At 69.4% G+C, this 48,090-nt stretch carries 40 protein-coding genes (1 of these 40 cut by a window edge); 13 read left to right on the forward strand and 27 right to left on the reverse strand.

Annotated elements, in window-relative coordinates; all coding sequences use genetic code 11:
• On the reverse strand, nucleotides 1-596 hold the 5' portion of the coding sequence (locus tag ABZ532_RS20610) for an ATP/GTP-binding protein (protein ID WP_361285385.1). It extends 13 nt beyond the left edge of the window; the window shows 596 of its 609 coding nt (coding positions 1-596); its start codon is at nucleotides 594-596; its stop codon lies beyond the left edge, outside the window.
• A gap of 332 nt (nucleotides 597-928) precedes the next feature.
• Between ABZ532_RS20610 and ABZ532_RS20615 the strand changes: the two genes are divergently transcribed.
• Nucleotides 929-2,356 carry an NAD(P)/FAD-dependent oxidoreductase gene (locus tag ABZ532_RS20615; RefSeq protein WP_361285388.1) on the forward strand — a complete coding sequence of 476 codons (1,428 nt, stop codon included), beginning with the start codon at nucleotides 929-931 and terminating at the stop codon, nucleotides 2,354-2,356.
• A gap of 1 nt (nucleotide 2,357) precedes the next feature.
• The gene (locus ABZ532_RS20620; protein ID WP_361285391.1) at nucleotides 2,358-4,211 is read left to right on the forward strand and encodes a transketolase; all 1,854 of its coding nucleotides are present in this window, start codon (nucleotides 2,358-2,360) and stop codon (nucleotides 4,209-4,211) included.
• Between the two features lie 57 nt (nucleotides 4,212-4,268).
• Here ABZ532_RS20620 and ABZ532_RS20625 read toward each other — a convergent pair whose 3' ends face one another.
• The 7 genes from ABZ532_RS20625 to ABZ532_RS20655 form a co-directional block, all read right to left on the reverse strand.
• Nucleotides 4,269-4,829 carry a type 1 glutamine amidotransferase domain-containing protein gene (locus tag ABZ532_RS20625; RefSeq protein ID WP_361285394.1) on the reverse strand — a complete coding sequence of 187 codons (561 nt, stop codon included), beginning with the start codon at nucleotides 4,827-4,829 and terminating at the stop codon, nucleotides 4,269-4,271.
• A 304-nt stretch (nucleotides 4,830-5,133) separates the two neighbouring features.
• The gene (locus ABZ532_RS20630; RefSeq protein ID WP_361285397.1) at nucleotides 5,134-5,994 is read right to left on the reverse strand and encodes a pentapeptide repeat-containing protein; all 861 of its coding nucleotides are present in this window, start codon (nucleotides 5,992-5,994) and stop codon (nucleotides 5,134-5,136) included.
• Nucleotides 5,995-6,307: 313 nt separating this feature from the next.
• On the reverse strand, nucleotides 6,308-7,282 hold the full coding sequence (locus tag ABZ532_RS20635) for a nucleoside hydrolase (protein ID WP_361285400.1): 975 nt from the start codon (nucleotides 7,280-7,282) through the stop codon (nucleotides 6,308-6,310).
• A 103-nt stretch (nucleotides 7,283-7,385) separates the two neighbouring features.
• Nucleotides 7,386-7,799 carry a DUF742 domain-containing protein gene (locus tag ABZ532_RS20640; protein WP_361285403.1) on the reverse strand — a complete coding sequence of 138 codons (414 nt, stop codon included), beginning with the start codon at nucleotides 7,797-7,799 and terminating at the stop codon, nucleotides 7,386-7,388.
• Nucleotides 7,800-7,819: 20 nt separating this feature from the next.
• The gene (locus ABZ532_RS20645) at nucleotides 7,820-8,263 is read right to left on the reverse strand and encodes a roadblock/LC7 domain-containing protein (RefSeq protein WP_361285406.1); all 444 of its coding nucleotides are present in this window, start codon (nucleotides 8,261-8,263) and stop codon (nucleotides 7,820-7,822) included.
• Complete coding sequence (locus ABZ532_RS20650) at nucleotides 8,260-10,938, reverse strand: nitrate- and nitrite sensing domain-containing protein (RefSeq protein ID WP_361285409.1); 2,679 nt, start codon at nucleotides 10,936-10,938, stop codon at nucleotides 8,260-8,262. The genes ABZ532_RS20645 and ABZ532_RS20650 overlap by 4 nt, the downstream gene beginning before the upstream one ends.
• Before the next feature lie 112 nt (nucleotides 10,939-11,050).
• Nucleotides 11,051-11,833, reverse strand: coding sequence for an MHYT domain-containing protein (locus tag ABZ532_RS20655; protein WP_361285412.1), 783 nt, complete (start codon nucleotides 11,831-11,833; stop codon nucleotides 11,051-11,053).
• A gap of 216 nt (nucleotides 11,834-12,049) precedes the next feature.
• Between ABZ532_RS20655 and ABZ532_RS20660 the strand changes: the two genes are divergently transcribed.
• The 3 genes from ABZ532_RS20660 to ABZ532_RS20670 all read left to right on the forward strand — a co-directional run bounded on the left by ABZ532_RS20660 (nucleotide 12,050) and on the right by ABZ532_RS20670 (nucleotide 14,065).
• Complete coding sequence (locus ABZ532_RS20660) at nucleotides 12,050-12,649, forward strand: class I SAM-dependent methyltransferase (RefSeq protein WP_361285415.1); 600 nt, start codon at nucleotides 12,050-12,052, stop codon at nucleotides 12,647-12,649.
• Nucleotides 12,650-12,783: 134 nt separating this feature from the next.
• Entirely contained in the window at nucleotides 12,784-13,095 is a 312-nt protein-coding gene (locus ABZ532_RS20665; RefSeq protein WP_361285418.1) for a hypothetical protein, read from the forward strand.
• A gap of 100 nt (nucleotides 13,096-13,195) precedes the next feature.
• A complete protein-coding gene (locus tag ABZ532_RS20670; protein WP_361285421.1) occupies nucleotides 13,196-14,065 on the forward strand; it encodes a hypothetical protein in 870 nt (289 codons plus the stop codon).
• Between the two features lie 68 nt (nucleotides 14,066-14,133).
• Here ABZ532_RS20670 and ABZ532_RS20675 read toward each other — a convergent pair whose 3' ends face one another.
• Complete coding sequence (locus tag ABZ532_RS20675; protein ID WP_361285424.1) at nucleotides 14,134-14,316, reverse strand: hypothetical protein; 183 nt, start codon at nucleotides 14,314-14,316, stop codon at nucleotides 14,134-14,136.
• 106 nt (nucleotides 14,317-14,422) lie between these two features.
• Nucleotides 14,423-15,514 carry an acyl-CoA desaturase gene (locus ABZ532_RS20680; RefSeq protein ID WP_361285427.1) on the reverse strand — a complete coding sequence of 364 codons (1,092 nt, stop codon included), beginning with the start codon at nucleotides 15,512-15,514 and terminating at the stop codon, nucleotides 14,423-14,425.
• 222 nt (nucleotides 15,515-15,736) lie between these two features.
• Between ABZ532_RS20680 and ABZ532_RS20685 the strand changes: the two genes are divergently transcribed.
• From ABZ532_RS20685 to ABZ532_RS20695, 3 genes are all read left to right on the forward strand, one after another.
• Nucleotides 15,737-16,240 carry a metallophosphoesterase gene (locus ABZ532_RS20685; RefSeq protein WP_361285431.1) on the forward strand — a complete coding sequence of 168 codons (504 nt, stop codon included), beginning with the start codon at nucleotides 15,737-15,739 and terminating at the stop codon, nucleotides 16,238-16,240.
• A 127-nt stretch (nucleotides 16,241-16,367) separates the two neighbouring features.
• Nucleotides 16,368-17,621: a GAF domain-containing protein gene (locus ABZ532_RS20690; protein WP_361285434.1), complete on the forward strand. Its 1,254-nt coding sequence runs from the start codon at nucleotides 16,368-16,370 to the stop codon at nucleotides 17,619-17,621.
• 119 nt (nucleotides 17,622-17,740) lie between these two features.
• On the forward strand, nucleotides 17,741-19,264 hold the full coding sequence (locus tag ABZ532_RS20695) for an aldehyde dehydrogenase family protein (protein WP_361285437.1): 1,524 nt from the start codon (nucleotides 17,741-17,743) through the stop codon (nucleotides 19,262-19,264).
• A gap of 64 nt (nucleotides 19,265-19,328) precedes the next feature.
• Here ABZ532_RS20695 and ABZ532_RS20700 read toward each other — a convergent pair whose 3' ends face one another.
• The 6 genes from ABZ532_RS20700 to ctaD form a co-directional block, all read right to left on the reverse strand.
• Nucleotides 19,329-19,577, reverse strand: coding sequence for a hypothetical protein (locus ABZ532_RS20700; protein WP_361285440.1), 249 nt, complete (start codon nucleotides 19,575-19,577; stop codon nucleotides 19,329-19,331).
• 564 nt (nucleotides 19,578-20,141) lie between these two features.
• Nucleotides 20,142-22,988: a Pls/PosA family non-ribosomal peptide synthetase gene (locus ABZ532_RS20705; protein ID WP_361285443.1), complete on the reverse strand. Its 2,847-nt coding sequence runs from the start codon at nucleotides 22,986-22,988 to the stop codon at nucleotides 20,142-20,144.
• A gap of 587 nt (nucleotides 22,989-23,575) precedes the next feature.
• Nucleotides 23,576-24,163 carry a hypothetical protein gene (locus ABZ532_RS20710; protein ID WP_361285447.1) on the reverse strand — a complete coding sequence of 196 codons (588 nt, stop codon included), beginning with the start codon at nucleotides 24,161-24,163 and terminating at the stop codon, nucleotides 23,576-23,578.
• 256 nt (nucleotides 24,164-24,419) lie between these two features.
• Nucleotides 24,420-25,154 carry an alpha/beta hydrolase gene (locus ABZ532_RS20715; protein WP_361285450.1) on the reverse strand — a complete coding sequence of 245 codons (735 nt, stop codon included), beginning with the start codon at nucleotides 25,152-25,154 and terminating at the stop codon, nucleotides 24,420-24,422.
• A gap of 432 nt (nucleotides 25,155-25,586) precedes the next feature.
• Nucleotides 25,587-25,928: a hypothetical protein gene (locus ABZ532_RS20720; protein ID WP_361285453.1), complete on the reverse strand. Its 342-nt coding sequence runs from the start codon at nucleotides 25,926-25,928 to the stop codon at nucleotides 25,587-25,589.
• A complete protein-coding gene (gene ctaD / locus ABZ532_RS20725) occupies nucleotides 25,925-27,646 on the reverse strand; it encodes a cytochrome c oxidase subunit I (protein ID WP_361285456.1) in 1,722 nt (573 codons plus the stop codon). The genes ABZ532_RS20720 and ctaD overlap by 4 nt, the downstream gene beginning before the upstream one ends.
• A gap of 434 nt (nucleotides 27,647-28,080) precedes the next feature.
• Between ctaD and ABZ532_RS20730 the strand changes: the two genes are divergently transcribed.
• The gene (locus ABZ532_RS20730; RefSeq protein WP_361285459.1) at nucleotides 28,081-28,989 is read left to right on the forward strand and encodes a PI-PLC domain-containing protein; all 909 of its coding nucleotides are present in this window, start codon (nucleotides 28,081-28,083) and stop codon (nucleotides 28,987-28,989) included.
• A 229-nt stretch (nucleotides 28,990-29,218) separates the two neighbouring features.
• On the opposite strand, the gene katG is transcribed toward ABZ532_RS20730, so the two are convergent.
• Complete coding sequence (gene katG, locus ABZ532_RS20735) at nucleotides 29,219-31,450, reverse strand: catalase/peroxidase HPI (RefSeq protein ID WP_361285462.1); 2,232 nt, start codon at nucleotides 31,448-31,450, stop codon at nucleotides 29,219-29,221.
• Between the two features lie 372 nt (nucleotides 31,451-31,822).
• Here katG and ABZ532_RS20740 point away from each other — a divergent pair, with 372 nt between their 5' ends.
• Both ABZ532_RS20740 and ABZ532_RS20745 read left to right on the forward strand, forming a co-directional pair.
• Complete coding sequence (locus ABZ532_RS20740; RefSeq protein ID WP_361285465.1) at nucleotides 31,823-32,233, forward strand: transcriptional repressor; 411 nt, start codon at nucleotides 31,823-31,825, stop codon at nucleotides 32,231-32,233.
• 149 nt (nucleotides 32,234-32,382) lie between these two features.
• Nucleotides 32,383-33,003, forward strand: a complete 621-nt coding sequence (locus ABZ532_RS20745; RefSeq protein ID WP_361285469.1) for a hypothetical protein — start codon at nucleotides 32,383-32,385, stop codon at nucleotides 33,001-33,003.
• A gap of 117 nt (nucleotides 33,004-33,120) precedes the next feature.
• On the opposite strand, the gene ABZ532_RS20750 is transcribed toward ABZ532_RS20745, so the two are convergent.
• From ABZ532_RS20750 to ABZ532_RS20760, 3 genes are read right to left on the reverse strand one after another with little or no spacing between them, the layout of a single operon-like run.
• Nucleotides 33,121-33,936: an aquaporin gene (locus ABZ532_RS20750; RefSeq protein ID WP_361285472.1), complete on the reverse strand. Its 816-nt coding sequence runs from the start codon at nucleotides 33,934-33,936 to the stop codon at nucleotides 33,121-33,123.
• A 1-nt stretch (nucleotide 33,937) separates the two neighbouring features.
• Entirely contained in the window at nucleotides 33,938-35,437 is a 1,500-nt protein-coding gene (locus tag ABZ532_RS20755) for a class II fumarate hydratase (RefSeq protein ID WP_361285475.1), read from the reverse strand.
• Nucleotides 35,438-35,492: 55 nt separating this feature from the next.
• Nucleotides 35,493-36,701, reverse strand: coding sequence for a cytochrome P450 (locus tag ABZ532_RS20760; RefSeq protein ID WP_361285478.1), 1,209 nt, complete (start codon nucleotides 36,699-36,701; stop codon nucleotides 35,493-35,495).
• Between the two features lie 220 nt (nucleotides 36,702-36,921).
• On the opposite strand from ABZ532_RS20760, the gene ABZ532_RS20765 reads away from it, so the two are divergent.
• On the forward strand, nucleotides 36,922-38,229 hold the full coding sequence (locus ABZ532_RS20765; RefSeq protein WP_361285481.1) for an SGNH/GDSL hydrolase family protein: 1,308 nt from the start codon (nucleotides 36,922-36,924) through the stop codon (nucleotides 38,227-38,229).
• A 92-nt stretch (nucleotides 38,230-38,321) separates the two neighbouring features.
• Here ABZ532_RS20765 and ABZ532_RS20770 read toward each other — a convergent pair whose 3' ends face one another.
• The 7 genes from ABZ532_RS20770 to ABZ532_RS20800 form a co-directional block, all read right to left on the reverse strand.
• Entirely contained in the window at nucleotides 38,322-39,767 is a 1,446-nt protein-coding gene (locus tag ABZ532_RS20770) for a glyceraldehyde-3-phosphate dehydrogenase (RefSeq protein ID WP_361285484.1), read from the reverse strand.
• A gap of 158 nt (nucleotides 39,768-39,925) precedes the next feature.
• Nucleotides 39,926-41,644, reverse strand: coding sequence for an acyl-CoA dehydrogenase family protein (locus ABZ532_RS20775; RefSeq protein ID WP_361285487.1), 1,719 nt, complete (start codon nucleotides 41,642-41,644; stop codon nucleotides 39,926-39,928).
• An 80-nt stretch (nucleotides 41,645-41,724) separates the two neighbouring features.
• Nucleotides 41,725-42,291 (reverse strand): PadR family transcriptional regulator, encoded by a 567-nt coding sequence (locus tag ABZ532_RS20780; RefSeq protein ID WP_361285490.1) that lies wholly within the window; start codon nucleotides 42,289-42,291, stop codon nucleotides 41,725-41,727.
• Between the two features lie 100 nt (nucleotides 42,292-42,391).
• The gene (locus tag ABZ532_RS20785) at nucleotides 42,392-42,997 is read right to left on the reverse strand and encodes a hypothetical protein (RefSeq protein ID WP_361285493.1); all 606 of its coding nucleotides are present in this window, start codon (nucleotides 42,995-42,997) and stop codon (nucleotides 42,392-42,394) included.
• Nucleotides 42,998-43,003: 6 nt separating this feature from the next.
• The gene (gene htpX / locus ABZ532_RS20790; RefSeq protein ID WP_361285496.1) at nucleotides 43,004-43,915 is read right to left on the reverse strand and encodes a zinc metalloprotease HtpX; all 912 of its coding nucleotides are present in this window, start codon (nucleotides 43,913-43,915) and stop codon (nucleotides 43,004-43,006) included.
• A gap of 138 nt (nucleotides 43,916-44,053) precedes the next feature.
• Nucleotides 44,054-44,494 carry a GNAT family N-acetyltransferase gene (locus ABZ532_RS20795; protein ID WP_361285499.1) on the reverse strand — a complete coding sequence of 147 codons (441 nt, stop codon included), beginning with the start codon at nucleotides 44,492-44,494 and terminating at the stop codon, nucleotides 44,054-44,056.
• A 125-nt stretch (nucleotides 44,495-44,619) separates the two neighbouring features.
• Entirely contained in the window at nucleotides 44,620-46,986 is a 2,367-nt protein-coding gene (locus ABZ532_RS20800; protein WP_361285523.1) for a SpoIIE family protein phosphatase, read from the reverse strand.
• A 169-nt stretch (nucleotides 46,987-47,155) separates the two neighbouring features.
• On the opposite strand from ABZ532_RS20800, the gene ABZ532_RS20805 reads away from it, so the two are divergent.
• A complete protein-coding gene (locus ABZ532_RS20805; protein ID WP_361285502.1) occupies nucleotides 47,156-47,908 on the forward strand; it encodes an alpha/beta fold hydrolase in 753 nt (250 codons plus the stop codon).
• Nucleotides 47,909-48,090 lie beyond the last annotated feature (182 nt).

Consider the following 48,090-nt stretch of genomic DNA (forward strand, 5'->3'; position numbering starts at 1 on the left):
GCGTTGAGCAGTCGGGCCGTGTGCATGCGCCCGGCGTACTCCACGAGACGTACGAGCACCTCCTTGCCGGAGTCGCGGTCGCGCGCGTCGCACAACACGACCGGGGTCCCGCGGTCGAGGTCAAGGGCGCGGGAGACCTCGTGTGCTCCGTAAGTACGCGCCCCGGTGAAGCAGTTGACGGCGACGACGAAAGGGATGGCCCGGTGCTCGAAGTAGTCCACGGCGGGGAAGCTGTCCGCCAGCCGCCGCGTGTCGGCGAGCACCACGGCCCCGAGCGCGCCCTGGGCGAGCTCGTCCCACAGGAACCAGAAGCGGTCCTGGCCCGGCGTGCCGAACAGATACAGGGCAAGGCCCGACCGGATGGTGATGCGGCCGAAGTCCATGGCCACGGTCGTCGTGGTCTTCCTGTCGACTCCGCCGGTGTCGTCGACGGCCTGGCCGGCCGCGCTGAGCTGTTCCTCGGTGCGCAGCGGACGTATTTCGCTGACCGCCCCCACCAGGGTCGTCTTGCCGGCCCCGAATCCGCCGGCGACCAGTATTTTCAGCGCGAGAGCGGCGGAATCCCCACCTGTGCCGCCAGAGAGCTCGGAGGCCATGCATCACTTCTCTCGTCGGATGCCGGGCGCCAGATGGAAGCCGCAGGTCAATGCCCGTCTTCGGACAGTGAAGCCAGCAGGGGTCCGACACCAGTACATCTGTTCTGTGTGACGTGAGCAGTATGGCAATCCGGAGGGACCCATCGGGGGTCGCGATCATTTTTTACGCGATGTGATCGTTACTGACCTATTAGCTGCTCTGGTGAATTCACAATTCGCATGGCCGCGACAGATCGTCCGAGGGACCCTGGTTTGGAGGGCCCATGGGCGGGCAGCCGGTTTGTCGCGCCCCTCGCACACCCCTACCCCCTTCACGTGGGAGGCGATTCGTCGTGCAGCGTCAGCCCCAGCCCCCTGGCCAGCCGGAGCCCCGGAGTGCGGTGCCCCGGGTCGTCATCGTGGGAGCCGGATTCGCGGGCCATCGCACCGCCAGGACGCTCTCCCGGATCCTCGCCAGAAAACCGGTGGAGATCGTCCTGCTCAATCCGACGGACTACTTCCTCTATCTTCCGCTCCTTCCCCAGGTGGCAGCGGGAATCCTCGAACCAAGAAGGGTCACGGTGTCACTGGTGCACACCCTCCCGGGGGTGCGACTGGTGCTCGGCGAGGCGACCCATGTCGACGCGGACGGCCGCCGTGTCCTGTACACGGACCCCGAGGGCAGGCAGGGGGAGCTGGCATACGACCGGCTCGTTCTCGCCGTCGGCAGCGTGAACAAACTCCTGCCGGTCCCGGGAGTCAGCTCGTACGCGCACGGCTTCCGGGGCATGCCCGAGGCCCTGTACCTGCGGGACCACATCATCAGGCAGACCGAACTCGCGACGGCCGAGACGGACCCGGACGTCGCCTCGGCACGCAACACGTTCGTGGTGGTCGGCGCGGGCTACACGGGCACCGAGGTCGCCGCCCAGGGCTCGGTGTTCACCGGCGAACTCTGCGCGCAGACCGCCCGGTCACAACGGTCTCGGCTGTCCACGAGGACCAGCGAGGCATCGCGCGGCGCACCGCCCCGATGGCTGCTGCTCGACATCGCGCCCCGCGTTCTGCCGGAGCTCGACCACCGCCTGTCCACGACCGCGGACCGGGTGCTGCGCAAGCGCGGAGTCGAGGTACGCACAGGGACCTCCGTCAAGGAAGCCACCGCGGACGGGGTGCGGCTGGACAGCGGCGAGTTCGTCGCGACCAAGACCCTCATCTGGTGTGTGGGGGTTCGTCCGGATCCTCTCGTCGCCGACATCGGCCTGCCGGTCGAGCGCGGCCGGCTGTGCGTCACACCACGTCTGGACGTACCCCACTACCCGGGGGTCTTCGCCTGCGGAGACGCGGCGGCCGTGCCCGATCTGACCCGGCCCGACTCTCCGGACGCCGGTGACGGCGGATTCCCCCTGACGCCGATGACCGCGCAGCACGCCACGCGGCAGGGCGTCGTCGCGGCCAACAACGTGGCCGCATCTCTGGGCTACGGCGAGGCACGGCCGTACAAGCACCACGACATGGGTTTCGCCGTGGACCTGGGAGGAGCGCAGGCGGCGGCCAATCCGATGGGCATGCCGCTGTCCGGTCCCGCGGCCGGTGCGGTCACCCGCGGCTACCATCTCGCCGCCATGCCGGGCAACCGGGTGCGGGTCGCGGCCGACTGGCTGCTGGACATGGTTCTGGCACGCCAGGGCGTGCAGCTCGGCCTGGTCCGCTCCTGGTCGGTCCCACTGGATTCGGCCTCACCCGAGCTCGCGCGGTTCCCCGGCGCTTCGAAGGAGTGACATGCGGCACCAAGAACTGTACGAACTGGGACAGCAGTTGAGGGTGGACGCGGTAAGGGCCGCGGATGCCGCGGGCTCAGGACACCCCACCTCGTCGATGTCGGCGGCCGACCTCGCCGCCGTGCTCATCGCCCGTCATCTGCGTTACGACTTCGACGACCCCGGCCATCCTGCCAACGACCGGCTCATCCTCTCCAAAGGCCATGCCTCGCCGCTGCTCTACGCCCTGTACAAGGCTGCCGGGGCGATCGACGACGAGGAACTCCTCACGTTCCGACGGCTCGGCAGCCGCCTCGAGGGGCATCCCACCCCGCGTCTGCCCTGGGTCGACGTGGCCACCGGGTCACTCGGCCAGGGGCTGCCGATCGGGGTCGGCATGGCGCTCGCCGGTGCCCGCCTCGACGAGGTCCCGTACCGGGTCTGGGTGCTGTCGGGAGACAGCGAGATGGCGGAGGGGTCGGTCTGGGAGGCCGTCGAGCACGCCGCCTGCGAACGGCTGGACAATCTCACACTGGTCATCGACGTCAACCGGCTCGGCCAGCGGGGACCCACCCGCCACGGCCGTGATCTCGACGCCTACGCACGCCGGCTGCGGGCCTTCGGCTGGCACACGATCGAGATCGACGGGCACGACGTCGAGGCCATCGACAAGGCCTTCACCGAGGCGGCCGGCACCGACGGACGCCCCACGGCGGTCATCGCCGCGACACACAAGGGGCGTGGGGTGGCCGCGGTGGAGGACAAGGAGGGCAAGCACGGCAAGCCGCTTCCGGACGCCGATGCCGCGATCGAGGAACTGGGCGGGCCGCGGTTCATCCGGGTCGAGGTGTCTGCGCCGCCCGCCGCGCCGGGACGCCCGGACCGGCCGGTGCGAACCAGCGCCACGCCGGACCTGCCCTGCTTCGACGTGGGTTCCGACGAGGCCACCCGCACGGCGTACGGCCGCGCACTGGCAGCGCTCGGTGGGGCGCGTGATGACATCGTCGCGCTGGACGCCGAGGTCAGCGACTCGACACGGACGGAGTACTTCAAGAAGGAGCACCCCGACCGCTACTTCGAGTGCTACATCGCCGAACAGCAGCTCATCGCGGCGGCCGTGGGACTGCAAGCACGGGGCTGGGTGCCGTTCGCATCGAGTTTCGCCGCGTTCCTGACCCGCGCGTACGACTTCGTGCGGATGGCGTCCGTGAGCCGGGCCGGAATCAATGTCGTCGGTTCGCACGCGGGAGCGACGATCGGTCAGGACGGCCCTTCCCAGATGGGTCTTGAGGATCTGGCCATGTTCCGCGCCGTGCACGGTTCGACTGTGCTCTACCCCTGCGACGCCAATCAGACGGCTCGTTTGGTGGCGGCGATGGCCGACCTGCGAGGGGTGCGCTATCTGCGTACGACACGCTCCGAAACCCCGGTCGTCTACGGGCCCGGCGAGGAGTTCCCCATCGGGGGCTGCAAGGTGCTGCGCAGCAGCGACGAGGATCGCGCGACGATCGTCGCGGCGGGCACGACCGTTCACCAGGCCCTGTCAGCCGCCCGGACTCTGGCGGCTGACGGGATACCCGTCCGGGTCATCGACCTGTACTCGGTCAAACCCGTGGACGTGGACACCCTCAACGACGCGGCCGCGGCCACGGGATGCCTGCTCACGGTCGAGGACCACCACCCTGAGGGAGGCATCGGCGATGCCGTCGCGGAGGCCTTCGCGGACGGTCGGCCGATGCCCAGGCTGGCTCGACTCGCCGTACGGAACCTGCCCGCGAGCGCCTCGGCCGATGAGCAGGCGCATGCGGCGGGAATCGACGCGGAGTCCATCGCGGCAGCGGTGAAGCTGCTGGTGGAACGAGTCATGGTGCGATGAGCGTGAGCGCGATGAAGGAGTGAGGGAGCCGGTGTCGCCCGTCAGCGGTCGCCGAACTCAACGACCGACGCCGGCACCGGCCGACGCCCTCGTGAACTCCGCCGTGAAAGCCGAGCAGAACGCCTCCAGATCGTCCGGCTTACGGCTGGTGATCAGTGTGCTCGGCCCCTCCCGGCATACCTTCACCTGTTCGTCGACCCAGATGCCGCCCGCATTGCGGATGTCGGTGCACAGGCTGGGCCACGACGTGAGGGTCCTGCCCCGGACGACATCCGCCTCGACGAGGGTCCACGGGGCGTGGCAGATCGCGGCGACCGGTTTGCCCTCGTCGAAGAACGCCCGGACGAACGCCACGGCTCCCGCGTCCATCCGCAGGGCATCGGGGTTGGCGACGCCGCCGGGCAGCACCAGCCCGTCGAAGTCCAGTGCGGAACCACCGGGGACCAGCAGATCCACCGGGAACGTGTCCCCCTTGTCGAGATGATGGAACGCCTGGATACGGCCCGGCTTCGTGGAGAGCAGCAGGGGCGTACCACCGATGCCCGCCACGGCCTGCCAGGGTTCGGTGAGCTCGATCTGCTCGACGCCTTCCGGCGCCATGAGGAAAGCGATGTTCATGGTGTCGGCACTCCTCCACATCCCGCTCGCGATGCCGGCCCGCCTGGTGGTCGGAACAAAGCTGCGGGACGCGGCCTGACGCGTGCCGCGTCGGCAAGGGATCGCAGGGGCGCCGGTTCAGCCTCGTCGTGGGCCTGCTCAGCCGACTCGGCAACTCCCCCGGACGACGCCAGAGGGCACCTGTGCCGGGCCTCGCGACGGGGCGAGCCCTGGCTCACGCGGCACTCGGCACGCACGTACCCGCGTAGCGCACGCTTATGCGTATATGGGCGAAAGCGGCGTCGACTGGGCGGGAGCAGGCGGGCTACGCGGGCCAGTGGGCGGGGCGGTCCAGCCCGCGCGGGAGTCGTGTCGTCGCGTCCCCCTTGGCCTGCCGGAGCTGCGGCTGCGTGAGGAAGATGCTGCCGGTCAGGTCCGCACCACGCAGATCCGCGTCGCGGAGATCGGCGCCGAGGAGGTCAGCTGCGCGCAGGTCGGCGGCGCTGAGGTCGGCGGCGATCAGGCAGGCGCCCCGCAGATCGGCTCCCCGTAGGTCGGCGCCGCCAAGCCGGGCGCCGAAGAGATCGGCCCCACGCCGGTTCTTCTTGCGGCCGGGCCTTGCCTCGGCCCGTACCAGCGCACTCGCGCGCGTCAACTGATCGCCGACCCGGGCGCGGAGCGCCGGAACCTCGACGTCCAGCAGTGCGGCGGGTTCGGTGTGCGTCAGCGCGTCGATGTCGTCGTAAATACGGCTCATATCGGCGTGGAGGGTACGGGCGGCGGGCAGTGCCATGGCTTCGGCGAGGTGGCGGAGCAGCTCGTGGAGCTGGCGCATCACCGGGAAGACCGCGAACATGCGGCGTGCCGTGTCCGGCTCCTCCCGCCAGCTCACCCCGCCGAACGTGACCTGGGAGACCTTCTGACCGGCTCCGAAGCAGTCGTAGACGGTGCAGCCCGCGAATCCTCGAGGCCGCAGCTGCTGGTGGATGCCGCACCGGAAGTCCTCGCCGAGGTGCATGCAGGGCTGTCCTGCGGGTTTGTCGACCGCGAAGTCGGCCGATGCCGAGAACGGCAGAGCGGCGCAGCACAGACCGAAGCAGCTGCCGCAGTCGGCCCGAAGCTCCGGGGTCTGCGCCACGGTGCCCCGTGAGTCGGGTGAGTCGGGTGTCCTGCGTGTGTCAGACACGCCGTGGTACCTCATTCTTCTGCGGTTGCCTTCGACCGGCTGCCCGGTCCACTCGGCCATCTTCGCGGGTCACCGAGGGCACCCGCCACGCGATTGTGGGCCCACTTCCCGGACCATCCTGCATGGCCCGCAGCGGCGCCCCTACCGGTATCCGCGCAGGAAGCTGAGAGCGACCGGACGCATACACACGACGCTCCGCACGCCCAGGGCCTTCGCACCGTGCGGCAGACTCGCCGCGAACCGGCGCTCGGCACGGCTGCCGAGCGGGGGTCCGTCGCACAGCGGCTGTGTGAGCGGGCACGAGCACGTCCGGTCAGGGGCGGGCATGCCAGGGCTGGTCTGTCCGGACCGCCCTCTTGCCGAGTGTGTCGACGGCCGTGACGATACGGTCCCAGAACTTCCCCTGGTCGAGGCTGAGCGCCACCTGGGCGTTGACGGGCCGGTCCAGGTACCGGTGCAGGTCCACGACGGTCGCCCCGCGCGTGTACTGTCCCCGCAGTTCGACGGCCACGCTCGCCTCGGCGCAGCGGACGATCTCGGGGTCGATGACCCTGGCCACCGCCACCGGGTCGTGGAGCGGCGGAGCGTCGAAACCCCAGAGTCTGCGGTAGGTGGAGGCGAAGTACGTCATCAGCTCCGCGCAGATCCCACCGAGCTCCGTGCCGAGGGCTTCGAACCGGGCGAGAACATCGGGCGTGGCCAGCGCCTGGTGGGTGACGTTGAGCCCGCACATGGTCACGGGCAGGCCGCTGCGGAAGACGATGTCGGCGGCTTCCGGGTCCGCGTACACGTTGAACTCCGCGACGGGGGTGCGGTTTCCCCGTTCGGTTGAACCCCCCATCAGGACGATCTCGCGGATGTGCCGCGCCACCTCGGGATAGCGGGTGAGCAGCAGGGCGATGTTGGTCAGCGGGGCGGTCGGGATGAGGGTGACCGGCTCCGGGTGCCCGGTCAGGATGCGGTGCATCAGATCTACGGCGTGCTCGGGAACGGCGCTCACGGCGGGCTCGCCGAAGCACGGGCCGTCCATCCCGGATTCTCCGTGCACGTCGTCCGCCACGTGGCGCGGCCCCACGAGCGGACGGGCACAGCCCGCTGCGATCGGAACATCGGTGATGGCGGCGGCGGTACAGATACGGCGGGCGTTGAGGGTGGTCTTCTCGACCACCTGGTTGCCCGCCACCGTCGTGATGGCGAGCAGATCGACCGCGGGATCGCCGGCCGCGAGCAGGATGGCGATCGCGTCGTCGTGCCCCGGGTCGCAGTCGATGATGATCGGGACAGGCACGGTGCTCCTCGGATGCGGTGTCCGGTCGTGGAAGTGCCGTACCAGTGTGCCGCGTACGGTCCGGGGTGTGTCGCCATGACATCCGCGGTGCCCTTCGCTGCCCCTATAGCGCTCTGAGGCCGTCGATCACCTCTCGGAGGATCCTCTCGTCGGGGAGCTGCGCGGGTGGGACGGGCCGGCTGACGGCGACGAACCGGGCTTCGAGCAGGTCACTCAAGAGGACGCGTACGACGCCCACGGGCAGATCGGCGCTCGCGGCGAGCTCCGCGACCGACTGCGTCTCGTCCGAGCACAGCCCGAGGAGCGTCCGGTGTTCGGGACCGATGAGGGACTGCTCCGCCCGGGCCAGCGCGTCGGAGGTGAGGTCCACCAGCGCGATGAGGTCGAAGCGTTCGGCACCGGCCCCGGGCTTCGTCCGTCCTCCGGTCACGGCATAGGGACGCACCAGGGGTCCCGCTTCGGCGTCGTACCAACGGCTCCCCTGCGGCGCCGGGCCGCCGTCGCCGGCATCGTTCATGACGGTGGGGCCTCTCCCGGTCAACCGACGGTGGGCGGGGGCGGGGTGGCGGACAGGCGCGGCGGCGTCCGCAGATGCTCTCCCACCTGCTTGACGAGACGGGCCATCTCGTACGCGATGAGTCCGATGTCGGCGGTCGAGTTGCTGAGGACGGCGAGGCACGATCCCTCGCCCGCGGCGGCCACGAACAGGAAGCCGCGGTCCAGTTCGACCATCGTCTGGCGCACGGAACCGGCGTGGAACTGGCGCCCCGTTCCCTTGGCCAGACTGTGGAATCCGGACGCGACGGCGGCGAGGTGCTCGGCGTCCTCACGCGTGAGACCGTCGGAGGCGCCCACGGCGAGTCCGTCACCGGACAGGACGACCGCGTGCCGGACCCCGTTGACCCGCGCCGCCAGGTCGTCCAGCAGCCAGTCGAGTTCCCCGGAGGTGTGCTCCGGGGCGATCCTCCTGTGGTCGATCATGCGTCGTCTCCTTCGCTGAGTTCACTGACTTCACTGACTTCACTGAGTTGGCTGCGTTTGCGTTCGCTGAGTTCGCTGAGGTGCGTGGTGTCGCGGGGGTGAGCACGGCCTTGGGCGGCGCCGCCACCGCGGGTCCAGCCTGCGCGGAAGGCGGACATGCGCTCCCTGGCCTGCTCAGGAGTGCACTCGGGTACGGCGGACGCGGCGCGGTCGTCCTGCCGGGTCGCTTCCCCGCCTCTGGCGTCCGGATCGCCGGCCGGCCGTAGCTGCGGGACCAGATGGGACTGCCTCACACGTCGCGGGAGGCTGCCTGAAGCCTGCGCGTCGGCCACCGTGTCCGGAGAGGGCGGGGGCCGCCGCGGTTCTGGCGAAGGCGGAGCCTGGAGCTCGTCAGCCTCGTGCCCTGGGCGTGTACGGCTGTGCGACCGCAGCGCTATGACACCGGGGAGCGGTGGCGCCTCGGTCCCGGTTCCTGCTTCCGCTTCGGCTTCAATTTCGGCTTCGGCTTCGGCTTCGGCTTCGAACGTGTACGCGGAACCGGCAGCCTCTTCGTCCCATCCGTCCGGTCCATCCGGATCCGACGGGGACGTGCTCTGGAGCAGCGCGTTCGGGACCAGCACGACGGCAGTGGTCCCCCCGAAGGGCGAAGTCCGCAGTCGCACCTTGACGTCGTGGCGGACCGAGAGCTTGCTGACCACGAAGAGTCCCAGGCGGTCGCTGTCGAAGATGTCCAGTGCCTCGGTCTCCTCGACGCGCCGGTTGGCCTCGGCGAGCGCCTCCTTTCCCATGCCGAGTCCGCGGTCTTCGATTTCGATCGCGTAGCCATTGGGGACGGGTTCGCCGTTGACGCGGACCCGAGTGTGAGGGGGTGAGAACTGTGTCGCGTTCTCGACCAACTCGGCCAGGAGGTGGGTGAGGTCTGCGACGGCGGTACCGATGACCGCGGCTTGCGGCAGCGGGCGCACGTCAACGCGAGCGTAGTCCTCCACCTCCGATACGGCGGCGCGGACGACATTGGTCAGGAGCACGGGCGTGCGCCAGGCACGTCCGGGTGCGGAACCGGAGAGGATGATCAGGCTCTCCGCATGACGGCGCATGCGCGTGGTGAGGTGGTCGAGCCGGAACAGGTCACTGAGCTCGTCGGGATCCTCGGCGCGGCGTTCCATACTGTCGAGCAGATTGAGCTGACGGTGGACCAGGACCTGGCTGCGACGGGCGAGGTTGACGAAGACCCCCGAGATGCCCCGGCTGAGCTCGGCCCGTTCGACGGCGGCGTCAAGCGCGGCGCGGTGCACGGTCCAGAGCGCCTGGCCGACCTCGGCGACCTCGTCACGCGGAGGCGGCCCCTCGGGAGCCTCCGCCCGGACATCGAGTTTCTCGCCTGCGCGGAGTACGCGCATGGCACGGGGCAGCCTGTACCTGGCTATCTCCAGGGCGGTGTTGCGTAGGCTGACGAGCTCGATGACCAGGGCGCGTCCGATGCGCGCCGAGACGACGAGCGCGGCGGCGACTGCGGCGAGGCCGAAGAACACGGCCGCTCCGGCTGGGGTGAGCAGTGCGTCGCCGATGGGATCGGCCGGGCCCGCGGCACTCCTGGCCCGCTCCTCGATCTCGTGCATGGCCGTGCGCACGGTGCCGTTGGCCGATTCCCAGGCCTCGACGGAAACCGCCTGGGCGGCGCGCCGGTCCGAAGGGGCGTTGACGGTGGTGTCTTCGGTCGCTTCGAGACCCTGGTACGCGGCCTGGGCCGTGAGTGCGCCCCACGCGGCACGCTCGGGGGCCGGCAGGTCGCCGACGGAGGACTCGATGAGGGCACGGCGCGTCCCGACGGCGCCGGTGAAGAGCTTTCGGCGCTCTGCCCGGAAGGTCCCCTGTGCCTGGGCGGCGGAGAGCAGAGCGTCTTCGCGGGCAAGCATTTCGGCGGCACGGCCGAACTCGTTGAGTACTCGGGCTCCCGCGCTCGCTGCCGTGCTCTGGACGCCGCCCGCGAGCGCGCCATGGACGCCGAAGGCGGCGCTGATCACCGCTGTGTACTGCTCGAATGCCCGGTCCCAGTCGGCCTTGCGGCCGAGTACGGCGGTGCGCAGTCCGGGCAGCGCGGCGCTCGTGGTGGTGAGCAGGTCGAGGCGCTCGGCGACGACGGGCGGCAGGTCACCCGCGTCGGCGACGGTGTGGTCGTCGCCGAGTGCCAGGACCGCGAGGGCGGAGTCGGTGGTACCGGTCTGCTGCCGGAAGGCGGCGGCACGTTCCGGGGAGGGCGCCGCGATCTGGCGGAGTGCGGTGCGGCGTTCGTTCTGCAGCGCGGACACGACCTGGTCGACGGGGTGGCGGACGTGGTCCTCGATGTCCTGGAGCTGGCGGAGCCGGGCCACGTCCTGGGCGGTGGTGACGGTGGCGAAGCCCCAGAGGGCGAGGAGCGAGACCACCGGCACCATCAACAGGGACACGATCTTGGCGCGCACGGTCCTGGGGCGCGGGCGCCAGCGCTCGGGATAGCGCCGGCCGCCCTGCGCCGCCCAGGCCGATTCCCGGTCCATGGCCGCTTCGAACGGTTCGTCCGCGGGCGGTCCTGCGTGGGCGCGGCGCCCGCGCACGGGCGGTGCGACGGCCCCGCCGTGGGCGGCGCCGGGGTGTGGTGGCGTGCCTGCGCCGGGAGTGCTGCGGGATGTGCGCATGGCCTCCTCGTTCCGGAGGGGACGGTGGGTGCGGCGTGTCTGGCGTGTCTGGCGTGTCTGGCGTGTCTGGCGTGTCTGGCGTGTCTGGCGGGGGAGCAACGAGTCTGTGGAGTCAGCGGGGTGGTGATGCGGCTGGTTCGGCGGTACGCCCCGCCGAGGCGTACGCGGCGCGTTCGCGTGCCGTGGGTGAGAGGGCCACGAAGGCGGCGGTGAGGAAGAGGTAGGACCCGAGTCCGACGGCGAGGGGGAAGATGAACTGCATCGTGGTGGCCCCGGGCAGGGCCTCGCGGGAGGGCTCGACGTGCACGCTGACCGCGAGCATGCCGGTGTAGTGCATGCTGGTCACGGCCGCGCCCAGCACGAGGGAGGCGGCGGCGACCGGGAGGGGTGCCGTGATGTTGAGGGCGGCCCAGAGCGCGACCGTCGCTGCGACCACCGCGACGGCGATGGAGAGGGCGACCAGCAGTGGGTCGTATCGCACCGTCCCGTGCAGCCGAAGGGCCGCCATGCCGAGGTAGTGCATGCTGGCGATGCCAAGTCCCGTGGTGAGCCCGCCGAGCAACAGGGCACGCACACGGTCACGGCCGTGGGCGACGGCGAACACCCCGGCGCCGACCACGGCCATGGCGACCACCAGGCTGAGGATGGTCAGCGGCACGTCGTAGCGGATGTCGGTGCCGACCACGCCGAAACCGAGCATGGCGACGAAGTGCATGGTCCAGATGCCGCTTCCGATGGCGGACGCGGCGGTGATGAGCCAGTTGCGCCGGGAACCGCCGGTCGTCTCGAGAGCCCGGAGCGTGCAGCGCAGTCCGAGCGCCGCTCCGATGCAGGCCATGAGGTACGACAGCACCGGTGTAAGCCAGCCGAAGGCGGCGTGGTCCAGGTGTCCCATGACTCAGGGACGCTAGTCCCGGTGGGAGCGCGGGCCGGGGGCGCATTTCGAAAGCTGCTGGAATATGACAGAGAGATGTTTCTGAACGATCGCACCGAGCTCGAACGGGTGCGCAGAACGCCCCGCCGGCGGACCGACCAGCCCCGCGACCGAGGGGTGGCGGACTTGCCGCAGCCGGCCATGCCGGCGAAACGCACGGTGCGGGATCATGTCCCCATGGCCGACGACCACACACATGTCCGGGAGTTCTTCGGCACGCGAGCGGCGCGCTGGGACACTCGTTTCCCTGATGACGGCCCGGCTTTCGCGGTCGGTGTCGCCGCCCTCGAACTGCGCCCGGGGGACGCCGTACTGGACGCGGGCTGCGGTACCGGGCGTGCTCTGCCCCTGCTGCGGGAGGCGGCCGGGCCCGGCGGCACGGTGATCGGGGTCGATCTCACCCCGGAAATGCTGGCCGCGGCAAGCAACGCAGGCCGGGGCAGGGCGGGTGCGCTGCTGCTCGCCGACGTGGCCCGGCTGCCGCTGCGTGCGGAGTCGCTCGACGCGGTCTTCGCCGCGGGGCTGATCGCCCATCTGCCCCGGCCGGAGGCCGGTCTGCGCGAGCTGGCGCGGGTGGTGCGTCCCGGCGGACGGCTGGCGCTGTTCCATCCTCTGGGGCGTGCCGCGCTCGCCGCGCGGCAGGGCAGGGAGCTGTCCGATGACGATCTGCGGGCCGAGCCCCGGCTCACCGGGCTGCTGGCCGCGTCGGGCTGGCGGCTGCTCTCCTACGTCGACGAGGACGCGCGCTTCCTGGCACTGGCCGTGCACCAGGGCTGAAGCGACGCCCGCGGGAGCCCGGGTTCATGCGGCTCGCAGCCCGGATCACGTGGCTTCAGGCCCGGATCTGGGCAGACTCCTCGCACCGGTGTCCATCGGACAGACAGGTGAATGAGTCGGGAAGGGGGCCAGGGGTGTTCGCCAGGGTGATGGAGAAGATCCGCGGTGTGCTCGCAGGCGAACGGGGCGGCGGGCGGAAAGCAGCCCCGGCTCCTGCCGCACGGGCGCGGCAGCACAACATATTCGAGGCGGCGGCGACCTATGTGTCCGCGTGTGCCGAAGACGATCAGCAGGTGGTCGACGAGGCATCGGGATGGGTGTCGCCCGAGGCCCTGTCCTTCGGGGTCAACGAGCTGGCCTGCCGGGCGGTCATCGCCCTCGCACGCGAGCGGAACGAGTCACCGCAGACCGTGGCTCGCAGTCTGCTCGGGCTGCCCGTGGCCTGACCTGATCATCGTTCGGCCAGATTCCTGCCTCAGACACTCGACGGAAGGGCCACGCCCTAGTTAAGGTGCGCCGACGAACGATCGGATAGGGGAGGGTGCTGTGGCCGCGACGGAAGAGGTCGCCGACGACGACACGCTCTACGTGCTCACGGCCCTACTGCTCACGCCCGCGCAGTTCCCGAGTGTCCTCGGTGACGACTTTCCCGAGGCGTGCGCCTCGCTGGGCCTCGAGCCCTACGACGACGGGTACGGGCTCGTCCTCGGCCAGGACTCCGAGGGTGCCCGCTGGACGGTCGTTGTCGACGATGTCTCGCTGGTGGCGGTCGCCATCGCTTCCTGGGACTGCGGCATGGACTACGACCTGTCTCCCAGTGACCGCAGCGTGGTCGAGGTCCTGCCCGGCTGGCCACTGGCCGTCGTGACCGTCGCGCCGGGTGTCCCCGCTCCCCATGACCCGACCGAGGCGGACGCGGGCCGGCCGTGTCTCACTCCTCCCCCGACGGACACCTGGGGATCCGTTCAGCGCCGCATGGGTGCGGACGAGATCGCCCTGCAGTGGGCCACCTGGCGCCAGCAGGTTGCCGAGAAGGTGACCTTCGTCCAGCCGAGCGAGCCGAAGAAGGACACCGAAAACGGCGAGACGACCAGCAAGGCCGACGAGTCCGGCACGGGCGCCAAGGGCACCGCTGGGACCGGCCCGTCCCACCAGGGCATTCGCAGGGTGCTCAAGGAACTGCACAGCTATGTGGACGAGGCGCCGCCGATCGGACGGGTGCGGTCCTCCTTCGCTCCGGACGGCGCACGTATGCTCCGCGCCGACGGACCGGGCTGGTCCCTCGTGGCCCGCACCGACGACATCGCTTTCGTGCTCCTCGACGACGAGCCGGGTGAGGTGCTGCCCGTGGGCCGGGGCCCCGAGCTGCCCGGCCTGCTGGAGGCGTTGGACAAGATGGCCGTACGCCCCTTGTGAGCCGTACGTATTTCGCGGGACCCAGGCACGGCTGAGCCGTACACGCACTTCCTGAACCGCCCCGTGCGTCAGCGGCCGATCTGTCTGCGGTTGAGCCTCCTGAGCCGGCGACGCTGCGCGGGATCGAGCGCGAAGTAGGCCACGGCGGGCACCCCGACGATCACCAGCAGCGACATCCAGAACCCGATCAACGGGATCAGGAGCAGGCCCACGGCCACTCCCCCGATGGCGACCTTCGCACCTGTGGACATGTCATGCCTCCTTTGCGGCACCGAGGCCGCACCTGCTGAGAGAACGCCTCCGCACGGTCCTCGGTTCCCCTGCGGGAGGACTGTTCTTCCCACGGCGGCGCCTGCGCTAACCGGCGCGCAGTTCTTCACCCACCGCGTGCATATGGCCGAGGGCCTCGCGATACGAGTCGATCAGCCCCGTTTCCGTATAGGGCATCCCCAGCCTGCGGCAGTGTGCCCGGACCAGCGGCTGGACGTGCTTCAGATGGGGGCGCGGCATGCTCGGGAAGAGGTGGTGCTCGATCTGGTAATTGAGCCCGCCCAGGAACCAGTCGGTGACGAAGCCGCCCCGTATGTTGCGGGAAGTCAGGACCTGCCGCTGCACATGGCCCCAGTCACTGCCGTGGGTCCCGTCCGGCATCTCCATGCCCTTGTGGTTGGGCGCGAAGGCCATGCCCAGGTGTAGGCCCAGCAGCATCTGGTGCAGGAGAGCGAAGGCGAGTGCCTGAAGCGGGGTGAGGGCCGTCAGCAGCAGGGCGGCGTACCCGGCGACGTGGGCCACGAGGAGTCCGCCTTCGACCAGCACCGCCCGGGCTGACGCCCGGCGCCCCGTCGACCGTCCGAAGACATGCCGGAAGCCGTAGACCTTGAGCGCCAGTCCCTCGAGGGTGGTCAGGGGAAAGAACAGCGCAGCCTGGTGGCGGGTGAGCCAGCCTCGCAGCCCCGTGCGTCCTCCTGCGTGTCCTTCACTGAAGACCAGGATGTCAGGGGTGACATCGGGGTCCTTGTCGAGATGGTTGGGGTTGGCGTGGTGGCGGTTGTGCTTGTCGTTCCACCAGCCCTGGCTCATGCCGAGCAGCAGGTTTCCGTGGATGAGCTGGATGGTGCGGCTGGTCCGCCGGTGAGGGGATATCTGTGCGTGACCGGCGTCATGGGCGATGAAGGCGGCACGCGCGGAGAACAGCGCGAACGGCACGGCCAGCAGCAGCGTCCACCAGGACGGGCCCGTGAGAACGACGCCTGTCAGGACCACGGCCAGCGCCAGTCCGTTCGATGCCATCGTGCGCGCGTACCAGCCCGCGCGGCGTTCAAGGAGGCCGTGCTGTTTCGTGGCCCTCAGGAGTGGCGCGAAGTCGCTGCCAGACGCGCGGGCGGTGGGCCTGCCGCCCGGCTGCTTGTGCGGCGCGCCGACGTCTGCGATGACGGTGGCCTGGGACATCTCGCTCTCCGGTCTTTTACTGATGAAACTGCTCTGACCTGGAGAAACGTACGGATCCAAGGGCCTGCGCCACCATGGGGCGACCATCCGGAACGCAACGGGGGATGGCCGGTGGCCTGTGGTGGGGCCAGCACCACCGTGACGCCTCCTTGGGACAGGGCGGCGCGTGTTCCCCCGCCCGGAGATGTCTGGGGTGACGACTGCGAGGGGTAGGGGAAACCCATGCGGCTGCTGCTGACGTCCGACACTCATGTGCCCCGGCGCGCCCGGCGGCTGCCGGACCCTTTGCTGGCGGAGATCGCGCGAGCCGATGCGGTCGTGCACGCGGGTGACTGGGTGGACGAGGCCACCCTTGACCTTTTCGAAGCGCACGCGCGGCGCGTCATCGGGGTGTTCGGCAACAACGACGGACCGGCGCTGCGTGCCCGGCTGCCCGAGGTCGCCCGCGCCGACCTCGGTGGTCTGTGCTTCGGGGTCGTACACGAGACGGGTGCCGCTCAGGGGCGCGAGCGGCGGTGCGCCGAGCGGTTCCCGGATCTGGACGTACTCGTCTTCGGACACAGCCACATCCCGTGGGACACCACCGCGGCGGACGGGCTGCGGCTGCTCAACCCGGGCTCTCCGACGGACCGCAGGCGGCAGCCGTACTGCACGTACATGACGGTGGAGGTCGCCGGTGGGGCGCTGACGGATGTGACGCTGCACCGGCTGCCGGCCCGTGCATGACCGTGCGGTGGGTGGCCGGACGACTGGGCAGCGTCCCGTCGGTTGCACGACCGGTTCCGGTGCTTGTCGGTGCCGTGGTCCGGGACGACGATGGCCACGGGAGGAAGTCACCTACCGGGAGGCTGAGTTGTCCGATGCCTGGGTGGCCCTGGAGGCGGGGAAGGATCCCGTCCGGCGACTCGGCGAGCTCCGCCGTGCCTACGAGAGCTTCGCGAGCGCCGGCCGGGTGGAGCGCACCGTGAGGCCGGTGGTGGCGGAGTCATGGCGGCGGTGTGCCCGGGCTCGGGTGGCCCCGGAGGGCACTGCCTGCGTGGAGCTCGGCGATGACGAGCTCGGTGCCTACCGCGACGGACATCCGTTGTCGAGGGTGATGCCGGTCGTCCGCGAACTCATGGGGGTCTACGCCCTGGACGGAGAGCACCTCGTCGCGGTGTGCGACGCCCAGGCACGGCTGCTGTGGGTCGAGGGACATCCGGGGGCTCGGCGCCTCGCCGGCGGGATGAACTTCGTGGAGGGCGCACGGTGGTCCGAGTCCATAGCCGGGACGAACGCACCGGGGACGGCGATCGCCGTGGACCGTCCCGTCCAGGTCTTCGCCGCGGAGCACTTCCGCAGACCGGTGCATGACTGGACCTGCGCTGCGGCGCCCGTGCACGACCCGCACAGTGGACGGCTGCTGGGCGCGGTGGACATCACGGGCGGTGACCGGCTCGCCCATCCGCACAGCCTGGCCTTCGTCGGCGCCGTGGCGCGGGCCATGGAGTCGCACCTGGCTCTGCTGGCACCGCGGCCCGTGGGCGACGCGATACGGCTGACGGCTCTGGGCCGGGACGAGGCACTGCTGGTGGCGGACGGCCGGACGCTCCGGCTGAGCCGCCGCCACAGCGAGATACTGGTCGTCCTGTCCCGCCACCCCGAAGGCCTGAGCGGGGACGAGCTGCTGCTCGAACTGTACGAGGACGAGCACATCAGCCCGGTGACGCTGCGCGCCGAACTCTCGCGGCTGCGCGGACTGCTCGGACCGCGGCTGCTGCTCTCGCGGCCCTACCGGCTCGCCATGGCGACGGAATCGGACTTCTGCACGGTGAGGCGGCATCTCGCCTCGGGCGCTGTCGCCGCCGCGCTGAGCGTGTATGCGGGGCACGTGCTGCCGGGTTCCAGCGCCCCCGGCATAGCAAGGTTGCGCCGCTGCCTCGTGGAGGAGCTGCGCACGGCGCTGATCGCACGGGCCGACCCCCGGCTGCTGTCCGACTGGGCACACAGCACCTGGGGTGAGGGCGACCTCCCTGTCTGGCGGGCGCTCGCGGCGGCGCTGCCACAGTGGCAGCGCCCGGTGGCAGAGGCACGGGCGCGGGCGCTGGACACGGAGTACGGCGCCTGACGCATCAGCGCACTCGTCCCCGGCCCCCACGGTGGTCGCAACGTGACGGCAACGTGGTGCCGCCTAGGTTCGGCGCGAGCGCCGCCCGAGGGTGGGCGGCGTGGACTCCGGGAGGACTCATGACTCGATTCGCGGTACCCGGCACGCAGGGCTCCGTCGTCCGCTACGCCGCACGCTACGACCACTGGATCGGCGGCGCGTACGTGCCTCCGATACGCGGCCAGTACTTCGAGAACCCGAGCCCCGTCAACGGGCAGGCGTTCACCGAGATCGCCCGCGGCACCGCTGAGGACGTCGAGTGTGCTCTGGACGCGGCACACGCCGCCGCCCCGGCCTGGGGCCGCACCGAGCCCACGGCCCGGGCCAACGTCCTGCTGAGGATCGCCGACCGGATGGAGGCCCATCTGGAGGAACTCGCCGTCGCGGAGAGCTGGGAGAACGGGAAGCCGGTACGCGAAACACTGGCCGCCGACATTCCGCTGGCCATCGACCACTTCCGCTATTTCGCCGGGGCGCTGCGCGCCCAGGAGGGTTCCCTCAGCGAGCTCGACGACACGACGGTCGCATACCACTTCCACGAGCCGCTTGGTGTGGTAGCGCAGATAATCCCCTGGAACTTCCCGATCCTGATGGCGGTCTGGAAACTGGCCCCGGCGCTGGCCGCGGGCAACACCGTCGTGCTGAAGCCGGCGGAACAGACCCCGGCGTCGGTGCACATCCTGATGGGGCTGATCGCCGATCTGCTGCCACCCGGAGTCGTCAACATCGTCAACGGCTTCGGCGTCGAGGCGGGAAAACCCCTGGCGTCAAGCCCGCGCATCGCCAAGGTCGCCTTCACCGGCGAGACCACGACGGGGCGGCAGATCATGCAATACGCCGCGGAGAACATCAAGCCGGTGACGCTCGAGCTGGGCGGCAAGTCGCCCAACATCTTCTTCGACGACATCTGGGCCGCCGACGACGAGTTGCGCGACAAGGCACTCGAGGGTTTCACCATGTTCGCCCTCAACCAGGGCGAAGTGTGCACCTGCCCGTCACGGGCGCTGATCCAGCAGGGACACTACGGCGAGTTCCTCGACGCCGCGATCGCCCGTACGGAGGCGATCCTGCCGGGCCACCCACTGGACACGGACACCATGATCGGCGCCCAGGCGTCCGGCGACCAGCTCCGGAAGATCCTTTCGTATCTGGACATCGGCCAGCAGGAAGGCGCGAAGATCCTGACGGGAGGTCAGCGCATCGAGTACGACGGGGAGCTCGCGGGCGGCTACTACGTGCAGCCCACGATCTTCGAGGGTGACAACCGGATGCGTGTCTTCCAGGAGGAGATCTTCGGACCGGTGGTCGCTGTGACCTCCTTCGCGGACTTCGACGACGCCATCGCGACGGCGAACGACACGCGGTACGGGCTGGGCGCCGGCGTATGGACCCGGGACATCAACCAGGCGTACCGGGCGGGGCGTGCCATCCAGGCGGGCCGGGTCTGGACGAACTGCTACCACGCCTATCCGGCGCATGCCGCCTTCGGCGGCTACAAGCAGTCGGGCATCGGGCGTGAGACGCACAAGATGATGCTCGATCACTACCAGCAGACGAAGAACCTCCTGGTGTCGTACTCGCCGAAGAAGCTCGGCTTCTTCTAGGCGGTGAGCAGATGGCACCTGACCACGTCGGATGCCGGTGCCGATGGTGAATCGCGCCCTCTTCTCAGTACTGGCTGCGGAAGAGGGCGCGCTCGCCGATGAAGTCGCCGGTCGTGGCAGGCGCCGCCGGCCGGTCCGCGAAGCGGTCGTAGGCGCCGTACTCCTCGGCGGTGAGGTCCACGCGTCGGGCACCGCCGGCGAAACGGGCCGGGCCGAGCGCGACGGCCAGCAGCTCGACGTCCTCGTCGGGGGACAGGGTCAGGACCGCCGCGGTTCGGTCGACCGTGCCGACGTAGGCTCCGGGGCTCGCCACGCTCTGTGTCCGCCGAGCCGTCGGGGTGGTGCGTGACCAGGAGCGAGGGGTTGGCTCGTGCGCCGGCGCGCAGGACCCGCCGGACGCGCTTGAAGGCGCGCAGGTCCTCCTCGTCCACCGTGACGGGGTGGAGTGGGACGAGGCGCCTGCCGTCCGGTGCACGGAGCCTGCTGCCGCGAGCGGGATCGTGTGGGGTGTCGCGCGGGGACCAGCGGCTGCGAAGGGCCTGAGGGAACCCGTTGCTCCAGGCGTCCAGGGACTTCGGCGCGTCCAGGCCGGTGACGTTCTCCAGACCTGGCGGGTAGGAGGCCTCGATGTGCTCGCCCGCGCCGTTGCACCGCGCCGCCCAGGCCGCGTGGTAGGGAGCGAGCAGGAGGTCGTTGGTCACGTAGAAGTCGTGCAGCCATCGGGGATCCTGCGGGATGAGGCGGACCGTGGTCCTTCTGCCGCCGCTGCGGACCGGTGGGCGGAGGGCATCGGGGTTCCTCATTGCGGATGGGATCATCGCCGACCCGGCTGCGCCGACGACTGGTTCACTATATCGTCATCTTGACGTTAAGCCGTTCACGAGGAGGACGCCAGCTCGGTGGCCGGATTGCCGCCCCACCGGGCACGGGCTGGTACTTCCTCGCCCTTCATCAGGAAGGTGTCGGCGGCGAGTTGGGCCCGGTCCCCGACGACGGTTCCGTAGTGGACGAACGCGCCCACGCCAAGGGTCACGCCCTGCCCGATCGTGGCGTGGTCGGACTTGAAGGCGCCGTCCTCCTGGGAGTGGGACTGGATGACGCTTGCGGCGTTGAGCGTGCACTCGTCCCCGATGGACACGAGGGTCCGTTCGATCAGCGTGCAGCCGTCGTCGAAGACCCGGCGTCCGACCTTGGTGCCCAGCAGCCGCCAGATCACGGCTTTGAACGGGGTGCCGTTGAATGCCTGCATATAGCGGTGCGATGTCAGCTTCCAGAAGCGTTCGTGCCGCCAGAAGGACGGGTCGTAGATCGAGCAGTACAGCGGTTTCAGCGGGCGGAAACGGGTGACCGCCCGCTCGATCAGGGTGAAGAAGACGATGGTGAACGCCATGGTGAGCAGGCTCGCCAGGGCGAGTACCGGCAGGCCGTGGACGTGGTAGAAGTCGACGGCTGCCATGGCGATGACGGCGAGTACGAAGAAGTGGAACCAGCGCGCCAGCAGGTGCAGGCTCGCGGTGACCATATTGTGCCGGTTCTTGGCCGCCAGACGCCGCCGCAGCTCTTCGCCCGTCGCCAGGTGGTCGAACTGGGTGTCGCGCAGCACGGTGCGTGGGATTTCGAAGCTGGGGGAGCCGAGCAGTCCCACGTCTTCTCGTACGGGCCCGTCGACAGGGACCATGACCTTGGTCGCCAGCAGGCAGTTGTCGCCCGTGCGTCCGCCCGCGGGATAGGCGATGTTGTTGCCGAGGAAGTTGTACGGACCGATGGACGTCGTGGACAGGCGGAAGGACGTGCTCGAGAAGTCCGCGTTGATGATCGACAGGCCGTCGGCGACCATCGTCCCGCTGCCGACCGTGCTGAGGTAAGGGGTGTCGTGTTTCACGAGTGTGCCGAAGTTCGATCCCGTCTGCTCGATACGGCTCAGGTCGTATCCGAGGCGTCGCAGATAGTGCACGATCGCCGAACTGTCGCCGAAGAGCGTGGTGAAGAACCTGATGTTGGTCAGCCGCAGGATCGAGCGCTGGATTCCGTAGTGGAATCCGTACAACGGATAGGTTCTGTCCGGCTTGATGGTGAGGCTCAGCAGCCGGGGCAGGGTGCCCACCAGGAACAGGCCCACGAGCAGGGCACCGAAGAAGGCCACGAGGGAGGCGAGCAGCGCATCGACGAAGAACGCTGGGCTCGTGACCGCTGGCGTGTCGGGACTGAATACCGCACTCCCATGCGGGACCAGGGTCAGCGCGATGCTCACGCCGGCCACGGTGAGCGGCACGTACACCAACAGCATCGCCGCCAACTGCCCCAGACTGTAGAGGGTTTTGCGCAGCATGCCGCACGGGGAAGGCTCGGCGGTCGGGAAGTCCGTCGTCGCCGGCCGCGCCGGGGACCCGTGCCAGGACTCGGTGGCCGGGACCACCTGCCCGGAGTGCAGGGAGGAGGCATGGCCGAGCCGGGATCCGTCCCTCATCGACGTATCGATGTCGAGCACGGTCTGCTCGTGGACGATCACCCCTCCCCCGAGGGTGACCGGGCCCATCTCGATCCAGCCGTCGTGCGCCCGGTAGCAGGACAGAAAGACATCTTTGCGGATGACCGTGCCGTCACCGATGGAGAGCAGGTCGGTGCAGACCGGAACGGCACGCGAAAGTATGGTGACGCCCCTCCCGATGTGCGCGCCGAGGGCCCTCAGATAGAGCACATAGAGAGGTGAACCGGCGAGCAGTCGCGCCGGGCTGGTGCGGATGAGGGTCTTCACGCACCAGAAGCGCAGATAGCCAAGACTCCACACCCGGAACCGGCGGCGGGTGAAGCGGCCGATGAGCAGCCACTTGGCGACGACGGGAATGGCGCACAGGCCGAAGAAGACCGCGACGCTGAACAGGACCGCGCGGACGTAGAGTCCGGCAGTCCCGGAACCGGCCGTGACCCACGCGTAGCCCTCGATCGCGACCAGAGCGCCCGCACTCGAGAAGAGCAGGAAGAAGCAGAGCTGCGCCGCCCCGCAGAGCACATACGGCAGCGCCCCGAGCCGCGCCTCGTCCGGTGTGCCGGTCAACGGCTCATCCGGCGTGCGGGTGACCTGAGACGGGCCGGGCGATTCACTCCGCCCAGGTGCGTACGGTCGGCCGGACGGGGGCTCAGCGATCGGGAACGCGGCCGCCAGGTCCTGGATCGTCGAGTGCTCGTAGATGTCCTTCATCGACACCGTCGGCAGATCGTCCCGCTTACGCACCCGCGCACAGAACTGCGCCATCACCAGCGAATCAGCACCCAGATCAGCAAAGAAATCACTGTCCGACGGCACCCGCTCCGTGCGCAGGACACCAGCCAGAACCTCCGCGAGCAAGCCCTCGGTGCCCGTGACCGGGGCATCCGGCTGGACCGCCGCCACCGGCTCATCAGGCACAGGGGCTTCGGCGGCCGGGAACGCGGCCGCCAGGTCCTGGATCGTCGGATGCTGGTAGATGTCCTTCATCGACACCGTCGGCAGATCGTCCCGCTTACGCACCCGCGCACAGAACTGCGCCATCACCAGCGAATCAGCACCCAGATCAGCAAAGAAATCACTGTCCGACGGCACCCGCTCCGTGCGCAGGACACCAGCGAGAAGTTCGGCCAGGAGCCCCTCGGTACCGGTCGCCTTCGCACCGCTGCCCGTGGGGCCCTCGGGAAGCGCTGTCCTGACATGTCCGGCAGAGGCGTCGACATCTTTGTGGGGGATCATGACCGTTCCCCGGGGCCGCGGCAGGGGTCGACGCATGCGGTCGACGGCTGACCTCCCGGGGGCACGGGAGGCGGAGCACTGCGCTCCGTGATCACGCGGTCATGGACTGTGTCCTGATGGCCATCCGTCGAGTACATAAGTAGCTCACCTGCAGACAGTGCGGTTACTGGTCGGTTTTCCAGGGACCGTCACCCCGGCCCCGCGGAGCTGGAGCGGTGCTCACGCGGACCTTCCGGGGTAAAACGTCTTTCCTTCAATTAGGCCCGATCGGAAGAGCCCTGTCCTGCTACTGAATCCCGGGGCTTGACGCCGCACCCCGGAGTGTGAGCAGGCGGCACACCCGCCCAATGCGCTGACCGCGTCAGTGCCACCTCGTCCGGCTACGGCTGCGGGATGGCCGGGCGTCACCATCGCCGCGACCTGGTGTCCGAGGCCCGGTTCGACGGGGACGGCGGCCTCGGCACGCCCGCGTTCGGCGACCCGGCGGAACGGCTCACCGGGATGCCGGAGTTGGTACCCCGGAAGGGGCCTCGTGGCCCGGGTGCCCGGTATGCGGAGCGAGTGGAGCGAGGAGCTCCATCAGGAGGTCACTGCTGGGGCTCTCTCCTCGATCGGGCCCGGTCACGGAACCAGGCGCCCACGCCCACCAGCACGGCCGCCCCGACCGCGTACACGGGCAGCCACTGGGTCGTCGTGGCCGCGAGACACACGGCAACGGCGTCGTGGCTCCGGGCCTTCTGCGCGTACGCCAGGGCGGTGCTGTCCCGGCCGGCCAGGTCCGCCAGCGCGGCCCCCACCCGCATGGCCTCGTACTTGCCCAGTTCGGCGCACGCCCTCCGGGTGCCGGGCATCGGGAACAGCCAGGTCCAGCGCTGGAGCACAGGAGCCACCGCGATCGCCAGGCAGAGGCCGACGACCAGCGAATACGCGACCAGGTTCCGTGCGTACGGGGAGCGGATGCCGGGCGTCCAGGCCGGCAGCCGGTAGAAGGCGAAGACCACCGCGAGAAGCGTCACTCCGATGTAGGTGGCGAACCACTGCCAAGAACCCTGGGCGAGTGCGGCCGCCAGGACGGCGGCGAGTGCGATACCGATGACCCCGGGCTGACCGGCAGTGCTGTGGCCCGCGCCGGTGGATACCGGATTCCGTGCTCCTTGGGGACTGGGGTCGTTCACGGAATGCTCCTGCCGGGGTTCGGAGATCATCATCATCCGGTACGCCGCGCCGCCGAGCCCGGCGCCATGCCGGACGGCCCGGTACGGCCCCGCCCGGTTGGCGGGTCGCCATGGTCCCCCGGCGTGGACGGCTCCGCTGCACGCGCGAGGCCGCCGGGCGGGACCCTCCGTCGCGGTAGCCGCGAGGGGTGTCGCCGCCGAACGCGCCGATCGGGCACGGCTCCCGACCGGCGCGTCTCGGAGCTGGCGGTGGCGGTTACGAGCCGAGGTGCCGGGCGAAGAACCGCACTGCGCTGTCCAGCTCGAACGCCGGGACCTCACCGTGCTTGCCGGGGTTGGCGTGCAGCGTCTTCTCAACCGATGCCAGGGCGTCGAAGAGCGCCAGGCAATGATCCCTCGGCACCCGCTCGTCGTCCCACTGAACCAGGAACTCCACCGGGACGGTGATCCGCGCGGCGGCATCGGCCGATGCCAGGGCCCCGCCCAGGCCGAACACCGCCGCGCGCACCCGGGGTTCTGCGGCGACGAAAGGAACGCCGAGTCCGCATCCCAGTGACACGCCCCAGTAGCCCACGGGGCCATGGCCGACGTGGTCCCACTGCTGTACCGCGTCCAGCACAGCCCGCCATTCCGGGACGGTCTGGCGGGCGACGAGCGCCTGGAAACCGGCGATCAGCGGGGCCGGTTCCTCCCCGGCTTCCATACGGGCCTGGTTCGCGGTCGCGATCCGGTCGTACTCCTCGTGCTTCGGCCGGTCGCCATGACCGGGCACGTCGACCGCCGCCACCGCGAAACCGCGTTCGGCCACGAAACGGTGCGCGCGGTGCGCGATTTCGGGGTCCGCCTTGTGGCGGCCACCGCCGTGTCCCATCAGGATGAGGGGACGCGTTCCGACGGCGCCTTCCGGCGTCCAGAGCACGCCGGGTATCTCACCGAGGGTGAAGAGTTGTTCGCGGACGCCGTCGAACGATGTCTCGGAGGTGAAGCGCATAGCGATTCAAGCCCTTTCGGGATGCCTTCTGCGGGCACTCCCCAGGCCATGCGGAGGAGGGAGTCCCGACCTGTCGAAGTGTTGATGGGTCTCACCTCCCTGGTTCGCGGCAACGCACGGCGGGGTGACGCTATCACCAACTCCCGGCCCGTCGGCGGCGTGCTTTGTACCGGCGGCCGGAAGACGGGTACCGGCGGCCGGAAGAGAAGAAGAGACGGCGCGCAGGGAAGCTCGAGGAATCGGCCCGAAGGGGCAGGACGCCGGTCATGGGAACGTCGATCACGTGCCTGGTCAGCCCTGCGTACCTACCGCACCGGGCGACCGGTTCCGCATGTGTGCCCTCGTCCACCGACAGCCGGTGCTCCCCGACAAGGACCGGTCCGCCTCGGGTGCGGAGCTCAGGCCGTGGTCGTGGCGGAGCCTCGCCCGGGCTCACCGGCGCAGCAGCTCCCCGACCGTGAGCAGGAGGCAGCAACCGGCGAGGCTGAGGGCGATGGTCCTGCGGCGCAGATTCCGGTAGCGCGTCTCGTACTCCATGCGCAGTTCGACGCACCGGTTGGCGATACGGCGGGTGACCGCCTTGGACATCTCCACACGGGCCCGTGTGTACTGCTCCTCGAGCTCTCGTCGCTCGGCGGTGGTGAGCCAGGGCAGCGTCTCGCAGAATGCGGTGGCCTCGCTGCGGGCTTCGGCGAGTTCGGCCTGCCAGTAGAGGTAGCCGTCGAGCCGGCGCAGCCCGTCCCTGACCCCCTCGGAGGGAGAGGGACTGCTCACCGCAGCTCTCCGCCAGGTCCGCTCAGGCGCCGCTCGGACTCCCCGCCGGACTGGATCTCCGCGAATTCCGGGTGGTGCATGTCGAACGCCGGGGATTCGGAGCGGATCCGCGGCAGCGTGAGGAAGTTGTGCCGCGGCGGCGGGCAGGAGGTCGCCCATTCGAGCGAACGGCCGTAGCCCCACGGGTCGTCGACCTCGATCTTCCTGCCGTACTTCTCCGTCTTCCAGACGTTGTAGAAGAACGGCAGGATCGACAGGCCCAGCAGGAACGAGCTGATCGTGGAGATGGTGTTCAGCAAGGTGAAGCCGTCGGCGGCCAGGTAGTCCGCGTAGCGGCGCGGCATGCCCTCGGCGCCCAGCCAGTGCTGGACCAGGAACGTGCCCTGGAATCCGATGAACAGCGTCCAGAAGGTGATCTTGCCGAGCCGCTCGTCCAGCATCTTGCCCGTGAACTTCGGCCACCAGAAGTGGAATCCGGCGAACATCGCGAACACCACCGTGCCGAAGACGACGTAGTGGAAGTGCGCGACGACGAAGTACGAGTCGGAGACGTGGAAGTCCATCGGGGGCGAGGCCAGGATGATCCCGGTCAGACCGCCGAAGAGGAATGTCACCAGAAATCCGGTGGCCCACAGCATCGGGGTCTCGAAGGACAGTGAGCCCTTCCACATGGTGCCGATCCAGTTGAAGAACTTCACACCGGTCGGTACCGCGATCAGGAAGGTCATGAAGGAGAAGAACGGCAGCAGCACGGCCCCGGTGACGAACATGTGGTGGGCCCACACGGTCACGGACAGACCGGCGATCGCGATCGTCGCGGCCACCAGGCCGATGTAGCCGAACATCGGCTTGCGGCTGAAGACCGGGACGACTTCCGAGATGATGCCGAAGAACGGCAGGGCGATGATGTACACCTCTGGGTGCCCGAAGAACCAGAAGAGGTGCTGCCACAGCAGGGCGCCACCATTGGCCGGGTTGTAGATCTGGGCGCCGAACTTGCGGTCGGCCTCCAGGGCGAACAGCGCGGCGGCCAGCACCGGGAAGGCGAGCAGGACCAGCACACCGGTCAGCAGCACCGTCCAGCAGAAGATCGACATGCGGAACATCGTCATGCCCGGAGCACGCATGCAGATGATCGTGGTGATGAAGTTGACCGAGCCGAGGATCGTGCCGAAGCCGGAGAAGGCCAGCCCCATGATCACCATGTCCGCGCCCACGTTGGGCGTGTGCTGGGCGTCCGAGAGCGGCGGGTACATGAACCAGCCGAAGTCCGGTGCGCCGTTCGGGGTGAGGAACGAGGCGAGCGCGATCAGCGAGCCGAAGACGTAGAGCCAGTAGGCGAACATGTTCAGCCGAGGGAAGGCGACATCGGGGGCGCCGATCTGGAGCGGCATGATCCAGTTCGCGAACCCGGCGAACAGCGGCGTCGCGAACATCAGCAGCATGATCAGGCCGTGCATCGTGAACGCCTGGTTGAACTGCTCGCTCGACATGATCTGCATGCCGGGGCGTGCCAGCTCCGCACGCATGAACATCGCGAAGAGTCCGCCGACGCAGAAGAATCCGAACGCCGTGGTGATGTACAGGGTGCCGATGGTCTTGTGGTCGGTGGTGGTCAGCCACTTCACCACCACGTTTCCGGGCTGACTGGACCGGAGCGGCACCTCGTTCTCGTACGCGTCGTCAACCAGGTCGCTGGGTTGGGTCTTGGGATGCATGGCGACGCGGGCTCCTGGCTGGCTCGGCCTCGGCGCAGACCTCACGTCATGTCGATCGGGTCAGCGCACACTTACGATGCCTTTCTCCCCCACACAGGACGTGAGACCTTCCATCCGGCGCCCCCGTGTCACCCGATGGGAGACACGGCATGGGTCACTTGGAGGACAGATCCCGGACCCGACATCCGGAGACCGCCCACCGATCCGACCCGTCCGCGGGGCAGCGCTTTGGCGGCCCGCGCGTTACCCTCCGGCGCATGATTGGCATGAGCATGCTGCGACTGTGCCGGCCCGCCTTCGTGTGCCTCCTCCTGCTGGGCCTCCTGGGTACGACGACCATGGCGACCGCCGCACCGGCTTCGGGCACGGTTGGGACCCGTTCGCTCCCTTCTCCGAGTTCGCCAGGTTCTCCGGGCTTCTCAGGCTCAAAGAGCATGACCACGTCCGCCGCCGCAGCCGCGCGCTGGGGCGACCGCAGGCTCGACGAGGTCACCTTCCTCGCCACCCACAACTCCTTCACCAACTACGAGGACTCCCGCTGGAGTTCGGTGAACCAGGCCGAGTCGGTGCGCGCACAGCTCGACAACGGCGTGCGCGGGCTGAGCCTGGACACACACTGGTACGAACGCAGCACGTGGCTGTGCATCATCAGCTTCGGCAGCGACTGCTATCCCAGTGACGTGTACCTGTGCCATGGCGACTGCAAGACCTTCGCCGGCATCACCTACGCCCTGCCACGGCAGTCCTTCCACGGCACGATGCAGACCGTGGTGGACTTCCTGGCCGGCCATCCCGAGGAGGTGGTGACCATCTTCCTGGAGGACTACGTCAGCGCGGAGCAGCTGCGCCATTCGCTGGACAGGGTGAGAGGGCTCTCCGAGCTACTGGTCAGGCCCGACGAGTGGGGTGTGCGCCAGCACGGATGGCCGAAGGTGGCCGATCTCGTCACGGCAGGCAAGCGGCTTCTGATCTTCTCCGACCGGTCAGACCGCGAGCATCTCGGCGTCATGCACGACAAGTCCTGGACGGTGTCCAACTACTGGAGCCTCGGGGACCTGGGCAACGACCTCACATGCGTCAGCCGCTGGTCGGATGTGCCCCTGGACCGCCAGGAGCCCGGATTCCGGCGGCTGTTCACCATGAGCCACCACCGCAATGTGCCCACGGTCCTCACGGCCGCCCTGGACAACGGCAGCAAGCTGAGGAACCGCATCGCCGAGCAGTGCCGGCCCGCGGCCGGGGGCCGCAACCCGAACTTCGTCTCCGTCGACTTCCACCGGCTGTCGGACAGCGGCGGGCACACCCCCGCCTCGGTCGTCGCGGAGCTCAACGCCGGCCCCTGAGGGGGGGTGGCCCGGTCAACCACGCCCTCTCACGGCACCGCGTAGGTTACCCGGAGGCGTTCCGGACTCCGGACCACTCATGGCCGACTCGTGGAGGATCCGTACACCGGCGGGCTGCTGTCCGACTGAGCTGTCCCGTCGTCCGGATCAACGCCGACTGCCGGAACGCCGACTGCCCACCGGAAGGCTTCCGGTGGGCAGTCGGCGTTCAGCCGTTCACTCGTCGCGGTCAGACGAGGTCGAACCGGTCGAGGTTCATCACCTTGACCCATGCCGCGACGAAGTCGTGCACGAACTTCGCCTTCGCGTCATCGCTCGCGTAGACCTCGGCGAGCGCGCGCAGTTCGGAGTTCGACCCGAAGACCAGGTCGGCCCGGGTACCGGTCCATTTGGCCTTGCCCGTGACGGAATCACGGCCCTCGAAAGTGCCCGCGTCCTCGGAGGTGGCCTTCCAGGTCGTCCCCAGGTCGAGCAGGTTGACGAAGAAGTCGTTGGTCAGCACCCCGGGGGTCGAGGTGAACACACCGTGCTGCGACTGCTGGTGGTTGGCGCCCAGCACACGCAGACCACCCACGAGAACCGTCAGTTCGGGCGCGCTGAGGGTCAGCAGGTTGGCCTTGTCCAGCAGCAGGTACTCGGCCGGCAGCCGGTTGCCCTTGCCCAGGTAGTTGCGGAAGCCGTCAGCGGTGGGCTCCAGCGCCGCGAACGCCTCCGCGTCGGTCTGGTCCTGCGAGGCGTCCGCACGGCCCGGTGCGAACGGGACCTCGATGTCGAAGCCGGCGTCCTTGGCGGCCTTCTCGACACCCGCGCCACCCGCGAGCACGATCAGGTCGGCGAGCGAGACCTGCTTGCCGCCGGTCTGGGCGGAGTTGAAGGTCTGCTGGATGTTCTCCAGGGTACGCAGCACCGTCGCCAGCCGGTCGGGGTCGTTGACCTCCCAACCGCTCTGCGGCTGGAGCCGGATACGCGCGCCGTTGGCACCGCCGCGCTTGTCGCTGCCACGGAAGGAGGACGCGGATGCCCAGGCCGTGGACACGAGCTGGGACACCGGCAGACCCGAGTCGAGGATCTGGGACTTGAGTGCGGCGATGTCGGCGGCGTCGACGAGCTCGTGCGTCACCTCGGGCAGCGGGTCCTGCCAGAGCAGCACCTCGGACGGGACCTCGGGGCCGAGGTAGCGCGCGACCGGACCCATGTCGCGGTGGGTCAGCTTGTACCAGGCCCGCGCGAAGGCGTCCGCGAACTGGTCCGGGTTCTCGAGGAAGCGCCGCGAGATCTGCTCGTACACCGGGTCGAACCGGAGCGAGAGGTCGGTCGTGAGCATCGTCGGGGCGTGGGTCTTCGACGCGTCGTGGGCGTCGGGTACGGTGCCCGCACCCGCGCCATCCTTGGGGCGCCACTGGTTGGCTCCGGCGGGACTCTGGAACAGCTCCCACTCGTGGCCGAACAGGATCTCCAGGAAGCTGTTGTCCCACGTCACCGGGGTGTTGGTCCAGATGCCCTCGAGACCGCTGGTGATCGTGTCACCGCCCTTGCCGGTGCCGTGGCTGTTCCGCCAGCCGAAGCCCATCTCCTCCATCGGCGCGGCCTCCGGGTCTGGGCCGACGGCATCCGCGGGGCCCGCACCGTGGGTCTTGCCGAAGGTGTGGCCACCGGCGATCAGCGCGACTGTCTCCTCGTCGTTCATCGCCATCCGGCGGAACGTCTCGCGGATGTCGCGGGCGGCGGCGATCGGGTCGGGGTTCCCGTTCGGGCCTTCCGGGTTCACATAGATGAGCCCCATCTGGACCGCACCGAGCGGGTTTTCGAGCTCCCGGTCACCGGTGTAGCGCTCGTCGCCGAGCCAGGTGGTCTCGGGGCCCCAGTAGACGTCCTCGTCAGGCTCCCAGACGTCCTCGCGGCCTCCGGCGAAGCCGAAGGTCTCGAAGCCCATCGTCTCCAGGGCGACATTGCCCGCGAGGATCATGAGGTCGGCCCACGAGAGGTTCTGGCCGTACTGCTTCTTGACCGGCCACAGCAGCCGGCGGGCCTTGTCGAGGTTGCCGTTGTCGGGCCAGCTGTTCAGCGGTGCGAAGCGCTGCTGGCCGGCACCGGCGCCGCCGCGGCCGTCGCTGATCCGGTAGGTGCCGGCGCTGTGCCAGGCCATCCGGATGATGAACGGACCGTAGTGGCCGAAGTCGGCGGGCCACCAGTCCTGCGAGGTGGTCAGCACATCCGCGATGTCCCGCTTGACGGCCGGGAGGTCAAGGCTCTTGAACGCCTCGGCGTAGTCGAAGTCCTCGCCCATCGGATTGGACACGGCCGGGTTCTTGGCAAGGATCCTCAGATTGAGCCGGTCCGGCCACCACTGGCGGTTTCCACCACCCTGTGTCGGGTGCGGCGCCCGCCCATGGGCAACCGGGCAGCCTCCACCACCCTCATTCTTTGCGTCTGCAACGATTGCATCATGATTCTCGGACATGGGAATCCTTCCGGACGGGGCAAATCACGTGCTCAGGAAGTGCGGGTGGTGGGCATCAGGGACCCGGAACTCGAACCCGGCGGACGGCCTCGGACTCGCCCCGGCGAACGGATCCCGCCGCGACAAGCACACGGAGAGCTACGCGCACGATATGAAGGGGACGCATGACCTGCGCGATCGCGGCAACGGTCCCGTCATGTCTCAAATCTCCTGCCGTACTGGAGCCTACTGCTCTCTTGGCTAGCACCGGAACCGATCCTACAATGGACACTGTCCAAGTCAAGAAGTATGCCTAACCCATATCCAGTCAGAATCCAGACATGCACAGGTAAACTTGGAGCGCCCCACCGAGCCCGAATAGGTGAACTGATCATGAGCGACCTGCTGGAGCGACTACGAGCGCGCGGCTGGCGCGTGACCTCCCAGCGGCGTGTCGTCGCGGAGGTCCTCGACGGCGACCACGTACACCTCACGGCCGACGAGGTGCACGCCCGTGCGGCGCAGCGACTGCCCGAGATCTCCCGGGCGACCGTCTACAACACCCTGGGTGAACTGGTCTCCCTCGGTGAGGTCATGGAGGTGTCCACCGAGGGCCGTGCCAAGCGCTACGACCCCAATGCGCACCGGCCGCACCAGCACCTGGTGTGCTCCCGATGCGGCACCATCCGCGACGTCCACCCCCTCGGCAACCCCCTGACCGACCTCCCGGCCGGGGAACGGTTCGGCTTCACGGTGTCCGAGGTCGAGGTCACTTACCGAGGGCTCTGCCCGTCCTGCGCCTGACCGGCGGATGAGGTCGCCTACGGCGTTCGGATCGCACCCGTTCGATGCCGCGTGGTGGGTTTCTGCCCGTAACCCCGCCGAGCGCCGTGCCGCCCCACGGCCCCCCTGTAGAAGGGAGTCCGCTGCTCCAGTGCCTACAGGGGGAAACCATGAAGCGCACCACCCGCGGCCCGCTGTCGCGAACCGCCGCGGCCGTCGCGCTCACCACACTCTGCCTGCTGTCGGCCGGGTGCGGGAGAGACGGCGGCGGGGAGTCCGGTGACTCGGGTGGCAGTTCTTCCGGCGCCTCATCGCCGGGCTCTGACAGCTCTGACGGTTCCGGCACCGCATCGGATGCCTCCGGCGGGTCGGACGACACCGGCGGCGAGGACAGCGGCGGCGACGGCGCGCCGGCCACGGACGGAGGCGAGGACACCGGCCCGGCCGGTGGCGGCTCAGGCGATGACAGCGGCCCCCGCCCGGCCGAAGAGCCGGTGGGCGACTGCGCGTCCTACTCGCTGCCGGCCTCCGACCAGTCGCCCAAGTCCTTCTCCAGCGGCAGCACGAACATCAGCCTGCGGCGCGGCTACGACGTCTCGGCTCAGGTCGTCGAGGCCGCATCGGACGACGGCCGCTACAGCGGTGAGTACAGCCTGATGAGCGGTGACGCTTCCTTCTACGACGGGCAGATCACCGTGTCCATCGAGTACGAACTGGTCACGGGGTTCGACGGACAGGTCACCAGCGAGCCGGTGCAGAAGGCTCATGTGTGCGGGTGGACCGAGGAGTAGACCCGCCACGCAGCCCCGGGCGGGCTCCGTGGCCCTGCCCCGCGTGCGCCGGGGCGCGGCGCAGCGATCGGCAGTGCCGGGCGGGCCACGACCCGGCTGTCCTCGGGATGGAAGAGGTCAGCCCTTACGGTCGAGTGGCGCGCCCTCGGCGGCATTGGCTTCCGCGGCCGTCGCCGAGCCGCGCAGGACCCGCGTGACGCACACGGCGAGGGCGGCCCCGGCCACCGGGCCGATCAGATAGACCCACCAGGTGGACAGGTCCCCCAAGGCCACATCGGGTCCCAGGCTGCGGGCCGGGTTCATGGAGGCGCCGTCGAAGGGGCCGCCCATGGTGCCCCAGGCCAGGATGTAGGCGCCCACGGCCAGGGGCACGAACGGCCCGTTGAGCTTGGGCCCGTCGGCGAGGCACAGGACCATCAGTACCAGGCCGAAGGTGATGACGGCCTCGAAGGCGACGGCCTGCCAGGAGAGCCCGGGTTGGGGCCTGGTCGCGGCGAGGTGGCCCGCGGGGCCGAAGAAGCCCCGCGCCAGCAGGGATCCGCCGATCGCCGCGGCGAACTGGACGATCCAGTAGGCGCAGGCCATCCGGAGGTTCATGTCGCGCCGCAGTACGAACCCCAGGGTCATGGCCGGGTTGAAGTGGGCGGAGATGTCGCCGAGGAAGTACACGGCCACGAGCAGCCACAGCGCGGAGACCAGGGACAGGACGAGGACGACCTGCCAGGGTTGAAGGCCGCCGCCGCCGTAGCGGGCCAGGATGGCCGCACCTCCGGACAGGACGAACGTGAGCCCGGCCATTCCGATGAACTCGGCGAGCAGGCGCCGTAGCCGGTGGTCGGGGTTGGTCCAGTCGGCATAGCCGCGCGGGCCCACGGATGCGATCAGGGCGGCCTTGCCGACCGGGCCCGCCGCGCCGGGCTGCGGGGAGCTCATGTCACGGCTTTCCGGACGGGATGTCGGCGCTGCCTCCGCGGGTCATGGCGAGCGGGTCGACCACCCGGTCGAAGAGTTCCTCGGAGACGCCGTTGGCGAGCGCGGCCTGCTTGAGGGTGGTGTCGTGGTCGATGGCGTAGTGGGAGATGACCGAGGCCTGGTCGTAGCCGATGACCGGGGACAGCGCGGTGACCATCATCACCGACCGGTCGATGTTCTGGGTCAGTCTGGCCTGGTTGACCTTGGCGCCTTCGATCATGAACTCCCTGAAGTGGTCGCACATGTCGGCCAGGATCAGTGCGGAGTGGAGGTAGTTGTCGATCAGGACGGGGCGGAACGCGTTCAGCTCGAAGTTCCCTTCGGCGCCGCCCATGGTCACGGCCACGTCGGAGGCGATGACCTGGATGGACACCATCAGCATGGCCTCGGCCTGGGTCGGGTTGACCTTGCCCGGCATGATCGAGGATCCGGGCTCGTTGGCCGGCAGGATCAGCTCATGGATGCCGGTCCGCGGCCCGGAGCCCAGCCAGCGCAGATCATTGGCGATCTTGAACAGGGTGACGGCCACCGACTTGAGCGCGGCATGCGCGCGGACCATGCGGTCCAGCGTGCCCTGGGCGGTGAACTTGTTGGGTGCGGTCCTGAACGGCGCACCGGTCATGGCGGCGATCTGCGCGGCCACCAGGTCGCCGAATCCGGTCGGGGCGTTCAGCCCGGTGCCGACCGCGGTCCCGCCCATGGCCAGCATCAGCAGTCCTTTGGTGGCGTGCTCGACGTCGGCGATGCCGTCGTCCAGCGCCCCGGCATAGCCGGACCACTCCTGCCCCACCGTCAGCGGGCAGGCGTCCTCCAGATGGGTACGGCCGATCTTGACGACGTCGGCCCACTCCCTGGACTTGGCCTCGATCGCGTCCCGGAGCCGCCGCAGCGCGGGGATGGTCTTCTCCGTTGCCATCGTGTACGCGGCGATGTGCATCGCGGTGGGAAAGGTGTCGTTGCTCGACTGGCCCATGTTCACGTGGTCATTGGGGTGTACGGGCTCCTGGGATCCCAGCTTGCCGCCGACCAGCTGGATGCACCGGTTCGAGACCACTTCGTTCACGTTCATGTTCGACTGCGTTCCGGACCCGGTCTGGAACACATAGAGCGGGAAGTCCTCATCCAGCGCTCCGGCGATCACCTCGTCGCACACCTGCTGGATCAGCCGGCCCTTCCAGGCGGGCAGCCGGCCTGCCTGGCTGTTCACGACGGCGGCAGCCTTCTTCACGTATCCGTAGGCGTGGTACACCTCCTTGGGCATGCGGTCACGGCCGATGTTGAAGTGCTTCAGGCTGCGCTGGGTCTGCGCGCCCCAGTACCGGTCGGCCGGCACCATCACCTCGCCGAGGCTGTCGAACTCCCGCCGCTCCCCCGTGGCGTCAAGCCCGATGGGCAGGTCCAGGACCTTCGGTGCCGTGTCATCGGCCGTGCCGTCGTTCGAATTCGCGTGCGCATGGGTCATGGGGCCATTCCTTCCCCGGCGGACCCGGGCCCCATAACCGACCTAACGGGTGCACTCAGGGACGCAGCCCGTCGAAGGTGATGGGAAGGTGCCGCGGTCCGCGCAGTACGGCGCTGGTGCGGTACGGCGGTGGGTCCTCGGTCAGGCGGGGGTTGTCGAGCCTGCGGACCAGCTCGGTGAGCGCGATCTGTCCCTCAAGGCGCGCCAGCGGGGCGCCGAAGCAGCTGTGGATCCCGCTGCCGAAACCGAGGTGCTCGACGTCCGGGCGGTCGGGGTCGAAGCGGTCCGGGTCGCGGAAGCGCTGCGGGTCGCGGTTCCCCGATGCCAGCATCAGGGCGACCGTGGAGCCCTCGGGGATGGTGACACCGCCGATCTCGATGTCCGTCAGCGCGCCGCGCCGGGGAATGATCTGCACCGGGGGCTCGAACCGCAGCAGCTCCTCGACCAGCCGGGGAGCGATCTCCGGCTCACGGCGCAGCCTCTCGAACACGTCCGGGCGGCGCAGCAGGGTCAGCATGCCGTTGGTGATCAGGTTGACCGTGGTCTCATGACCGGCGATCAGCAGCAGGACCGCGGTGACCACCAGTTCCAGCCGGCTGAGCGGTCCGCCCTGCGCCTCGTGGTCCTCGGCCAGGAGGGTGAGCATGCCGTTGGAGTTGCCGCGGCCGCTGTCGATCAGTTCGTTGATGTAGAAGGCCAGTTCCTTTCTGGTCCCGGCGCCTTCCTGCAACCTGATGGACGGGTCCTCGCCGGGCCTCGGGTCGATGGAGGCGACCAGTTTGTCGGCCCATGCCCGGAAGCGGGGTTCGTCCTCATGGGGCACCCCGAGGAGCCGGCAGATGGCCGTCACGGGGAAGGGGTAGGCGAAGGAGTCGACCAGATCGAGCTCGCCCCCGTTGGGAAAGGCGTCGATGAGTCGTGCGACGGTCGCCTCGAGGTCGGGCCGCAGCTCCGCGATGAGGCGGGGCGAGTGGGGCGGCCCGAACTGGCGCATGGTCAGACCGCGGACCCGGTCGTGCTCGGGTGGGTCCATGCCGATGAAGGCGGGCGGGAACTGCCCGCCCGCGGCGGCCTCCTGGTCCGCGTGCGTGGAGGTGAGGCGGGGGTCGTGGAGCAGGGCCAGCAGTTCGGGGTAGGTGCTGATGGTGTAGACGCCGTCGTCCTGCCTGCACACCGGCGTCTTGCGGAGTTCCGCGTACAGCGGATACGGATCGGATCGGCTGCCGTAGTCGAGGATCTGTCGCATCAGGGTCTCGTTGCCCATTCCGCTGCTCCTTCCGCACGCCGGTTCCCGGACGTCACCGGTCCCGCCCGCATTGTCACCACGGCCCCGGCCGGGACGGGCTGACCTGCGTGCTGACCCGCGTGCGAGTCGCCTGACCGGCTCACACACGTCCGCCCGGGCAGGACTTAGCACGCCCGTGCGGAAGGCTGGAGCAGGGGGCGCTCATCGGTGTCGCGCGACCGTATCGGATGATGTGCACATGAAAATCCAGCGGGCCGGATACGGCCTGTTCGCCGCACTCATCACCCTGACACTGCTGATCTGCGGCACCATCATCACCACCGTCACTTTCGTCAACAGGGGACGCAGCGGACCGTTTGAGGCCGGGGACGGAGGCGGCGCCGACGGAACCGGTGGCACGACGGCGCAGGCCGTCGGCACCGGCGGCTGGGCCGGTACGTGGTCGGCGGCCCCCGGGAAGGCGGCGGCCGCCCCCGTCGGCGCGTACTCCGTGCGCAATGTCGTGCACACCAGCGTCGGCGGCGGTCTGGCGAGGGTGACGCTCTCCAATCTCTTCGGGACCGCGCCGCTGCACATAGGGCACGCGACCGTCGCCGTCGCCGCGGGCGGCGCCGACGCCCTGTCCGGCACCCTGCGCCAGGTGCTGTTCGACGGTCAGCGGTCCATCGCGGTACCGGAGGGCGGGCAGGTCGTCAGCGACGCCGCGCGGCTGCCCGTGCCCGAGGACGGGAAGCTACTGGTCACGGTGCATGTCGAGGGGCCCGGACCGGGTCTGGTCACCCTGCATGCGCGAGCCCGGCAGACCTCGTACCTCGCGTACGGGGACCGGACGCGGGACACGGACGGCGTCGCCTACACCCGGCGCACCCCCTCCTGGCACTACCTGACAGCCGTGGACGTACGCGATCGTGCCGTCCGCGGCACGGTGGTCGCCATCGGCGACTCACTCACCGACGGCGCGGGTTCGACCCCGGACGCCGACCGCCGCTGGCCGGACCGGCTGGCCGAGCGGCTGCGCAACGGCAGCCGGGAGTACGGGGTGGTGAACCAGGGCATCAGCGGCAACCGGGTGCTCAGTGACGGCACGGGACCGAGTGGACTGTCCCGCTTCGAGCGCGATGTGTTCGACCGTCCCGGTACCCGGGTCGTCGTCATCGCTCTGGGCATCAACGACATCATCCGCCCGCCCCGGCCTGCGGACCCCGGGGAGCTGACGGCCGCGCTGCGGACGCTCACCGAACGGGCACGTGCCCGTGGGCTGCGGGTCGTCGGCGCCACACTGATGCCCTTCGAGGGCCACCGCCGGTACACCCCGGCCCTGGAAGCCGTACGGCAGGAAGTGAACACGGTGATCCGCGCGGGTACGGTCTTCGACGCCGTACTCGACTTCGACCGGGCCCTGCGCGACCCGTACGCCCCGGACCGGCTCGATCCGGCGTATGACTCGGGCGACCATCTCCACCCCAACGACGCCGGGTACGCGCGGATGGCACAGAGCGTGGACCTTTCGGTGCTGATCGGCGAGGGCTCCTCCGCCCGGCTCTGAGAAGGATCACTCCGCCCGGCTCCGAAAAGACCAGGGGCGGTGACCGACGCCCTTCCGGGATCGGTCACCGCCCCAGCGGCATGAGGTCCCGGTCAGACCACCGGAGCCGGGTAGGTGGGGTACTCCACACCGGAGACGTGCTGGACGACCCGGATGACCTGGCACGAGTAGCCGAACTCGTTGTCGTACCAGAGGTAGAGGATCGCGCTGTCGCCGTCGACCTTGGTGGCGCCCGCGTCGACGATCGAGGCGTGGCGCGAGCCGATGAAGTCGTTGGAGACCGCGTCGGGGGCGCTGGTGAAGTCGATCTGGCGCTTGAGCGGCGAGGTCAGCGAGACCTTGCGGAGGTAGTCGAGGACCTCCTCGCGGGTGGCCTCGCGGCCGAGTCGCAGGCTGAGGATCGCGATGGAGACGTCCGGCACCGGGACCCGGATGGAACTACCGGTGATCGGGGCCTTGAGGTCGGGCAGCGCCTTCGCGACAGCGGAGGCGGCGCCGGTCTCGGTGATGACCATGTTGAGCGGCGCCGAGCGGCCGCGGCGGTCGGCCTTGTGGTAGTTGTCCAGCAGGTTCTGGTCGTTGGTGAACGAGTGGACCGTCTCCACGTGGCCGCGCAGCACCCCGTACTCGTCCGCCATCGCCTTCAGCGGCGGGACGATCGCGTTGGTGGTGCAGGACGCGCAGGAAAGGATCTGCTCGTCCGGCTTGATCGTGTCGTGGTTGACGCCATGCACGATGTTGGGGACGTCGCCCTTGCCCGGGGCGGTCAGCACGACCTTGTCGATACCGGGGCGCAGGTGCTGGGACAGACCCTCGCGGTCCCGCCACTTGCCCGTGTTGTCGATGAGGATGGCGTCCTTGATGCCGTAGGCCGTGTAGTCGACCTCCGACGGGTCACCGGCGTAGATGACCTTGATCTCGTTGCCGTTGGCGACGATGGTGCTGGTCGCCTCGTCGACGGTGATCGTGCCCTGGAACTGGCCGTGGATGGAGTCCCGGCGCAGCAGCGAGGCGCGCTTGACGATGTCCTGGTCACCGCCCCGGCGGACGACGATGGCGCGTAGCCGCAGGCCGTTGCCGGAGCCTGCCTTCTCGATCAGCAGCCGGGCGACGAGGCGGCCGATACGGCCGAAGCCGTAGAGCACGACATCGCGCCCCTCGCGGCGCTCGATCTTGTTGGCGCCGGTGGCACCGGCGACAGCTTCGGCGGTGAACTCCGCGGCCGAGAGACCGCGGTCGTCGGCCTTGTGCGTGGCGGCGAGCATGCCGATGTCGATCTGGGAAGGGCCGAGATCGAGCGTGGTGAGCGCCTGGAGGAACGGCAGGGTGTCGGTGACCGAGAGCTCCTCGCCCGCGATCTGCCGTGCGAACCGGTGCGTCTTCAGGATGCTGACCACCGACTTGTTCACCAAGGAGCGGCTGTGGAGGAGGACGGTGACGTCCCGCTCCCGGTGCAGCTTCCCGATGATCGGGATCATCGACTCCGCGATCTCCTCGCGGTTCTTCCAGTTTGTGAACGAGTCCTCGTTGACAGTCACAGGATTATCTTTCGAGCTAGGCGGTGCTCATATGCTAACCCGCACACTGTTCGATCTTTCACGGGCCCCCGGTCAGGCCCGCGCGGCCAGAGGGCCCCTGGTCCGCCGGGCGCTACCGGCGAACCAGGGGCCCCCTATCCGGCTCCTGTGCGAGGGCGTTACGGAGCCATCTCGTAGGCGCCCGAAAGTGCCTCGACCCGCTCCCACACCCGCGCGGCACGAGCCTCGTCGACCACGGGGCGGCGGACCGCACCGAGCGCCCAGCGCTGCTGCTGCTCGGTGGCGGAGTCCTTGCCGTGCAGCTCGACCGCGTGCGCCGAGAAGTCACGGACGAGGACGGAGAACAGTTCGTCGAGCACGTCCTCGTCCAGCCCGGTGAGCCGGGCCTGCTCCAGGATCAGCTGGCCGTGCACGACCAGGGCGAAGAGCTGGCCGACGGCGAGCAGCAGATCGAGATCACGGCTCTGCCGCTCGTCGGGCGCGGCGGTGGTCACGAACTCGCACAGGGCGTCGGCCTGCTCCCGGAAGCGGGCGACGTTGGGGACGTGGGCGTAGCCGTCGTAGGCCGGGCGCCAGTCGTGGAAGCGCACGGAGCCCAGACCCCGGGCGGGCCCCTGCCGGAAGAGGAACTCGTCGTCGGCGGCGTCGAGACGGGTGGGCACCGCGGGGTACTCCAGCGGCTCCAGCAGGTGGTTGCGCATGAACTTGAGGATCAGCGCCAGGTTGACATGGACCGTGCCCTCCAGCTTGGGCAGTCCACGGATCTCGGTGGAGGCCTGGGCGAAGTAGGTGTCCTTCTCGAAGCCCTTGGCCGCGATCACGTCCCACATGAGGTCGATGACCTTCTCGCCCTCGGTGGTCACCTTCATCTTGGTCATCGGGTTGAACAGCAGGTAGCGGCGGTCGTCGGGGCCGGCGGAGCGGAAGTAGTCGACGGCGCGGTCGCTGAACAGCTTCATCCCGACGAGGCGGACGTACGCGTCGGCGAGCTCGCGGCGCACGTGCGGGAAGGCGGTCACCGGGCGGCCGTAGAGGATGCGGTTCTGCGCGTGGGTGACGGCCTCGTACATCGCGTGCTCGCAGATGCCGATGGAGGCGGTGCAGAGGTTGAACTTTCCGACGTTGACGGTGTTCAGCGCGGCGTCGAACGCGGCACGACCGGTGTGCAGGATGTCATCGGCGGCGACCGGGTAGTTCTCCAGGCGGAACTCACTGACGTACTTCGACGAGTCGACGACGTTCTTCACCAGGTGGTAGGCCGAGTGGCGGCTGTCGGCGGCGAAGAAGACATAGCCGTCGGGACCTTCGACGTCGGTGCGGCGGCCGAATACCGAGACGAGTCCGGCCGCGTTGCCGTTGCCGATGTAGTACTTGGAACCGGTGGCGCGGAAACCCCCGTCGCCGTCGGGCTCGAGCAGCATGTCGGTGGAGTAGATGTCGGCGCCGTGCGCCTTCTCTGACAGACCGAAGGCGAAGACCTCGCCCTGGTCGAGGAGTTCGGCCGCACGGGAGCGAGCCGCCTCGTTGTCGCTCTGCCACACCGGACCGAGACCGAGGATGGTCACCTGCCAGGCGTACCAGTAGTCGAGGCCGTAGAAGCCGAAGATCTCGTTGAGCGCGGCGATCCGGGCGGTGTCCCAGCGCTGGTTCTCGTTGCCCGCGGCGGCTGCCGGGGTGAGGAAGGTGGCGAAGAGGCCTTCCTTGGCGGAGAAGTCGAGGAAGTCCGCGAGCCAGGCGCGGGTGCGGTAGTCCTCTATCAGCTTGCGCTTGCCGCGCGCCTCGAACCAGTCGACTGTGGCGCGCAGCAGCCTGCGGGTCTCGGGGTCGAAGTGCGCCGGGTCGTAGGTGCGGGGGTTGAACAGCAGCGGGTCGGCCATGGATGGTCGCCTTCCGGGTGTCGGGGCTGGACGGGACGGTTGCGTGTGGTGCGGACTGCTGGTGGGGGGAAGCGGGCGCTTCAGGGGGACTGACGGGTCGCGCCGATGCGGCGCAGGGTGCCGAGCACGTCGTCGAGCCATTCGATCGTCATCTGCTCGTACGCGATGCCGCCGCGCAGCACGACGTGCTGGAGTTCCCGGCCCGCGTCCAGCGGGGTGGGGGCGTCGGGTCCGGTGAAGTCGCGGGTCTCACCGGAGAGATAGCGCGCGAGGCGGTCCCGGTGCGCCTGGCGATGCCGCTCGACCTCGCGGATCAGTGCGGCGGGGTCGTCGAAGGCGGCGCCACGGATCTTCACGGCGAGCTCATGCCGTACGCTCTCGGGCTCGATCGGCTGGTGCAGCCACCGGGAGAGCTCGGCGCGACCTGGCTCCGCGACCGAGTACTCCTTCTTGTCCGGTCGTCCTTGCTGCGGCACGTCGCGGACGACGAGCAGGCCGTCGCTCTCCATGCGCTTGAGGACGCGGTAGATCTGCTGGTGGGTGGCGGTCCAGAAGTAGCCGAAGGACCGCTCGAACCGGCGGGCGAGCTCATAGCCGGAGCCCGGGTTCTCCAGCAGGGAGACGAGGATCGCGTGGTCGAGCGCCATGGCGCCGATCTTCTATGCAACGAGTTGCATAGACAAGGGGTGGTACCCGGATGAGACGGGGCTCACCCCGGCCCCCGTCACCCTGCCCGGGCAGGCGGGCTCATGCGTCGAGACCGGGAGCGCCCCAGACGGGGAACCATCGGTCCAGATCCGACTCGATGCGCAGATCATCCCCGAGCAGCGCTCTGACCTGGAGTTCCAGCGCGTTGTCACGTCGCTCGTCCGCTCCGGGAAGCGGGGCGAAGGGGTAGAAGGCCCCCCTCTTGTAGAGGTAGACCAGTGCGAGAACGCGGCCGTCGCCGCGGTCGGCAGGGGCAGCGTGGAAGCCGGCGACCGTGCACAGCAACTGAGGCCCGAAGCCCGCCTCTTCGAGGAGGGTGTTGACCGCGTGCAGGTCATTGACGAGCGAGACCATGTCGTCGGCGGGACGGCGGATGACGAGCCAGGTGTACCCGTACGCGTCCTGCTCGTATGCGACGGGGAATCCGGCTCGAGAGGTGTCGGCGTCGAGAAGCTCCCGCACGTCGTCCTGGAGGCGAGCGAAGGTACCGCCCTCGACACCCGCGAAGCAGACCGATCCGCAGCCGGTGGGAAGGAATCCGGTGCCCGCCTGGAGGGTGATCGCGGCGGCGGGCAGCCCGAACAGCCGGTCGAGGTCGGGGCGTACCGGCTTGCTGCGGCCGAGGATGGCGTCGAGGAAGCCCATGCGCGATCAGCGGCCGAGCTCGGTGGAGATCCTGCCGAGCTGGTCCAGGCGCTGCTCCAGCGTCGGATGCGAGGAGAGGAGCCGGCTGAGACTCGCCTTGACGGGGAATGCGGGAGCGAACCAGAAGGCGTTGAACGGCTCCGCCTTGCGCAGGTCGCGGGTGGGGATCCTGGCCATCTCGCCGGACACCTTGACGAGCGCTGACGCGAGCGCCGAAGGCCGTCCGGTCAGCAGCGCGGCGGCGCGGTCGGCGGACAGCTCGCGGTAGCGCGAGAGCAGCCGGGTCAGCAGAAAGCTGATCACATAGACCACCGCGCTGACCAGGGGAATCACCAGTACCGCGATGGCGGTGTTGGCATCGCGGCTGTTGCGCCCGAGACCGCTGTAGAGCCAGACACGGATCATCACGCCCGAGAGCACTCCGAGGAAGGAAGCGATGGTCATCACGACGACATCGCGGTGGGCCACATGCGACAGCTCATGCGCGAGCACCCCCTCCAGCTCTGCCGGCTCCAGCCGCCGCAACAGCCCGGTACTGGCACAGATCAGGGCGGTCTTCTCGCTCCGCCCCGTGGCGAAGGCGTTCGGGATGTCACTGTCGGCGATCGCCACCCGGGGTTTGGGCATGTCGGCGAGCGCGCAGACACGGTCGACGACTCCGTGCAGCTCCGGCGCCTGCTCGGGGGTGACCTCGCGGGCACCCATGGCGTGGGCGGCGATCCGGTCGCTGAACCAGAACTGCGCGATGAAGAGACCTCCCGCGATCGGCAGGACGATCGTCCAGGAGTCGCGTAGCAGGGCGAGCAGCACGCCCACGAAGACCACATAGAGCAGGCCGATCAGGAACATGGTGGTCACCATGCGGGTGGTGAGTCCCCGATCCAGTACGTAGCGCGACCGCGGCCGGGTGGCTGGCATCTGATCACCCCTCCAGGCGGAGCTTCCATCGCCGTCGTCCCCTTCTACAAGGATGCCCCCTTTCGATGTTTTCCCGGCATTTCCGGCGAAGAAGGCCCCCAAGCCCGGTCCGGGGGCCTTCTGCGGCACCGCTCACCGTCAGATGAGCGGCCGCTCGTAGACCAGGAAGCCTTCGTGCCGGGCCACCCGGTCGTACAGGGCGCGCGCGGTCGCGTTGTCCTGATGCGTCTGCCAGTAGAGCTTCTCGGCCCCCGCCTCCCTGGCCGCCACGGCCGTCGCCTCGATGAGCGCCCTGCCCACTCCCGTGCCACGGGCCTCGGGCGCCGTGAACAGGTCCTCCAAGTAGCAGTAGGTGCCGGCGGCCCAGGTGGAACGGTGCAGGACGTGGTGGCAGATGCCGGTCAGGGCGCCGTCGGACCATGCCCCCAGCGCTCCCATCGGCTCCGCCGGGTCGATGAAGCGGGACCAGGTCAGATCGGTGACATCGGGCGCGAGTACGTGGTCGTAGAAGTCCAGGTACGCCTTCCACAACGGGTCCCAGGCGGATCGGTCGGCCGGGGTCAGGGGTCGGATGTCCAAGCCGGTGATCGGCGGCACGGTTTCCTCGCAGGTCGATGGCAGGTCGACGGCAGGTCGACAACGGCGGCGGTCGGCCACAGCTTGCCAGGTGCCCGGGCACTCGCCCCTGATCGCTTCGCCGCTCCTTAACGGGGCAGCGTCTGTTCGGTCCAGATCGTCTTGCCCCAGTCGCTGTAGCGCGTTCCCCAGCGCAGCACGAGCTGGGCGACGATGAACAGTCCGCGCCCGCCTTCGTCGTCGTCGGCGCTGTGGCGGAGATGGGGGGCGGTGTGGCCGGCGTCGGCGACCTCGCACACGAGGGTGCGGTCCAGGATGAGCCGGACATGGAGTGGGCCCTCGGCGTGTCTGACCGCGTTGGTGACCAGTTCGCTGGCGATGAGCTCGGTGGGGAACACCAGCTCCTCCAGTTCCCACTCACGCAGTCGTTCCGCGATCAGTTCGCGCGCACGGCCGGCGGCGACCGGCTCCGCGGGCAGGTTCCAGGTGGCGATCCTGCGGCTGTCGAGTTCGCGGGTGCGCACCAGCAGGAGGGCCGTGTCATCGGTGGTCATGCTGCCGGGGAGCAGCTCGCAGATGGCGCGGTCACAGAGTTCCTCCAGGGAACCGGAGCCTTCGCTGAGAACTCTGCCGAGGGTCTCCAGACCTTTGTCGATGTCCCGGTCGCGCGCCTCGACCAGACCGTCCGTGAAGAGGGCGATCAGGCTTCCGACCGGCAGTTCGAGCTCATGGGACTCGAAGGGCAGACCGCCCAGGCCGAGCGGCGGACCGGCCGGCAGGTCCGGGAAGCTGACCCGTCCGTCGGGGTCCACGATCGCGGGCGGCAGGTGCCCGGCACGCGCCATGGTGCAGCGCCGGGACACGGGGTCGTACACGGCGTAGAGGCAGGTGGCGCCCGTGGCCACATCGTCGTCGCCGGAAAGCGCGCCGGTGTCGTCCCCGGCGTCGACGGCCGATTGCCCCACGAGGTCGTCGAGACGCTTCAGGAGTTCTTCGGGCGGCAGGTCCGTGGGGGCGAGGGCGCGGACCGTCGTACGCAGGCGTCCCATGGTGGCCGCGGCATGGAGCCCGTGGCCGACGACATCCCCGACGACCAGACCGATCCGGGTCCCCGACAGGGGGATGACGTCGAACCAGTCACCTCCCACGCCGCTCAGATCGTCCGTGGGCAGATAGCGGTGGGCCACGTCGACCGCGGAGTTCGCCGGAAGGTGCCGTGGCAGAAGCTGCCGCTGGAGTGCCAGTGCCGCCGAGCGTTCCCTGGTGTAGCGGCGGGCGTTGTCGATCGACACGGCGGCACGGGCGACCAGTTCGTCGGCGAGCGCGACGGCGCCGCTGTCGAAGAGGTCCGATCCGTCACGGCGTACGAAGGTGACGAGCCCGATGGCGCGGCCACCGACCCGCAGCGGCACGACGAGCGTGTCGTCCACGAGCACGATCCCGCCGGAGGAGAGGCTGCGGTACTGGGGCGATCCGGGGGGATAGTCCACCGGGCAGGGTGGCCGGCTACGGGCGACCACGGTGTCGGTGGCGCCGCCTTCCGCGGCCGATCGCGCGGCGGTACGCATCAGTTCGGTGCCGGCCGGACCCGCGGCGTCGGGCATCTCGCCGTCCAGCACGCCGGGCGCGAGGTCGACCTCCACCAGGTCGGCGAACCCGGATACCCCCACCGCCGCCAGTTCATCGGCGGTGGCGACCACATCCAGGGTGGTTCCCACCCGCCGGCCCGCTTCGACCAGCAGATTCAGCTGCTGCTGCGCCCGGTAGCGGTCCGTGATCTCGAACGCGTCCTCGCAGAGTCCGAACACCTGACCGTCCGTGCCCTGGATCCGGTAGTAGGAGCAGGACCAGACGTGCTCCCGGCCGGGCTCGCTGGGCTGTTCCCCGCGGAAATGCAGGTCCACGACGGGTTCGCCGGTCTCCAGCACCTGCCGCATGACCGCGTGGAGGGTCTCCGGGTAGCCCGGCGTCACAAAACCGCCCAGAGGGTAGAGGTCCTCTGCCAGCTCGCCGCGCACCTCCTCGAGAGGCCGGCCGAGTTCGTCCTCGGAGACAGCGTTGCACCACAGGAGGCGGAGATCGGTGTCGTACGTGGCGAGGCCCACGGGCGACTGCGTGGCCAGGCCCTGGAGCATCGCGAGCTGGGTTTCCCATTCCCTGAGCGGTGCGTATTCCGCCGCCACGAGAATCCGCTGTGCGGGCCCCGCACCGGACAGGTGGCAGACCGTGGCGACGAGGTGCACAGGGTGCCCGTCCCGGTGCACGGCGACGCGCACATCGCTTTCGCGCTCTCGCGCTGATGCGTCCGGAGGTTGCAGGAAGGTGCCGACGGGCCGACCGATGATCTCCTCGGTCGGGTAGCCGAAGAGTTCCCTGGCAGCGGAACTCCAGCCGATCACCGTGTCGTGGGCGTCGAGCACGCACGTGGCGGCCTTCGTGACGTCCAGCGGGCCACGGAAGTCGATGTCCCCAGCGGCAGTCCTCACGTAGCTCATCGTGCCCTCACCGGCCTGGCTCATCAGCTCCAGACTCCGCCTGATACTGACCCTGCGCAACCAAACGGGCGGAGGCGAACGTTCACCCTCCGTGATCAGAGCAGTGGAAGGGGCGCTTTTGATCACGATGTGAAAGGCTCGGGCAGCGGAGGACCAGGGAGGGAGAAACGTGGGGCGGTCGGAGCAGGACGGAGATGTCTGGGTCCGTGTCTTCCATCCGGCACCGGGAGCTGAGCGGCAGTTGGTCTGCTTCCCGCACGCCGGTGGTTCGCCGAGCTACTACTTCGGCCTTTCCGCGGCACTGAGCCCGGACATCCAGGTCCTGGTGGTGCAGTACCCGGGCCGCGAGACCAGGCTGTTCGACGAGTTGCCGACGTCCATGGACGCCCTCGCGGACGACATCCACGAGGCGCTGCGCCCCGTCGTCGGGAAGCGCCCGTATTTCTTCGGCCACAGCATGGGCGCGGTCGTCGCGTTCGAGGTCGCCCGGCGCGGGGAACGGGACACGGGCCGCGGTCCCGAGCGGTTGATCGCCTCCGCGTGTGTGGCGCCGTCGAGGCGCGTCGACACGGGGCTGCGCCACCTGGACGACGCGTCCGTACTCGCCGCCATCATGGGCCTCGGGGGCACGGAGGGCGGCACCCTGGACGCCCACCACGAGCTGGCCCCGCTCATCCTGCCCGCCATCCGCGCCGATCTCCATATGATCGAGCCCTACCTGGCCGGCACGGACGTGAAGCTGAACTGCCCGATCTCGGTCTTCGCTCCGGACAACGACCCCAAGGTGCCGCTCGCCGACTCCGAGGTCTGGGCCCAGCACACCACCGCTGATGCCGAGATGCATGTCTTCCAGGGCGGCCACTTCTACTTCAAGGAAGTTCCCGGCGAGTTCACCGAACGGCTCAAGGGCGCGCTGTCCTGACCTCCGCGGTGAGCGGGCGGGACGGCGCGGTGCCCGGTGGCGGTGAACACCACCGCCGGGCACCGCGCCTTGACCACTTCGGGCCTTGCTAGGGCGTGTTTCGAAAGTAGCGCCGTCCGCCCGGAGGGCGGGCACCGCGGCGTCTGGTGCGTGCGATCGCAAGGCGGAGGGTCGCCCTCGTA

Source organism: Streptomyces sp. NPDC019396 (assembly GCF_040632375.1).
In the GTDB taxonomy this organism is placed as follows: Bacteria; Actinomycetota; Actinomycetes; order Streptomycetales; family Streptomycetaceae; genus Streptomyces.

Bases quoted from the DNA above. Each gene is read 5' to 3' on its own strand.
- ABZ532_RS20620 (WP_361285391.1), top strand. From the start codon at position 2,358: ATGCGGCACCAAGAACTGTACGAACTGGGACAGCAGTTGAGGGTGGAC.
- ABZ532_RS20625 (WP_361285394.1), bottom strand. From the start codon at position 4,829: ATGAACATCGCTTTCCTCATGGCGCCGGAAGGCGTCGAGCAGATCGAG.
- ABZ532_RS20640 (WP_361285403.1), bottom strand. From the start codon at position 7,799: ATGAACGATGCCGGCGACGGCGGCCCGGCGCCGCAGGGGAGCCGTTGG.
- ABZ532_RS20645 (WP_361285406.1), bottom strand. From the start codon at position 8,263: ATGATCGACCACAGGAGGATCGCCCCGGAGCACACCTCCGGGGAACTC.
- ABZ532_RS20650 (WP_361285409.1), bottom strand. From the start codon at position 10,938: ATGCGCACATCCCGCAGCACTCCCGGCGCAGGCACGCCACCACACCCC.
- ABZ532_RS20655 (WP_361285412.1), bottom strand. From the start codon at position 11,833: ATGGGACACCTGGACCACGCCGCCTTCGGCTGGCTTACACCGGTGCTG.
- ABZ532_RS20660 (WP_361285415.1), top strand. From the start codon at position 12,050: ATGGCCGACGACCACACACATGTCCGGGAGTTCTTCGGCACGCGAGCG.
- ABZ532_RS20675 (WP_361285424.1), bottom strand. From the start codon at position 14,316: ATGTCCACAGGTGCGAAGGTCGCCATCGGGGGAGTGGCCGTGGGCCTG.
- ABZ532_RS20680 (WP_361285427.1), bottom strand. From the start codon at position 15,514: ATGTCCCAGGCCACCGTCATCGCAGACGTCGGCGCGCCGCACAAGCAG.
- ABZ532_RS20685 (WP_361285431.1), top strand. From the start codon at position 15,737: ATGCGGCTGCTGCTGACGTCCGACACTCATGTGCCCCGGCGCGCCCGG.
- ABZ532_RS20695 (WP_361285437.1), top strand. From the start codon at position 17,741: ATGACTCGATTCGCGGTACCCGGCACGCAGGGCTCCGTCGTCCGCTAC.
- ABZ532_RS20705 (WP_361285443.1), bottom strand. From the start codon at position 22,988: ATGATCCCCCACAAAGATGTCGACGCCTCTGCCGGACATGTCAGGACA.
- ABZ532_RS20715 (WP_361285450.1), bottom strand. From the start codon at position 25,154: ATGCGCTTCACCTCCGAGACATCGTTCGACGGCGTCCGCGAACAACTC.
- ctaD (WP_361285456.1), bottom strand. From the start codon at position 27,646: ATGCATCCCAAGACCCAACCCAGCGACCTGGTTGACGACGCGTACGAG.
- ABZ532_RS20730 (WP_361285459.1), top strand. From the start codon at position 28,081: ATGACCACGTCCGCCGCCGCAGCCGCGCGCTGGGGCGACCGCAGGCTC.
- katG (WP_361285462.1), bottom strand. From the start codon at position 31,450: ATGTCCGAGAATCATGATGCAATCGTTGCAGACGCAAAGAATGAGGGT.
- ABZ532_RS20740 (WP_361285465.1), top strand. From the start codon at position 31,823: ATGAGCGACCTGCTGGAGCGACTACGAGCGCGCGGCTGGCGCGTGACC.
- ABZ532_RS20745 (WP_361285469.1), top strand. From the start codon at position 32,383: ATGAAGCGCACCACCCGCGGCCCGCTGTCGCGAACCGCCGCGGCCGTC.
- ABZ532_RS20750 (WP_361285472.1), bottom strand. From the start codon at position 33,936: ATGAGCTCCCCGCAGCCCGGCGCGGCGGGCCCGGTCGGCAAGGCCGCC.
- ABZ532_RS20755 (WP_361285475.1), bottom strand. From the start codon at position 35,437: ATGACCCATGCGCACGCGAATTCGAACGACGGCACGGCCGATGACACG.
- ABZ532_RS20760 (WP_361285478.1), bottom strand. From the start codon at position 36,701: ATGGGCAACGAGACCCTGATGCGACAGATCCTCGACTACGGCAGCCGA.
- ABZ532_RS20765 (WP_361285481.1), top strand. From the start codon at position 36,922: ATGAAAATCCAGCGGGCCGGATACGGCCTGTTCGCCGCACTCATCACC.
- ABZ532_RS20775 (WP_361285487.1), bottom strand. From the start codon at position 41,644: ATGGCCGACCCGCTGCTGTTCAACCCCCGCACCTACGACCCGGCGCAC.
- ABZ532_RS20780 (WP_361285490.1), bottom strand. From the start codon at position 42,291: ATGGCGCTCGACCACGCGATCCTCGTCTCCCTGCTGGAGAACCCGGGC.
- ABZ532_RS20785 (WP_361285493.1), bottom strand. From the start codon at position 42,997: ATGGGCTTCCTCGACGCCATCCTCGGCCGCAGCAAGCCGGTACGCCCC.
- htpX (WP_361285496.1), bottom strand. From the start codon at position 43,915: ATGCCAGCCACCCGGCCGCGGTCGCGCTACGTACTGGATCGGGGACTC.
- ABZ532_RS20800 (WP_361285523.1), bottom strand. From the start codon at position 46,986: ATGAGCTACGTGAGGACTGCCGCTGGGGACATCGACTTCCGTGGCCCG.